This window comes from Streptomyces cupreus (assembly GCF_014257025.1).
GTDB lineage: Bacteria > Actinomycetota > Actinomycetes > Streptomycetales > Streptomycetaceae > Streptomyces > Streptomyces cupreus.
Genome location: NZ_JACMSF010000001.1, coordinates 1 through 57671 on the forward strand (window position 1 = coordinate 1; position 57671 = coordinate 57671).

Here is a 57671-nt window from a genome sequence, read left to right on the forward strand (position 1 = left end):
GTACGACGTCGAGGCTCTGAAGGCCCGTGTGAAGGCGCTGGCCGACAAGCACCCGCTGTACCCCGGCCTGTAACCGACACCCTCCCGCGGGGCGTGCCGTGACCGCTCGGCATGCCCCTCCAATCCCACGGAGTATGGCGTGGCAATCAGCGTCTTCGACCTGTTCTCCATAGGCATCGGCCCGTCCAGCTCGCACACCGTCGGCCCGATGCGCGCCGCCGGCATGTTCGTCGCCCGGCTGAAGCAGGACGGCGTACTCGCCCAGACCGCCGCCGTACGGGCGGAGTTGTTCGGCTCGCTCGGCGCCACCGGCCACGGTCATGGCACTCCCAAGGCGGTGCTGCTCGGCCTTGAGGGCTACGAGCCGCACACGGTCGACGTCGCCCAGGCCGACCTGGACGTCGAGCGGATCCGCAGCACCGGCCGCATCCGCCTCCTCGGTGCCGAGATCGGCCCGGCCCACGAGATTGCCTTCGACGCCTCGACCCAGCTGGTCCTGCACCGCAGGCGGTCACTGCCCTACCACGCCAACGGCATGATCCTCTTCGCGTACGACACCGACGGCGTACCGCTGCTGGAGAAGACGTACTACTCCGTGGGCGGTGGCTTCGTGGTCGACGAGGCTGTGTTTGATCAAGACGTGGTCGGCGCGGACCGGATCAAGCCGGATGACACGGTGCCGGCCCACCCGTTCAGCACGGGCGACGAACTGCTGCGCCTGACCAAGGAGACGGGCCTGTCCATCTCCGCGCTGACGCTGGAGAACGAGAAGGCCTGGCGCACCGAGGAGGAGATCCGCGCGGGCCTGCTGGAGATCTGGCGGGTGATGGCGGCCTGTGTCGCCCGGGGGCTGGGCCGCGAGGGCATCCTCCCCGGTGGTCTGAAGGTCCGTCGGCGGGCCGCGGCGGCGGCCCGGGCGCTGCGCAGTGAGGGCGACCCGGCGGGCCGCGCCATGGAATGGGTCACCCTTTACGCGATGGCCGTGAACGAGGAGAACGCCGCGGGCGGCCGGGTCGTCACCGCCCCGACCAACGGCGCGGCCGGGATCATCCCCGCCGTCCTGCACTACTTCCTCGACTTCGTGCCGGGCGCCGACGAGGACGGCATCGTCCGCTTCCTTCTCGCGGCGGGTGCCATCGGTCTGCTCTTCAAGGAGAACGCGTCCATCTCCGGCGCCGAGGTCGGCTGCCAGGGCGAGGTCGGCTCGGCCTGCTCGATGGCCGCGGGAGGGCTCGCCGAAGTCCTCGGCGGCAGCCCCGAACAGGTGGAGAACGCCGCCGAGATCGGCATGGAGCACAACCTCGGCCTGACCTGCGACCCGGTGGGCGGTCTCGTCCAGATCCCCTGCATCGAGCGCAACGGCATGGCCGCGGTCAAGGCCGTCACCGCCGCCCGGATGGCCCTGCGCGGCGACGGCCGTCACCACGTCTCCCTGGACAAGGTCATCAAGACCATGAAGGAGACGGGCGCCGACATGAAGGTCAAGTACAAGGAGACCGCCCGCGGTGGCCTCGCCGTCAACGTCATCGAGTGCTGAGGAACCAAGGCCATGGGACGGGTCACCGAGCGACGAAGGGTGCTGCGGATCCGCGAGGGTGGGGCGAGCAGTCGCCCGGACACCCTGGTCGGGGAGGAGCCGCTGGAGATCCGGCTGAACGGCAAGCCGCTGGCGATCACCATGCGCACACCCGGGGACGACTTCGCGCTCGCCGCCGGATTCCTGGTGAGCGAGGGCGTCCTGAGCCGGGCCGGGGACGTGGCGAACATCGTGTACTGCGCCGGGGCCACCCAGGACGGCTCGAACACCTACAACGTCGTCGACGTGCGACTCGCCCCCGGCGTACCGCTGCCCGACATCACGCTGGAGCGGAACGTGTACACCACGTCGTCCTGCGGCCTGTGCGGTAAGGCGAGCCTGGACGCCGTACGGACCACGGCACCGTGGCCGATCGCCGACACGCCCCCGGTCCGGGTCACCCCGGAGCTGCTGGCCGCACTGCCGGACCAACTGCGGGCCGCGCAGCAGGTGTTCGACCGCACCGGCGGTCTGCACGCCGCAGGGCTGTTCTCGCCCGAGGGCGAACTGCTCGACCTGCGCGAGGACGTCGGCCGGCACAACGCCGTTGACAAGCTGATCGGCCGTGCGCTGCGGAACGGCCAACTACCGCTGTCCCGCACCATTCTGCTGGTGTCCGGGCGGGCGTCCTTCGAGCTGGCGCAGAAGGCCGTCATGGCGGGGATCCCGCTGCTGGCGGCGGTCTCGGCACCGTCCTCCCTCGCCGTGGACCTGGCGACGGAGACCGGGCTCACGCTCGTCGGCTTTCTGCGCGGCGGCTCCATGAACGTGTACGCGGGCGAGCAGCGCATCGACCTGCGGGCCGGGGCAACGGCAGGAGTCGGTACGTGACCGGGCTCAAGGGCTTCCAGAGCAGCCGTGGCCACGGCACCACCCTCGTGGGTCCGCCCCGGTCGCGGCCACCCGGCACCCACGGCCGCCCCCGGCGCGTCGCGATGCTCAGCGTGCACACCTCACCGCTGCACCAGCCCGGAACCGGCGACGCGGGCGGAATGAACGTCTACGTCGTCGAACTCGCCAGGCGCCTCGCCGCCATCGACATCGAGGTCGAGATCTTCACCCGGGCCACGTCCGCGGCACTCCCGCCCAGCGTCGAACTCGCGCCCGGCGTTCTGGTCCGGCACGTGGACGCCGGCCCGTACGAGGGTCTGGCCAAGGAGGATCTCCCGGCCCAGCTCTGCGCCTTCGCGCACGGAGTGACGCAGACCTGGGCCGGCCAACACCCCGGCCACTACGACCTGGTCCACTCCCACTACTGGCTCTCCGGCCACGTCGGCCGGCTGGCCGCCGGGCGCTGGGGCGTCCCGCTGGTCCACGCCATGCACACCATGGCCAAGGTCAAGAACGCCAACCTGGCCGACGGCGACACCCCAGAGCCCCCCGCCCGCGTGCTCGGCGAGACCCAAGTCGTACGGGCCGCCGACCGGTTGATAGCCAACACGGAGAAGGAAGCCGACGAACTGGTCCGCCACTACGACGCCGACACCGGCCACGTCGCCGTCGTTCACCCCGGAGTCGACCTGGAGCGCTTCCGCCCCGACGCCCGCGGTGTCCAGGCCGGACGCGCCGCGGCACGATCCCGGCTCGGGCTCCCGCAAGATGCGCTGATCCCCCTGTTCGTGGGCCGCATACAGCCGTTGAAGGCACCGGACGTCATGCTGCGCGCGGTGGCCCGGCTGCTGGAGCAGCGGCCGTGGCTGCGGGAGCGGCTCGTGGCGCCCGTCGTGGGCGGGCCCAGCGGCAGCGGCCTGGCCGAGCCGGAGGGGCTGCAGAAGCTGGCGGCCCGCCTCGGGATCTCGGACGTCGTGCTGTTCCGGCCGCCGGTCGGCCAGGAGCGGCTCGCCGACTGGTACCGGGCGGCGTCCGTCCTGGTCATGCCGTCCCACAGCGAGTCCTTCGGCCTGGTGGCCGTCGAGGCCCAGGCCTGTGGCACACCGGTGATCGCGGCACAGGTCGGCGGCCTGCCGGTGGCCGTACGGGACGGGGTGAGCGGTGTTCTCGTACCCGGGCACGATCCGGCGGACTACGCGCGGGCACTGTACGGCTTCGCCGACGACCCGGAACGCTCCGCCCGGATGAGCGAGGCCGCGGTGCGGCATGCCCGGTCCTTCGGCTGGGACACGGCAGCGGCGGCGACGGCGGACGTGTACTCGGCGGCCCTGTCGCACGCGAGGGCAGCAACCTGGCAGCGACGCGCAAACCGCTCGACGGGTCGGCGGCCGTCTGCCTAGGGTGATCGTTGCGGCATCGCGTGCCGGTCACCGGCCGGGTGAGGCATGGAGGTGCCGCGGAGATTGCCTCTGGAGGCATTCGCCTTGTCAGTCGAGTTCAACCACACCGTTATCGCCTGCCGGGACCGCGAGGAGTCGGCCCGTTTCCTCGCCGGGATCCTCGGCCTCGAAGCCGGCGAACCCGCCGAGCCGTTCCTGCCCGTCGAGACCGCCAACGGCGTCACACTGGACTTCGCGACCGTCGGCCACGACGTCCCGACCCAGCACTACGCCTTCCTCGTCTCCGAGGAGGAGTTCGACCAGATCCTCGCCCGGCTCGTCGCGGCGCGGGTCCCCATCCAGGCCGACCCGCACGGCAAGCACCCGGGCCGGATCAACCGCAACGACGGCGGCCGGGGCGTGTACTTCCCGGATCCGTCCGGACACGGCATGGAGGTCCTCACCCGCCCCTACGGCTCCGATCCCACCTCGGAGCTGAACGGGGTGACCGAAGAGGTGCCCGGCGCGACCGTGAAGTGAGGGCGTCGTATGTAGTGTTCATGCCAGATCCATTTCTCGGCAAGCGACGGACGCCCACCCGTCACACGCGCCGTACAGGCTGCGAGACGCATCCGATCATGAGCCGAAGGAGCGTCCGCGTGCCCGAGTCCCGTAACCGCCGACCGCACGTCTTCCTGATGACGGCCACGCTGGTGGCACTCGCCGTGACGCTGCCCGCCCAGGCGCAGGCGTCGTCCGACCTGCCCGCGCTCACCGCCCGGGCCGAGACGGCGGCGCTCTACGACGACGAGGCGGGCGGCAACTCCGACGCGGACGACCCGGCGATCTGGCGCAACTCCGCCGAGCCGGACCGCAGCCTGGTCGTCGCCACGGCCAAGGAAGGCGGACTTCGGGTCTACGACCTCGACGCGCGCGAGATCCAGTCCGTGCCCGCCCCGGCAGGACCCACGCCCGACGACGCCCCCGGCCGCTTCAACAACGTCGACCTGGTGCAGGGCCTGAAGCTGTCCACCGGCCGCGCCGACCTCGCCGTCACCAGCGACCGGCTGCGCTTCTACCGCATCGACCGCGACCGCGTCGGCGGCCCGCTCACCGACGTCACCGACCCGGCAGCGGCGCCCGTGTTCTCCGCCGACCAGGAGGAGATCAACGACCAGCGCACCGCGTACGGCCTCGCCACCTGGACCGACCGCGCCACGGGCCGCTCGTACGCGCTGGTCAGCCGCCGCGAGACCACCAGCGTCGCCCTCCTCGAACTGCTCCCCACCCGCTCCGGCACCGTCGGCTACCGCAAGATCCGCACCATCGACCTGCCCTCGTCCTTCCGCCTGCCCGACGGCACGTCCTGGAGCCCCTGCCTGGAACCCGGTGAACTGCCCCAGGTGGAGGGCATGGTGGTCGACCCCGCGAACGGCGCCCTCTACGCCGGCCAGGAGGACGTCGGCATCTGGCGTCTGAACGCCGACCTCAGCGGCACGCCCCGGCTGATCGACAAGGTCCGCGAGTACGGCGTCCCCGGCACCTACGACGAGGCCACCGAGGAGTGCACCCCCGGCGCCGACCCGGGCTACGGCGGCACCCGTATCTCCGCCGACGTCGAGGGCCTGACCCTGATCCCCGAGGCCGACGGCGACGGCTACCTCCTCGCCTCCAGCCAGGGCGACAACACCTTCGCCGCGTACGACCGCGAGCTGGAGGACGACAACGAGTACGAGGGCGGCTTCCGGGTCACGGCCGCCTCCGCGACCCTCGACGGCTCCGAGGAGTGCGACGGAGCGGCGGCCGTCAACGCCCCGCTCGGCCGCCGCTATCCCAACGGCCTGCTCGTCGTCCAGGACGGCGACGAGACCCCGCAGTCCGAGGACCGTAGCGCGACGGGCTTCAAGTTCGTGGACCTCGCGGATGTGATGGACGCCCTGGAGGACTGACGGTGCGGGGGCGCTCGGGCTGATCTCGACGCATGAAGTCCGAGCGCCCCCTGGCCCGGACCTCTACTGACCGGGCCCCCTCCCATCCGTGGACCCTGTCGCTATGGGTCCCCGCCTGGGCCGAGGGAGCCACGACGTGGCTGACGGATCCGGACGGGAGGCGTCTCGCGGTCGCCCCGGGCACCGTGCAGCGCGGGCCGGTGGTGTACTGCGCCGAGTCCGTGGACCTGCCGGACGGCCATGACGTCGATGCCGTGCGGGTCGAGGCTTCGGCGCGACCGGTGGAGGGTGCGGGCGATACGGGAGGTGGCCGATCAGGGCGACGGGAGCTGGCCGTTTCGTCCGCTCGGCGCCCCCGGCGGTCCGACGGTGGCAAAGGGTTCTGTGGTGGTCGGTACGGCTCGTAAGCTGCGGACTGTCGTGTCGTGGAGCGAACGCGGAGGTACAGCCCGTCATGTCGGCAGCATCCGGTCCGTACGACACCTGGTTCCGCCGGTACGAGCCGGCCTCGCCCGGTGCCATGAAGCTCGTCGTGCTGCCGCACGCCGGTGGTTCCGCGCCCTACTTCCTGCCGCTGGCCCGTGCGCTCGCGCCGGAGTTGGACGTGCTGTGCGTCCAGTACCCGGGTCGTCTCGACCGGTACCGCGAGCCCGCCGTCACCGAGCTGCGGGATCTCGTCGACCAGGTGTACAGGGTGCTCGTCTCGGCGCCGGTGGGGCCCGTGGTGCTCTTCGGGCACAGCATGGGCGCCGTCGTCGCCTACGAGATCGCCCGCCGACTGGAGGAATCCGGCGGGGGCCGACTGCTGGGCGTCATCGCCTCCGGGCGGCGCGCCCCGCACCGTCACCGCGAGGAGACCGTCCACCTCCGGGACGACGACGGCATCATCGCCGAGATCCGGGGGCTGAGCGGCACCGACGCCGGCGCCCTGGCCGACGAGGACCTGCTGCGCATGGCGCTGCCCGCCCTGCGTGCCGACTACCGGGCAGTGGAGACCTACCGGGCGACACCCGGCGCCGCCCCGCTGAGCGCGCCCGTCACCGTGCTGACCGGCGAGAGCGACCCGCGGGTGAGCCCGGACGACGCGCGCGCCTGGGAGGAGGTGACGAGCGGGACCTTCCGCCTGCGGTCCTTCCCCGGCGGCCACTTCTACCTCAATGACCGCCAGGCGGAGGTGACCGCGGCGATCCGGGAGAGCGTCGACGCCTTCCGCTCCGCCGCCGCGCCGACCTCGCCCTGAGGGATCACTTCCCGCGCGCAAGGGCGGGTCTGTTGCGGCAGCTGACCAAACGCGTGCTGGAGTCCGCTCTCGAAGGCAGCGCCCGTTCCGCGTTGCCGCCTGGAGCGGCGTCTCCGCGACGGCTCAGCGGCGCGATCCCGTCGGCGGGGCGAGGCGGTGGGCGGGCAAGGTGGCGGTGGGCATCGGGAGGTTGTCGTGTGCGGTGCGGCGGAGGTGTCGCACATACTGCTCCCGCGGTACGAGAATGCCGCCCAGGTCGCGGACGTGCGGACTGTCCCGCTGTGCGTCGAGCAGCTCGCCGCCTACCTGCGCGAAGCGCGCCGCGAGGTCGGTCACCGCGACCTTCGAGGCACCGGGACGGTGGAAGAACATCGAGTCCATGCTGAAGACCGATCCGACCCGCAGGCCGAAGACGCCGCCGACCAGATCGCCGTCCTCCCACACCTCGACGCTGTGAGCATGACCCATCTCGTGCAGGCGGACCAGGCTCGCGATCAGCTCGTCGGTGAGCCACAGGGGGACGCGGCCGGCACGGCATTCGCGGACGACCCCCTCGAACCGGCGGTCCAGACTGGTCGACCACGGCAGCCGGTTGCGAAGCCGCCGGGCGAGGTCCCGGCTGAGGTGCGTGGCCGAGACGGGCAGCACCGGCCTGGGGTCGGGTGACCACCAGGAGACGGCGTAGGGATCGGCCGATTCCTCGCCCATCAGCCGGATGCGGCCCTCCTGGACCTGATCGGCGAAGACCACCTCGTTGAGGGCGCGGGAGTACTCGTCGGACGCGGGGAACGGATAGACCCCGGCGCGGTACGCCGCCAGGAGGCCGGCGGGACTGAGGTCGGCGCCGAAGGCCACCGGACCGTCGGGCGGCCCTTCCAGCACGTCCAGCGCCTCCCAGCAAGGGCATCGGCTCACCACCGCGCCGCCCCTTGACCTTGGCTCTTCACGGGCCGGACGGCATCGGCCTGTTGGAGGAAGTCGATGTAGCGGTCCATCATCTTCGCGTCCACCGGCGGAATGTCGATCCCGGCGTTCACCAGCGCCCGTTCGGCGTTGCCGCGGGTGAACTCCGTGAAAACGTCCTGGAAGTACATCTCGCTCACGGTGATGTCGGCGCGCGCACACCGGTCGACGAAGAGCGGGACGAACGGGGTGATCGGGTCGGTGGGGTGCCCGGCCGCGTACTTCACCAGAGCGGCGATCCACTCGGCGTACGGGATCTCCTGAACCGGGTAACCCCGTCGGCGCAGGCGTTCGGCGAGCGAATTCAGCAGCGTGGGCCGGGGGTTGGTGAGGTGGTAGACCTCGCCGTGAGCGGGCCGGCGGGTGGAGATGTGTCCGATGGCGCGGGCGAGGTGGTCGGCGGGCAGGAAATCCAGCGGCAGCCGGACGTCGGGGCACAGCCCGGTCCGCGCGATGAAGTCGAAGAGGGCGGCCAGCTCGCTGCTGGTGTTCATCACGCCGGTCCCGCTGCTGCCCGTGATGTCCATCAGGCGGTAGACGGCGACCGGCAGGCCCGCGTCGGACGCCTTCCTCAGCAGGGCCTCGGCGACCCATTTGGTCTCCACGTAGCCCACGGACAGATACTCGGGGAAGCGCAGCGGCGTGTTCTCCGTCACCTTGCGCACCCCGGCCGGCCCGAATCCGGCGAGCACCGCCATGGTGGAGGTGAAGTGGACGGGGACGGCCCGGCCGGCGGCGAGGCGGATGATCTCGTATGTTCCGCCGACGTTGGCCGCGCGCAACTCGTGGTACGGGTAGATGAAGTTGACCTGGCCGCCGAAGTGGTAGATGGCGTCGATGGTCGATCCCAGCTCCTCGAACCGGCTTGGGGACAGCCCCAGTTCGGGCTTGCCCAGGTCGCCGATGACCGGCTGGACGCGCCCGTTGGGCAGATCGCTGAGGACGTACCGCTGGTGGCTCGCGCGGATCCGCTCCATGCCGTGCTGGTCGTCGGAGGCCCTGACCAGGCAGAGGATCCGCCCCGTCGTCCTGCGCAGCAGCTCGTCGATCATGTGCGCGCCGCAGAACCCCGTCGCCCCGGTGAGGAGGACGTCGCCGGGACGACGGGGACGTCCTCCCGGCGACGGCGCGGCTGTGCCCACTGCCGGAACGCGCCGGTCGGTCTCGGCGGCGAAGTCGACGCTCCCGCCGTCCGGGTGGGCCAGTGTGCCCGCACGTGCCTGGCGTACGGCCTCGGCGAACGCGGCAAGCGTCGGATACCGCAGCAGCGAACGGGTCAGGTCGCGGATCTGTGTGACGCCGATGCCGAACACGACGCGGGTCCGGGCGAGCATCTCCATGGCCAGCAGCGAGTTGCCGCCCAGCTCGAAGAAGTCGTCGTGCGGACGGACGTAGTCCACATCCAGGATCTGGCCCCACAACTGGGCCATCCCCTGCGGCACCGGACGGTCGTCGGCGCCGGTGGCCGTCGGCGCCGCGGTCACGGGTTCCGGCAGGGCCCTGCGGTCGAGCTTCCCGCCGGGCGTGACGGGCAGCCGCTCCACCGCGTGGAAGGCCGCCGGGATCATGTAGCCCGGCAGGACCTCGGCGAGTGCCGACCGCAGCCGTGCGTGCAGCACCGCCTCGCCGCTGGTCGGCGGCGAGGTCGGCGTGAAGTACGCGACGAGGTCCCGGTCGCCGCCGGCGCGCGTCCGGGCCACCACCATCGCCTGGCCGATCTGCGGGTGGGAGGCGAGCGCGGCCTCGACCTCGGCCGGGTCGACCCGGAACCCGCGGATCTTCATCTGGTCGTCGGCCCGGCCCAGGACTTCCAGGTTGCCGTCCGAGCGCCGACGGCCCAGATCCCCGGTGCGATACATCCGGTCCCCCGGCGCCGAGCCGTACGGGTCGGGCAGGAACTGCTGTGCGGTCACGGTGGGTTGCCCCCAGATACCGCGCGCCAGCCCCGGGCCGCCGATGTAGATCTCGCCGCGCTCGCCCGGCGGCACCGGGCGCAGTTCGGCGTCGAGCACGTGGAGGTGATTCCCCTCCAGGGGTCTGCCGATCGGGGCGACGGCGGTGTCCGGCGCGGCGAGCACTTCCTCGTTGAGGTCGCAGAGCGTGGAGGTGATGGTGGTCTCGGTGAGCCCGTAGGCGTTGACGAGCCGCGCGCCGGTGATCCGGCGCAGAATGGCACGGCAGTCCTTCGCGGTGATGATCTCGCCGCCGACGATGACGAGTCTCAGCGACGCGAGGCTCTCGTCGCGGTCCGGGACGGAGACGATCTGATGCCAGTAGGCGGGGGTCAGGTCGGCGACGGTGATCCCGTGCTCCGGGAGGCGGTGCAGCAGCTCGGTGGGCGCCCACGTACGCGTTCCCGCGAGGACGAGTGTCGCCCCGCTGATCAGCGGGGCGAAGATCTGCTCCACCGAAGCGTCGAAGCCGAGCGCCGCGGCATGCAGTACCCGGTCGCCGGGCGTCAGTTCGTATGCCCGGGCCACCGCGGTGAGAGAGTGTGCAAGCGACCGGTGGGTGATCATCACTCCCTTGGGAGGTCCGGTGGATCCGGAGGTGTAGATCACGTAGGCGAGGTCGTCCGGCCGGGGGGCAGGGGTCGGCCGCGGTCTCTCCGGCACCGCCTGCGTGGCCGGTGCCCCGGCGTGGACGATCCGCGCCTCGCACCCGGCGAACATCGGGGCGTGCTCGCGGCTTGAGACGATGAGGCGTGAACCGGTCTCCTCGACCAGTCCGGCCAAGCGTTGCCGTGGAGTCGCCGGGTCGAGGGGCAGGAACGCGCCGCCCGAGCTCAGCACCGCCAGCAGCGCGACGACCAGCTCGGGCACACGGTCCAGGCACACAGGGACGACGGACTCCGCGTCGACACCCGACTCCCGCAGCCGGTGGGCAAGCCGGTCCGCGCGGCCGGTCAGTTCTGCGTAGCTGAGGCGGCCCTCGTCCGAGAGCACCGCGAGAGCGGACGGCGCACGCCGCGCCCGCTCCCGGACCAGCTCGGGCACGGTGTCCCGCCCGGGCGCCGGGGACCGCCCCTCGGCGCGGGCACTCGCGGGCCGCATGTCGGTCCACAGACGGTCGACCAGGCTCCCGCACCACCCGGCGGACGCCGGTACGCCGATCCGACGCCACCCGGCAGGAATCCGGCGGTCGGCGGGCCAGATCGCGTACTGCTCCTCGTCGTTGCGCAGCACGACGCACGGTGCAGCCGACTCTGCCGACAGGTGATCACGTTCCGTCACCTCGGGCCTCCTGCCTCGCGCGGCGTCCTGCGGAGCACGATCTGCGGCCCTCGCGGGAACGGGGCGCCGCCATCACCGCGTCCCGTCTCCGGGCGTCACAGGCAATCCGGCCAGGCGGCCGAGCGGCGGCGCGAGGACGAGCTGCTCCGCCTCCTCGGCGCTGACCGGCTCGGCGAAGAGGTACCCCTGGCCGAACGGGCAGCCCATGGAGATCAGCAGCTCCTGCTGCCTCACGTTCTCCACTCCTTCGGCGATCACCGTCAGACCGAGAGTGTCCGCGAGATGCGTGATGCCCTCGACCAGAGCGTACTGTTCGGACGAGCGCCCGAGTCCGTCGACGAACGACTTGTCGATCTTGAGTATCGAGATCGGGAACTCACGCAGATAACTCAGCGACGAGTAGCCCGTCCCGAAATCGTCGATCGCGATACGGATCCCGAGGTCGGTGAGCGAACTCATCTCGGCCAGGACGCGTTCGTCGTTGTACAGCAGCACACTCTCGGTCAGTTCCAGTACGAGCGACGACGGTTCGATGCCGGAGATCTCCAGAGCGCGCCGGATCACGTCGTAGAAATCCTCATCCCGGAACTGACGCGGCGACACGTTCACGCTGACGTAAGGTGCGTTGCAGTCGGCCGTCCCGCCGCGCAGCACGGAGTCCTCCCACCGGACCGCCTCGCCCGCGGCTTGGTCAAGCACCCAGGCGCCGAGCGGGACGATTTGCCCGCTCTCCTCGGCCAGCGTGATGAACTGCTCCGGCAGCACCATGCCGCGCGTGGAGTGGGGCCAGCGAACGAGCGCCTCGAAGCCGGCGATCCGCCCGCTGGTCAGCTCCACGATGGGCTGGTAAAGCACCATGAACGACGTCTCGATCGACGAACTGTCCAGGCCCTCCTGCAACTTGGCACGCTCGGCCATGCCGCGCTGCAGATCAGGGTGGTAGCGGCGCCACTGGCGCTTGCCCGCCGTCTTCGCCGCGTACAGCGCGAGATCGGCGTGCGTCAGCAGTTCGACCGCGTCGATGCTGTCCTCCGTCGTCGCGACGCCGACGCTGGCGTACGTGCTCACCGGCCCCACACTGAGCCGGAACGGCTCGGCGAACACGGTCATCACGTGTTCGGTGAACCGCTCCACGCCCGCCGACGCGACGGAACCCTCCACCAGCAGCGCGAACTCGTCGCCGCCGATGCGCGCGGCGGTGTCGGAGGCACGGACGGTGGTCTGCAGCCGGAGTGACAGCGCGACCAGGAGTTCGTCGCCCACACCGTGGCCGTGTATGTCGTTGACGACCTTGAAATCGTCCACGTCGACAAAGAGTACGCCGACCACCGTGCCCTCGCGCTGAGCCTGCGTCAGGGCGTGGTTGACCCGCTCCTGGAAGAGCACGCGGTTGGCCAGGCCGGTGAGGGAGTCGTGGAACGCCTGGTGGGTGAGTTCGCGTTCGAGCTTGCGTTGTTCGGTCACGTCCCGCAGGGTGAGCACCACCCCGCCGACGGTCGCCTCCTCGCGCAGGTCGCTCCACCTCACCTCGACCTCGATGGTCGCCCGGTCGGCGCGGACCATGCGCCACACCTCGCGCCTGCTCTGGTTCTCGCCGCTGCGCATCCGGCCGAGCGCCTCGATCACCGCGCGGCTGTTCTGCGGCGGCACCAGATCGATGAGATGGGCGCCCTCCAGGTCCGGAACGCCGAGCACCTGGCCGGCGGAGGGGCTGGCGTATCGGACCCGGTCGTCGTCGTCGAGGATCAGGATCACATCGGAGGCATTCTGCACCAGTGTGCGGAAGTACATCTCGCTGTTGCGCTGGTTGACCTCCTGGGCGAGCGCGACCCGTGCCACGGCAAGTGCCGTCTGCGCGGCGAGAGTCGCCAGCGTGTCGCGGAGCACGAACAGGTCCTGCTCGTCCCCGGCCACGAGCAACACCCCGATCAGCGGATCGCCCGAGGGGGAATCCTGCAAGGTGAGCGGGCAGACGAGCGCGTGGCCGGTGCGGGACGGCTCCTCGTCCGGGCCCGTGAGGCAGGCGGCGAGGTCGGGGCCCACATCGTCGAGGGCCACCAGGCGGTTCTCGCCGGACGCGGTCAGTTCCCGTACGGCTGCGGTCACCCGCTCGGACACGGGCTCGCGCATGCCACCGTGCGCCCCGTTCACCCAGAGCGTGTTGTCCGGCATGGTGAGCAGCGCGGAAGATGGTGGGCCGTGCGGCATCAGCTCCGTCACCGCGGAGTGGACGGCGGCGGCCACACCCCGCAGATCGCCCGTTCCGCCCAGCGACGACACCGCGATGCGCAGCACTTTCTCCCGGCCGACCGCCTGCCGGTGGGTCGCCGCCACGCCCGCCAGACGGTAGAGCACCAGGACGAAGAGCACCGCGGAGAACACCCCGATGACGCCGGCGTTGACACTCACGCCGCGCACAGCCTCGATCAGGAGGATGGTCGGCGCGATCAGCGACGCCAGGGTGAGCAGACTCAGCCGGCCCATATGGGCCTCGGCGCGCCATGCCACCGGCTGGGTCACCGACCCCATGGACGGATCGAGCGCGGCAGCCGCCCAGGCGCCGTAGAGGACGGCCCAGCCGAGATCGACCGCGGTACCCGTGCGCCACGTCCCGTTCAGCTGTATCAGGCCGTAAGCCACGTCGGCGGTGAGCAGGCCTAAGGTGCCCACGGTGAGCAGCATGAGCGAGCGGCTCTTGCCGCCACGGCCGACGAGCAGGCGCACCAGCATCGCCAGGACGAGGATGTCGCCGAGCGGATAGGCGATGGCGAACGCCTTCTGCACCCAGGTGAGATCCTCGGCATGGGCGAACGGGTCGATGAGGAAGAGCCAGGACAGCAGTGCCAGGCCGACTGTCAGCGTCAGCGCGTCGACGAAGCTCGCGCGGTCGCGCCCACTCGTGCGCCAGCGGACGAAGCTCAGCAGCCCGGCCGCATAGAGCGGATATGCCGTGAGATAGAAGCCGTCTGCGATCGACGGAAACGGGTTCTGCTCATAGAACTGGAGGAGGGTGATCTGGGCGGCCTGACCCGCGGCGAATGCGAAGTTTCCCGCGGCGAGCAACAGCCAGGGGAGTCGATGCGCGGGGTGGTTGAGGTGGATACCCAGGACAATACCGATGACGCCGGTCGCTCCAATGGCGACGAAGATCAGCCGCTGTTCCGGAAATAAGTAGTAGAACGCGGTCAGCACGACGATGCACGCGCTGACGGCGACCATCGCGGCCTGGCTTCGCAGTCGCGCGTTCATCCCAAACCAACCTCCCGGGAGGGTCATTTGTCGGGCGATGCGAGCTGGGCGAACGGCCGGTGTCCGGCGACGTGTCTTCCATCAAGTTAGCTCGGCTCGCTATTTCCCGCACGTGCAGGGAGAGATAACGCGGTGCGTCGCGGGATACCGCGCGATGCGTGAAAATGGGGACGTGCAATTGGGGGACGCGGAAACCGGACCGGATCAGCCATCGACGACCGGCTCCTGACGGAGCGTGGAGTCCCATGCTCTCCGATTACCGCCGGATCTTCTCTCCTGCAGGCAGTCTGCTCTTCTCCACCGCGGGCTTCGTATCACGCCTTCCGCAGTCGATGATCGGCGTCGGCATCGTCACCATGCTGTCGCAGCTCGGCGGTGAGTACCGGCTCGCCGGCTCGGTCTCCGCCACGCAGGCGCTCGCCGCCGCGGCGATCGGACCGCAGATCTCCCGACTGGTCGACCGCCATGGCCAGCGCCGGGTCGTCCTCCCTGCGACGGCCGTGACGGTCGCCGCCATCTGTGCGCTGCTGCTGTGCGCCCGGTACGCCGCCCCGGACTGGACGCTGTACGTCGCGGCGGCGGTAGCGGGCTGCATGCCCAGCATGGGCGCGCTCGTCAGGTCCCGCTGGGCCGAGCTTCACCGGGCGGCACCGAAGCTGCTGCACACCGCGTACTCGCTGGAGTCGGTGCTCGACGAGGTGGTCTACGTCGTCGGCCCGGCCCTGGCGATCACCCTGTCGACCGGCTTCTTCGCCGAGGCGGGACCGCTGGCGGCCGCGGTCCTGCTCGGAGCCGGCGTTTCGCTGTTCGCCGCCCAGCGGCGTACGGAACCGCCGGTGCGCCCCGGGCCGCAACGCGCCGGGGGCTCCGCGCTGTGCATCCCGGGACTCGGCCTGTTGGTGCTGGCGCTGACGTCGGTGGGCGCGTCGTACGGCTCGGTGGAGGTCGCCACGGTGGCGTACGCCGGCGCACACCACCACAAGGCTCTCTCCGGCCTGCTGCTGGGCGTGTACGCGCTCGGCTCGGGCCTGGCGGGCGCGGTCTTCGGTGCGATGAGGCCGCGGGGGGCGATCACGCGGCGGTTGCTGATCAGCGTCTGGGTGATGGCGGTCACGACGGCGCCGCTGTTGTTCGCGCCGAGTCTCGCGGTGCTGGCGGTGGTGCTCTTCGTGGCGGGCATGTCCGTCGCGCCGACCCTGATCACCACGATGGGGCTGGTGGGCCACCTGGCGCCGGCGGCCCAGCTCACCGAGAGCATCACCTGGGTCGTCTCGGGCCTCTCCCTCGGAGTGGCGCTGGGCTACGCCGCGTCGGGGTGGTTGATCGACGCGGCTGGGGCCTCGGCGGGCTACTGGGTGCCGTGCGCCGCGGCCCTGCTCGCCGCCTCGACGGTCTCCCTCGCCCTGCCACGGCTGACCCGCGCCGACGCGTGGTGAATGATCGTGCCGCATCCCGTGGAGGCGGACCTGTGGCTGACCCGGCCGCCGTGGCCCCTCAGAGCCTGTGTCACATCCCCGGCCGGGCGCCCGCCGCCTGGCGCGCACGCTCGCCGGGCTCCGCCACGAGGGCGCTCCGGCGCCTTGCGATCGCACGCTCCCCCACGCTCGAACGGCTTCGCCGACTCGCGCGGGGGCACCCCCCATCGCCGCCGCGCGCTGATCCGGCCGGGGATGTGACACAGGCTCTCAGTCCTGGGTGTCACTGATGGGCGGCTTGTCAGGGCCGGTCCTGGTTCTGCAGGGGTTCCCGCTGCTCCTCCGCGCGGATGAAACGGTCGAGCAGCGCGTCGAGACCGACGGTCAGGCCCTCCGATCCGCCCTGCTCGGCGAGGGTGCCGGCGGCTTCTCGGAGCCTGGGCAGCTCCTGGGGCGGCATGCGGTGCAGTCCGAGACGGAACGCGGGATCCGGTTCGTCGGGGTTGTCCACCATGGCCTGCAGTTCCACGGACACATAGCCGAGGACCCACCCGGTGAAGGCGCGGAAGACGGCGGCGGAACGGGCCTTGTCGAGCCCGGCCCCCTGGAGCAGGGCCAGCACCCGCTCGTGATGCCTCAGGACAGCCAGCGGTCGGCGGGCCAGCGGAACCGCCAGCATGCGTGTGGAGAGCAGCGGCATGACCTGGGGGTGGGCCAGACAGACCTCGTACGTCGCCCGCGCGATCCGGTGGAGTTCGGCGCGCCATGCGGGAGCGTGCGCCTGGGCGCCGGTCCGGGCCTGAGCCTCGGCCTCGGCCGCAATCGTGCCGGGACCCGCGACCAGATGTTCCTCCAGTTCGAGGTACAGGGCTTCGACCAGGCCGTCCAGGAGCGCGTCCTTGCTCGCCGCGTACCGGTAGAGCGCCATCGCTTCCACGCCGAGCTCGGCGCCCAGCCGGCGCATGCTCAGCGCAGACAGGCCCTCGTGGTCCACCAGCTCCAGGGCGCTGGCCAGCACCCGCTCCCGGCTCAGACGGCCGTAGTGGCCACGGTCGCTGGCGCGCCGCGCGGGGCGGGCTCCGGGGCCCTCGTCCATCTCCCGCGCCTTCGGCTGGTCCTTGGCCATGCTTCGCCTCCGGCTGGTCGGCCCGCGTCCTGTCCGCTCGTGTTGACTCTATGCACTTCCGGGAGGAAAGTGTACGTATACGGCGTAAATATACGCCATCCGTGTGCGGCGGTCCGCACGTTCGGCCATGCGTCGTCTGCGGAGGCGTCGTCATTTCTCCGGGGAGTGACAAGAAGGGCGAGCAGGAAATGACAGTCCACCGGCTCCGGCCCCGACACGAACAAGCCCCCAGGGTCCGGTCGGCCCTGAACGGCGTGCCACTCGCTGACGCCCTCACCACGGACCGCGCGGGGGAGCCTGAACTCCCCTTCGCCGTGACCCGGATCAGTCCGGAGGCTCAGAGGGCGGCGCAGCGGGTGCTCGCCTCGGGATGGGTGACGACCGGACCGGAGACGGTGCTCTTCGAGCGGGAGTTCGCGGCTCATGTCGGGGCCGCGCACGCCGTCGCCGTGAGTTCCTGCACGGCGGCGCTCGAACTGGCGCTGCGTGCCCTGCGGGTCCCGCTCGGCGGAAGGGTCCTGATCCCGACCGTGACCTTCTGCGGCGCGGCCCAGGCGATCCTGCACGCCGGGCTGCGGCCGGTGCTGGTCGACGTCGATCCGCACACCGCGATGCCGACCCCGGCCACCGTCGCCCGGGCGGCCAGGGTGTGCGGCTGCCCCCACGCGATGATGGTCCTGCACTACGCCGGGGCCCCCGCACCGGTCGCCGAGCTGGCGGAAGCCGCGCGACTGCCGCTGACGCACGTCGTCGAGGACGCCGCCCACGCCGTGGGCACGTCGGTGGACGACCGACCCGTGGGAAGCCTGTCGAGAGCGACCTGCTTCAGCTTCTACGCCACCAAGAACCTGCCCATCGGCGAGGGCGGCATGGTGACGACGGACGACCCGGTCCTCGCCGAACGGATCCGTCGTGCGCGGCACCACGGGATGTCCGCCGACGCCTGGCGACGGAACCTGCCCGGCGGCGGTTGGCGATACACCGTCGAGGAGGCGGGCCTCAAGGCCGGCATGACGGATGTACAGGCCGCCATCGGGCGGGCGCAACTCCGTCACCTCGATGACTGGCAGCAGCGGCGGCACGCCGTGGCCCGACAGTACGCGGCACGCCTTCAGTCCCTTCCCGGGGTGCAACCGCTGGAGGTCACAACCCGCGGCCGGCACGCCCATCACCTGTACGTGGTGCGCGTGCTGGAGGAGCAGTACGGGATCGGCCGCGACCAAATCATCGAACGGCTGGGGGAGCGCGGCATCGGTGCCTCGGTCCACTTCATCCCCCTGCACCACATGCCCTACTTCCAGCGTGCGGCGATCACTCCGCCCGGTGGCCTGCCGGGAGCCGACGCGCTCTTCCCCCAACTGCTGTCCCTGCCCCTGCACCCCTTCCTCACCGAGCGGGCGGTCGACCGGATCTGCGGAGAGCTGACGGCTCGGCCCCATGCCGCATCGGCCCGTCGGCAGACGGAGGGAATGTGATGTCCACGCGCCGGTGGCCCCAGTGGACGCCGAGGCGGGCTCTCGGGACGGACACCCGGCCACGCCGTCGGTGGCTGCGCCGTCTGCTGATATGCCTGGTCGTCGCCGTGCTCGCGCTGCTCGGGCTCGGCGCCGGCAGTGTCTGGTGGGCCACCGATCACTACGGCGACCAGGTCACCCGCATACCCGACGCTTTTCCCGACGGCCCACGGCCCGAGACCAGCGACGGCACCACTTTCCTGCTGGCCGGTCTCGACAGCCGCTCCCCGAAGCCGACCACCGGAGACGGCGCCGCAGCCGACCTGTGGAAGTTCGGCGCCCAGCGCAGCGACACGCTGATGCTGGTGCATCTCGCTCCGGGGGAGCGCGAGTCGTACACGGTGTCGATACCACGCGACAGCTGGGTGCCCATCCCCGGACACGGAACCGCGAAGATCAACGCCGCGTTCTCCTGGGGAGGCCCCTCACTCCTCGTCCAGACGGTCGAGGAGCTCACCGCGGTCAGGATCGATCATTTCGCCGTCATCGACTGGCACGGCTTCAGGTCCCTCACCGACGCGGTCGGCGGTGTGCCGATCACCGTCCACGAGAGTTCCTACGACCCGGAGCAGCAAAAGCACTTCAAGGCGGGCACCCACACCATGAGCGGCCAGGAGGCGCTCTCCTACGTGCGCCAGCGCCACGGTCTGCCCGGCGGGGAGCTGGACCGGATCAAGCGGCAGCAGGAGTTCCTGCGCAGCCTCGTCGGCCAGATCCGCGACGACGCGAGTATCACCAGCCCGCTGAAGGTCGACCGGATGCTCGACGCGATCACCGGCACCGTGAGCGTCGATGACCAGCTGTCCAACAGCGACCTGCGTGACCTCGTGCTCGGTCTGCGCCATCTGGGCTCCGCGGACGCCCACTTCACCACCGCGCCGATCATCAGGTCGGACCTGATCGACGGCCAGTACGTCCTGATCCTCGACCGGGACGGCTTGCGGAAGCTGTGCCGCGGGATCGAGACGGGACAGCCGCCCAGCACCGGGAAGTGAGGCAGGCAAGTGCGCCACTGGGACATGGCCGGCATACGCGGCACAGCGGCCGACACCCCGGCCCGGAGTCTCTTCTCCGGCATGGGCTTCAGCGCACTGGCTCAGATGGCACCCCTGCTCACCAACCTGGCGCTCACGCCCTACCTGATCCATCAGCTGGGGCTCGACAGGTTCGGTGTATGGGCACTGATCCTGGTCTTCCTGACCACCCTCACGGTGCTGGACGGTGGAGTCGGCGCGTCCCTGGCGCGCTTCTACGCCTACCACGGCGCCCGAGGCGACCGGGAAGGCACCGGGCGGCTGGTCGTCGGCTCGCTGGTGCTCTTCCTCGGACTGGGCGCGCTCGTCACCGGGCTCACCGTGCTGACCGGTCCCGCCCTCGTGTCCGCTCTGGACGTACCACCGCGACTGGCGCGAGAAGCTCAGCAGCTGTTGCTGGCCCTCGGCCCTCTCCTCGCCCTGGCCCTGGCCTCCAACTCCGCGATCGCGCTGCTGCAGGCGAACGCCCGCTTCCGCAGCCTGGCGGCTGTCAGCGGGGGATCGTGTCTGACGTACGCCGTCGCCGTTGTGATCGTCGTCGACCGCGGGCAGGACCTGCCGCTGCTCGCGGTGCTGACCACCATCAGGTACCTGCTGGTGGTGGTCGGTGGCTTCTGGGCAGGGGCACGGCACATCCGTATCGGGCGACCGCTGCTGCCCCGACCGACCGAGCGACGCGACTTCGCCGGATACGCCTCCCGTATGCAGTTGTCGGGCTTCACCGTCTTCCTCAACGGGGAGATCGACGCGCTGGTGATCGCCGCACTGCTGCCGGTGCGCTACGTGGGTGTCTACGCCGCCGGGTACCAGGCGGCGACCGCCCTCCGCAGCCTGCCGCTCTATGCCTTCCCTCCGATCCTCACCCGGATGACGCACGTCTATGCCGCGCGGGGGCTCGCCGGAGCGGTGCGGGAGTTCCATGTCCTGCAGTCCCGCTGGCTGCCGGCGGTTCTCACGTACGGGGCGGTGACGACCACCGCGGTGGGCCTGGCGGTCCAGGTGTGGCTGGGCACCGAGCTGGCCCTGAGCGGAGCGGTGGCCGCGGTCCTGCTGGCCGGATACGCCGTGCAGGTGGCATTCACCGGCATGCGTACCTGCTTTGTCCGAGCGGTCGGCCGCCCTGGGCTCGAGACCCGCTACTCCTGGTGTTCGACGGCGGTGAACCTCGCACTCACGGTGCCACTGACCCTGCTGTTCGGCGTTGTCGGAGTCGTCCTCGCCACCTCGATCGGCATCATGACGGGCTCCCTGTACTTCGTCGTCCTGTGCCGACGGCTGGCCCATCTGAGGGAGCAGCGCCTGCCGAAACGCTGGCTGCCGGCGACCGGGCTGGCGGTGATCACGGCCGGTCTCGGGGAGCTACTGGTGCTGAGGCTGGGGTGGCACGGCGCGCTGCCCCTGCTGCTGGCCGGACTCCCGGTGCTCGTCGGCCTCGGCGCCGCGTGGCCGTTGCTCGCCCGCGAGCTCACACGAGGTCCCCGTACGGCGCCGCACATGCCCGTGAAGGAGAAGACGTCATGACCCCGACAGCCTCGGAAAGGACCGGCGACACGCGGTCCAAGCGTGTCCTGATCGTCGCTCAGCTCGACGGCTACGCGAACAGCGTCAAGCCGCTGGCCATCGAGCGGTTCCTGCGGGAGCAGGGTCACGACGTGCACCTGGTGGACACCTGCTGCCTGGCGCGTGCGTCCAACACCCGCAGCTCCCTCGGGCGGATGCTCCCGGGGTCCCCGCGCCCCGGCAAGCTGGCGCTGTACGCGAATGACGTCGCGTCCAAGGTGCTCACCCGACGGTGGGGCTTCGGGCGACGTCACCTCTCGTACTACGTGCTGCTGACGGATCACCATCTGCGTCGGCGCATTCTCAGAGCCGATCTGGCACTTGACGACTTCGACCTCGTCATCTGCGAGACCCCCTATGACGCGGGTCTGCTGACGACAGCTACGTCGGCCGAGACTCTCTACGACTGCCCCAACCCGTGGGCCGACGAGGTACTCCACGAGGGCCGGCTCACCGGACGACAGCACAGGAAGTTCCGCCGCTGGGAAAAGGACTTCCTCGATAAAATGGCGTACCTGTCGTTCTCCTGGGAGACCTACGGCCGCTATGCCAAGGCCCGGTACGGGATCAGCGGGGACAACTTCCTTCAGCTCAACTGGGGTTGTACGCCCTCGGCCGACCGGGCGCGGTTCGCCCGGCCGCCGCGTGTGGTCTACCTCGGTTCGCTCAGTGGGCAGTTCATCAACCTCCCCCTGCTCGCACGGCTGTGTCGGCTGTATCCGCACATCGACGTGTACGGCGGCCCTCCGCCGGACCCGTCCCTCGGGCTCCCCTACCGTGGCTACACGGCTCCCGAGGTCCTGAGCGAGTACCAGTTCGGCCTGATCACCTGCACGCGGGACCCGATCCGCGAAGAGGGCTTCTCCGCCAAGCATCTGCACTACCTGGCGTACGGGCTCCCCGTCCTGGTCCCGGCGTGGCGGCGCCACCTCGACCTGTTGCGTGGATCGGTGCCCTATACCGAGGAGGACTTCACCACCGCCATCGACACGTTGAGCCATGAGGAACGGTGGCGTGCGGTCGCCGACGAGGCGTACGAACAGGCTCGGCAGCTGGACTGGAACCGGACCCTGGAGCCGCTTCGGCGGTTGCTGGACGGATCGCTCCGGCGGCCCGGGCCCGAAACCTCGTCGCCGGTGCCTCACGAGTCGTCCGGCCGGACGGGGGGTGCGCGATGACGGATGATCGCTTCCTGCGCCCACGCCGCGACCAGGATCAGACGTGCCCACCGGCCGCCGGCATGAGCAAGGCGCCCGGGCGTCCGGCGGCCGTCGACGTCGTGATCGTCAACTGGAACACCGGACGCCACCTCGGCAACTGTCTGCACTCCATCGCCCGAGCCGACCAGTCATCGCTCCGCGTCAGCGAGGTGGTGGTCGTCGACAACGCGTCGAGTGACGGCTCCGACCGCGGCCTTCATGTCCCCGGACTTCCGCTGCGGGTGGTGCGGAACACGGTCAACCGAGGCTTCGCTTCCGCCTGCAACCAGGGAGCGGCACTCGGCGACGCCGACTTGCTGCTCTTCCTGAACCCGGACACCGAGTTGTATCCCGACACCTTGCGGGTCGTCGGTGAGTTTCTGCGGACACCGGGCGCGGAGAGCTTCGGGATCTTCGGGGCACGCATGGTGGACGAGCACGGGCGCTCGCGGATCTCCTGTTCGAGGTTCCCCAGCCCGCGCATCTACCTCGGCAGGATGACAGGGCTCGACCGGCTGGTGCCCGCTCTCTTCCCGCCCCATCACCTGCGACCGGAGGAGTTGCCCCACTCGGGCCCTGTCGACCAGGTCATCGGTGCTTTCTTCCTGGTACGTCGGCCCCTGTTCACGGCATTGAACGGCTTCGACGAGCGCTACTTCCTGTATCTGGAAGAAGTCGACTTCGCCTTGCGGGCAAGTCGGCTGAAGTGGCCCTCGTTCCACATCGGCGAAGCACGGGTCTATCACGCCGAGGAAGTGAGTTCCGCCCAACTCGGGCCGTGGCGACAGTATCTGGTGCTGTGCAGTCGCACCCGTTACATGTTCCAGCACTGGACGAAGCCCCAGGCGTGGCTGCTGACCGGCCTGAGTCTGGCCGTGGAACCGGCCGCACGGCTGGTGGGGGCGGCGCTGCGTGGACAACGCCCGGAACTGCGGGCCACGCTCGCCGTCTACTGGGAGTTCTTGCGCTGGCTGTGCAGCGGCCGCCGACGGAGCCCGCCCCTGCCCAAAACCGTGCCGGCAAGACAGAGCGCGGAGCCGCCACACGTGTCTGTGGTGCGAGGAAGGAAGCGATCGACATGAGGATGCTCATCACCGGCGGCGCGGGGTTCATCGGCTCGCACCTGGTCGACCACCTGCTCGCCCTGGGCCATGACGTGGTGGTGCTCGACGACTTCAGCACCGGCTCGCCGGCGAACCTCGTTCACGTGGCCGACGCCGTGACCGCGGTGCGGGGTTCGATCCTCGACGAGGCCACGGTGGAGCGGGTGACGAAAGGCTGCGACACCGTCTTCCATCTGGCCGCCGCGGTCGGCGTGCACACCGTCGTGGACCGGCCGCTGGAGTCACTGCGCATGAATCTGCTGGGCACCGGGACCGTGCTGGAGGCCGCCCGGCGCCACGGGGCGCGGCTGCTGCTCGCCTCCTCGTCCGAGGTGTACGGCAAGAACGCCAAGGACAGCCTCAACGAGGACGACGACCGCGTCCTCGGCTCACCGCTCAAGAGCCGCTGGGCATACGCCGCGGCCAAGGGGCTCGACGAGCTGATGGCGTACTGCTACTGGCGTGAGCACGGCCTGCGGGCCGTCATGGTGCGGCCGTTCAATGTCGTCGGTCCCCGGCAGACCGGTCGCTACGGCATGGTCGTACCGACCCTCGTCGGGCAGGCGCTGGCCGGCCTGCCGCTCACCGTCCACGGCGACGGCACCCAGCGGCGGTGCTTCTGCGCGGTCGGCGACATCGTCCCCGCACTGGTGGCTCTGGCGATGGAAGACCGCGCGTACGGCCGTGTGTTCAACCTCGGCGGTACGGAGGAGGTGTCCGTCCGAGAGCTCGCCGACCGTGTCCTGCGCGTCACCGGGTCGGACAGCCCGGTCGTCCACATCCCGTACGAGCATGCCTACGGTCCCGGCTTCGAGGACATGGCGCGCCGGATGCCCGACACGACCAGGGCACGCGAACTGATCGGATTCCGGCCGCGGACGGGCCTCGACGAAATGATCGCGGCAGTGGCGGCCGACCGGGGCGGACGCGTCCGCGACGCCGTGGGCGCCGTGGGCGCCATGCACAAGGAGTCCAGATGACAGACCTCGCCGTGATCGGGCTCGGCTACGTCGGGCTGCCGCTGGCCCGGGAGTCGGCCGCGGTCGGACTGCACGTGGCCGGGTACGACGTGAACCACCGGGTGGTGGCGGGACTCAACGCGGGCCGGTCGCACGTGGACGACGTGTCCGACGCCGATGTGCGGGCCATGCTCGCCGCCGGTTTCACCGCCACCGATGAACCGTCTGTGCTGGGCACCGCGCAGGTGGTGGTGATCTGTGTACCGACGCCGCTCCATGCCGACGGCAGCCCGGACCTCGCGCCGGTCCGTCGGGCCACCGGTACGCTCGCTCCGTACGTCGGCCGGGGCATGCTCGTGGTGCTGGAGTCGACGACGTACCCGGGCACCACCGACGAGGTGGTCTGCCCGATCCTGGAGCAGGCCACGGGGCTGACCGCCGGGCCGGATTTCCACCTGGCCTTCTCCCCTGAGCGGATCGACCCGGGCAACAAGGGCTTCGGGCTGCGCAACACACCCAAGGTGGTGGGCGGTCTCACGCCCGGCTGCGCCCAGGCCGCCGCCGCGTTCTACGGCAAGATCTGCGACAGCGTGGTGGTGGCCAAGGGAACCCGTGAGGCGGAGATGGCCAAGCTGCTCGAGAACACCTACCGGAACGTCAACATCGCGCTGGTGAACGAACTCGTCATGGTCGCCCACGATCTGGACGTCGACCTGTGGGACGCGATCGCGTGCGCGGCCACGAAACCGTTCGGCTTCCAGTCCTTCCACCCGGGGCCGGGCGTCGGAGGGCACTGCATCCCCGTCGACCCGAACTACCTGATCCACCAGGCCCGCACGGTCGGCAGCGCGGTGCGGCTGGTCGAACTGGCACAGGAGATCAACCGCGGGATGCCCGCGTACGTGGTCCGGCGCGCCGCCGAAGTGCTGTGCGGCATCGGCAAGCCGCTCAAGGGCGCCACCGTCCTGCTGGCCGGAGTGACATACAAAGCGGACGTCTCTGACTTGCGCGAGACGCCGGCACGCCCGATCGTACGGGGGCTGCGAGCCGAGTCGGCTGACCTCGTCTACCACGATCCGTACGTGGATCGGTTCACCGTGGACGGCGAGCCGGTGTGCCGGGCGGCGAACATCGTTCAGGCCGCGGCGGCGGCCGACCTGACCATCCTCCTGCAGACCCACACGGCGTACGACCTGGACGCCATAGTGGCCGCCGCGCCGCTCACCCTGGACGCACGGGGCTACACCCGCTCGGGCGCCGAATTGCTGTAGCCCGGCCCCGAAAAGAGCGCACCTCGCAAAAACAGAGTCCTTGTCCGTGATATGTCAAGTCTGGCGATTCAGGAGGCTCGGGGTAGAGTGCGCTACTCGAGCGGTGCCGACCGCTGAAATTCTTCCATGCATACGGAGTTCCTGGTTTGTTCCGAGCGCAGAGATCACACTTGGAGATATTCTCCGGTTCCAGCCCTGTCTCCCGAAGGTCGATGTTGGCGATGGCGTCAATCCCTCTTCTAGCTGCAGGGCGACGCCCTTCCAGCAACAGCGGCAACGTTCTCGTAGCGGACTACGCTACGCCTCAGTTGGCGGCCGACGCTGCCGTCGGCAAGCGCCTTGTCTTCCCGGCTGGGCGGACGTACACGGTCACATCGCTGTCGATTCCGTCCAACTGCTACGTCGAGGGGAACGGTTCGATCCTGCGCTTCCCGGACAACTCCACCGCGTCGACCACGCAGAGCGACGCGATCCTGACGGTGAGTGGATCGGGTGTCACGATTGACAACCTCAAGTTCGACGGGCGTGCGTCGAGCCAAGGAGCCACCTGGTCTCAATTCCGCCACTGCGTGAAGATCCATGGAAACTTCAGCAACGTGGTTGTCAAGAATTGCGAGTTCAGCAATATTATTGGTGACGGCGTCTATGTGAACATTGGAAGTTCCGCAAAGAATTGTGTTGTTGGGCCGAACAACACGTTCACGTCCGACCACTTCAACCGGAACGGTGTTTCCATCGTCACCGGTACGCAGATCGAGGTGTACAACAACACCTTTGTCAAGTGTTCGCGCTCCGGGATGCCTGGGCCGATCGACATTGAGCCCAACTCGTCCAGTGAGGCCCTGTCCGACGTATTTGTTCACCACAACACCATCGTCGGCGGTTCCGTGACCGGTTCGGGTACGCTGCCGGGCATCGTTTACAGCGGCTTCCAAAATGCGGCAGCCAACAACATCAATATCTACGAGAACAACATCAGTGGAACCAGGTTCACGCACGGCGTCATGATCATCGGCATCAGTGGCGGTCCGTTCAATGCCGCGAGGAACCTGAACGTCTACAGGAACAACATCCACGACATTGGAAGTGCGAACAGGTTCGGAGCCTGCATCAGTCACTACATCGGCGCGAATGTGTACGACAACACGTTCAACGGCATGCAGTGGGCCGTATACAACTACAAGGGTGCTCTGGGCACTTCGACCGGTAACACGTTCATCGGAGTGACAACGCCATTCACAAATGACGATCCGCGCTATGCGTAGCTGACTGCTTGACTCGTCCGTGCCCCTGGGACACCTCCGCTGTTCCGCCCCGGATGCGCGCACCGACCGGCAGGAGCGTGGCCGCGACGAGTGCGAAGGTCAGTGAATTGCTGATGCTGAAGGACCAGGGACGCTCCAGGACCGAGGTGAGCAGGATCGGTAGCAGGACGCAGGCCGCGACGGGAAATCCTCTGGCACCGCCCCGGAGCAGGAGATAGGCCAGCAGCGCGGCGAAGAGGACGAGTCCGATGATTCCGCCCGCGTACAGGACGTCGATCCATTGGTTGTGCAGTGAGGGCGATACAGCTGCGGGAATCTCACCCTCGTAATATTTTCCGGACCAGGCTTTGCCTCCGTAGCCGAGAAGCGGTGAGCCGGTCCACTCCTCCTTTGCCAGGTCCCAGATGGCGGCACGCAATCTGAGCTCGCCGGAGCCCGCATGACGGAAAGGCATCGCGAGACCGACGGCGGCCGCGGGGATGAGGGCGCACAGGGCCAGAAGGTTGCGTCCGGGTGTCCAGCCCCCGGCCGTGCCGGTCTCCTCGTCCGGGAGCCTGGGGCGCAGCATCGTCAGCAGGACCACCGTGGCGATCGCCGTCGCGCCGGCCAGCGCGCTGCCGGTGGCGACCGCCAGGAGAGCGAGGTAACACGCCAGAACCACGCGCACGGGTCCGCGCAGGCCCAGCCAGACGAAGGGTATGCACACGACCAACAGCAGGCTGAAGATGTTCTCGTTCGGGAAGACGCCCGCGTACAGGACTCCGAAGACACCGCATGCGTTGTCGCTCCGGCAGGGCCGGATGACGGTGGCCGGCTCGATGAGCGCCTCGACCCCGCCCAGCACGGTGTACAGCATCGCGACGGCGGCACCGCCGAGCAACGCGGAGCGTCCTGGACGCGCGACCGACGCCGCGAGCAGGATCGCGAGCAGGGTGAGCTGTCTGGGCGTCCAGAGCGGCTGACCGTGCAGGCCGTCGGAAGCGGCGAGTGTCAGGACGAGTACGACGGCGACGAGTGGTGCGGTATTGATGCGGGCACGTGCGATCAGCAGCCGGTGGCCGACGAAGATCACGCTCCCGGCGAGGAGCACACCGTTGGACACCGTGCCGACCCGGTTCACCCACTCCGGGAATCCGATCACGACATCGCCCAGGGGGCCCAGTCGCTCCCGTCGTCCGGCGACGATCACGTACAAGGTCGCGGGCAGGTTGCCCAGCGCTCCGACGAGGAAGACCAGTGTCGCGGTGTGGTCCCAGTCACCGAAGGTGCCGGCCCTGTGGAAGGCCACCGCCCAGGGGATCAGGGACAGCAGAGTCAGGATCCCGATGATCAGTACCGAGGTGGACTGCTCCTGCGTCATCCGGAGCCTCCCGTGTGCCTACCGGCGGTATCCGGCCGGGTCGTGGATGCCGGTGGGTACCGGCGGCGGCTGGTGCTCCGGTGTCGGAACGCTGCTCCGCTGTGCCGCCGCGCCGCGAGGGTGCCTGCCGGTGAGCCTCTCGGGCGGCGTGCCGGTGAGAACGGCACCCAGGACGTGGGCGCGGACGGTGGCCAGGCTGTCGAGTGCACGGCGGACCAGGTCGTAGCGGATCCTGCCGATCCGGATGACGAGGAGCACGCCCTCCGCCTCCGCGGCGAGGATCTCCGCGTCGGCGAAGGGCAGCAGCGGCGGGCTGTCCACCACCACGAGGTCCGCGTCCGCCTCAAGGGTGCGCAACAGTTGGGTCATGTACCGGGACGAGAGCAGTGCGCTCGGGTCCGGCGGCGGACCGCCGCTTGCCAGTACCCTTATCGGCCCGGCCTCCCAAGTCTGCAGGGCGTCCTCCAGCCTTACCTTGCCGGTGACCACGTCGGTCAGTCCGGCTGTCTCACGAAGGCCGAGCGCCTCGGCCAGGCGTGGCCGGCGAAGGTCCCCCTCGACGAGGACGACGCGCTGACCGGTTCGCGCGAAGCTCGTCGCCAGATCGATGGCGGTCTCGGTCCTGCCTTCACCGGGGAGGCTGCTGGTGACGAGCAGCGAACTCGGCATGCGTCCCTTGCCCGAGAAGCGAAGCCGGGTCCGAAGCTGGCTCAACGCTTCGTCGTGCCGCGTCGTACGGGCCGGGGTTCCCGCGCGCACCCGACGCCGGTTGGGCTTCGGGAGAGTGCCCAGCGTCGTGAGGCCCAGACGACGACGGATGTCGCCCGCCGAGCGGACAGTGGTGTCGAGTGAATGACGCAGCACGGCGCCTGCCGTACCGACCACGACACCGGAGAGCAGACCGATCGCCGCATTCAGCGCCGGACGGGGACTCGTCGGCGTCGACGGCGGCTCAGGGTCACCGACGACGCTGGCCTTGACCAGTGGTGGGGCGTTCGCCGAGGACTTCTCGATGCTGTCGATGTACTTCGTGAACTCGACGGCGGTCTCGTCGGCGATCGCCTGCGCACGTGTGGCGGACCGGTCCTGCACCCGGATGTCGACCAGGGTCGTGTCGAGCGGCGCCTGCGCGCTGATCTTCTTCGAGAGCTGCTCGGGTGTGGTGTTCAGATCCAGCCGCGAGATGACGTCATCGAGTACCGCCTGACTGTTGGCGATCTTCGTATAGGACTTGACCCGCTGCTGCGTGAACAGACCGCCCGCGTAGGCGTTGGTGCTGTCCTTGTCACTGGTGGCGATGAACAGCTGCGCCTTCGCCGTATAGGTGCGCGGCGTCAGGACCGTCACGGCAACGGCCACCGCCAGTCCCAGCAGCGCGCACACCATGACGAACCGCCATCGCTGGCGCAGTACATCGATGTATTCGCGGAGATCCATGGGTGCTCCTCTGTGGATCCGCGTGGGCAACTTGACCCTGCGTGCAGATACAGGCATATTCTTGTTTACGACGTAAATGTACGGTATCAGCGTATAGCCCGGGATGTGAACCCGTGGAAGATTTCCTGGATCACTGTGCGATCACTCCCTATGGCCGGCGAGCCGGCAGCTCACGGGTCCGCGTCTTCGAATGGCTGGACCGCGTCGACACGGACTTCACGGTCAGTAGCTACGCCTCACTCGCGGATGCCGCCCCGTCCCGTCTGGCCCGGCACCCCGTGTCCGTGGCGCGGGCGGAACTTCGGCTGCACCGCCTCTCGTCCACGCGACCGCGACGCCTGCTGCTGCACCGGGAGGCGTCCCCGCTCAGCCGCGGCTGGTGGGAACGGCGGCTGCTGACCTGCGCGGAGTTCGCCGTGTACGACTTCGACGACGCCCTGCAGTGGGACCGGGGTGCCGGGGGTCTGGCCCGCAGGCTGGCGCCGAAGGCGGGCAAGGCGCGGACCGCCGTGAGTCATGCGAACCGGGTCATCGCGGGCAATGACGTTCTCGCCGACTGGGCCGCACGACACCACGGCGATGTCGTGGTGATCCCCAGCTGTGTGGCGCCGGAGGACTACACACCGAAGACGTCGTACGCGCTGCACGACCCGCCGCGACTCGGCTGGATCGGCTCGCCCCACAACGAGGCGTACCTGCTGCTGGTGGCGGGAGCCCTTGAGGAGGTTCACCGCCGCTGTGGCGCCCGCCTCACCCTCGTCGGCGCGGCGAGGCGCTCTCTGGGCCGCCTGGAAGCCCTCATCGACCGTGTCGCCTGGAGCCCCGACAGTCAGCGAACCGCACTGGCCGATGTCGACATCGGCCTCATGCCACTCCCGGTGACCGACTACAGCCTGGGCAAGTGCGGCTACAAGCTGCTCCAGTACGGCGCCGCGGGACTGCCCGCGGTGGCCACGCCGATCGGGGCGAACGCCGACATCCTGCGTCAGTTCCAGATGCCGGCCGCCGGTGACGACGCTGAATGGGCCGAAGCGATCCGGGGTTTGCTGGACGGCTCGGACGCCACCCGGGAGCGGCTGGGACGCCGTGCTCGGGCCGTCGTCGGCCGGCGGTACTCCTTCGACGTCTGGCTTCCGCGATGGACAGCGGCCCTGGAACTCGGGGAGGTGGCGTCATGACCGAGGCCGCTCATGATCCCCTCCCGGCCGGCCTCGGTGTCCGACCGGGCGGAGGGGCCGACGGGCGCGACACACCGGACGGAGTCGACGAAAGTACACCTTCCATGGGCATCACTGGTCACGCACACCGGCAGGCACTACCGCCCATGGCCCCGGTACCGCTCACGGTGCCGCGCCGGGCCCTGGACATCGTCGTCGCCCTGGCGCTGCTTGTCCTCCTGTCGCCTCTGCTGCTGTTCCTGACCGTGCTGGTGCGCACCACGAGTGGCCGACCGACGGTCTTCCGGCAGCAACGCATGGGGGAAGGCGCACGTGAGTTCACCCTCTACAAGTTCCGCACCATGCGGCCCGACGCCACCGGTCCCGGACTCACCAGCGGCTCCGACCCGCGCGTGACCGGCACGGGACGGCTGCTCAGACGCTTCGCCCTGGACGAACTGCCGCAACTGTTCAACGTCCTGCGCGGCGACATGACCCTGGTCGGCCCGCGCCCGGAGCCCGCCGAACTGGCCCGCCGTTTTCCGCCCGAGTACCAGTGGATGTTCCGCCACCGCCCCGGGCTCACAGGGCCCTGCCAGCTCCATTCGCGTTCACACGCGGCGCTGCTCAACGGCATGCCGGATCCGGAGGAGTACTACCTCTCGGTCATGGTTCCGCGTCGTGCCGCCATGAACGCGGAGTTGCTGGCGCACATCACACTGACCACCGTCGTGCGCTACCTCGCCCGGACACTGTGGTACCTCCTGTCCGCCGCCTGGGACCGTTCAGGCGGCTCGTCCGGCCGACCGGGCGGCGACGCGACACGGCGCACCGAGGAGGGCCGGTCCTTATGCGTGCGGTCGTGACCGGGGCAGCCGGATTCATCGGCTCCCATCTCTGCGAACACCTGCTGTCCTGCGGCGACGACGTGACGGGCGTCGACGCGATGACGGACTACTACGACCCCGAGCGCAAGCGGGAGAACCTCGACTCGCTCCTGAACCGGGACCGGTTCACCTTCCGCCGGGTGGATCTGACGGTGTCTCCCCTGGAGCCGGTCCTCGCCGGGGCCGACGCCGTTTACCACCTCGCGGGCCAGCCCGGCGTACGAGACTCCTGGGGCCCGGAGTTCGCCCTCTACGTGGAACGCAACGTCCTGGTCACCCAGCGCGTACTGGAGGCGGCCCGCGCCACCGGACCGGGTCGGCTGGTCTTCGCGTCCAGTTCGTCGGTCTACGGGGACGCCGAGACGTATCCGACCAGCGAGGCACTGCTCCCCAGACCCGTGTCCCCGTACGGCGTGACCAAACTGGCCGCGGAGCATCTGTGCGAGACCTACCGCACCGCTTTCGGTGTTCCCACCGCCTCCCTGCGGCTGTTCAGCGTCTACGGCCCCCGGCAGCGACCCGACATGGCCTTCTCCCGGCTGATCACGGCCGCCCTCACCCAACGGCCGTTCCCGCTGTACGGGGACGGTGAGCAGAGCCGCGACTTCACCTATGTCACAGACGTGGTGACCGCCATGCGCCGCGCGGCGCTCTCCTCGTGGAGCGGCGTGGCCAATGTCGGCGGCGGCTCCGAGGTGACGATGAATCAGGTCATCGCCCTGCTCCGGCTGTCGGGGGCCTCCGTCCGTGTGGTCCGGATGCCCCGCCGGCCCGGCGACACCCGCCGCACCGCCGCCGACATCACGCTCGCGCGCCAGGCCTTCGGTTACCGGCCCGCGACGGACGTACGGGACGGACTCGCGGCGATGGTGGAGGCCGCGCGCACGGGCCGGCCGGTGCCGGCCGTATGACCCCTGGGCGGCTTCAGGCGTCCGTCTGCGCGCCGCGGTAGTAGGCCACGATCTCCGCCGCCGACATCTCGCCGTCGCGCTTGCGCCCCAGGAAGTAATAGGCGGCGGCGTCGTCCGCCGCGTAGCTTGCGGGGACGAGGCGATCGAGGGCGCGCAGCCAGCACAGCAGTCCCCGCGCGCCGCGGCCCGCGAGGGTGGAACGCGTCAGCCCGCGGACCAAGTGGTCGACGCTCCACAGCAGTTGGGTGCCGGGGCCCGCGACGGGGCCGGCGCCGAGTTCCTCGAACCGCCGGAAGAGATAGCGGTGGCCACTCGCGGTGAAGCGCGTGAAGTCGTACGCACCGGCGTGCACCTGTTGCAGGAAGGGGGTCTCCGCGTAGACGAGTCCGTCGTCCTTCAGGACGCGGTGGATCTCGGTGACGACCAGCGCCGGATCAAGCACGTGTTCCAGCACTGCCTGCACCAGCACCGCGTCGACGCTGGCCGCGGCCAGCGGAATCTGGTGGGCGTCCGCGATGAACTGGGTCACCGGGCTGGGGACGATGTCGAATCCGATCACCTGGATACGAGGATCGCGATAGACCGCGTCCACACCGTTGCCGATCGTGGCTCCGCCGACCACCAGCAGCCTCGGGGCTGAGCCGAGGAGCCCCCGCAGCAGCAGATCGACGTTCCGGACCGCGACACGATTGGGCGGTTTCCAGACGTGGGCCAGTACGGCGGGCAGCCGGTCGGCACGCGCGGCGGGGTTCGGGGACGTGCGGCCCCCGCGGTACGCCCCGGTCGAGAGTGCCTCGCGGTGCAGAACGCTGCGTTCGAAGTCGACGAGGACCGGCCACCTCCCCGTCACGGGGAAGTCCGTCGGCGCGTGGTACGGGCAGCCGGGCGATGTGCAGTGGAACGCGCCGCGCCCATCGGCCAGCGGGGACCGGCAGCGCGGACACACCAGCAGATGCCTGAGGTCTGCCAGTTCGATCAGGGCCATATGCGCTCCTCCGAAGGGCCGGGGCCCTCCCCGGGCCAGTATCGACGGCCTGGACCCCAGCGGCATCCGGAGCTGCCGGTGTGCTTCCGCGTACTCGATCGTCCCGGCTTGACCTGCCTTCAAGGCGGAGAGAGCATGTACATATACAGCGTAAATATACGCATTCGGGAAGGGGTGATGAGCGATGGCGAATCGGGCTCTCGCAGCCCCGACCGGTCGGCCGGGCACCGCACCCGGCTGGCCCGCACCGCCCCCGCGTGTGGCATCGGGGGACCGTTTGCCGCCGGAGCCGGTTCTGCCGCGGATCAAGGTGCTTCATGTGATCACCCGCCTCCAGGGAGGCGCCGGCGGTAACACGCTGCTGTCGGCCATGGGCATGGACCCCGGCCGGTACGAGGTGTGGATCGCGGGCGGGCCGGGCGGTGAGCTGTGGGACCGGGCACGGACAGCGGGAGTGCGCACGGTCGAGATACGGGCGTTCCGCCACGTCCTGACCCCCGCGGACGTAGTGGTGCTGTGGCGGCTGGTACGACTCGTCCGCCGCGAGCGCTTCACGATCGTGCACACCCACTCCGCGAAGGGCGGGTTCCTGGGGCGCCTGGCAGCGTGGCTGTGCCGCACACCAGTGGTGGTGCACACCTTCCACGGCCTCAGCTTCCACGACCGTATGCCCCAGCCCCGACGCGGAATGTACCGCTGGCTGGAACGGGCGACGAGGCGTTGGGCCCACCGCTATCTCGCTGTCGCGCCGCGCGTGGCGCGACAGGTCGTGGAGGAGCGTCTGGCTCCCCCCGGCAGCGTACTCGTCGTGCCCTCGGCGGTGGAGCTGGGGCGGATCCCCGACCGGTTCGATCCGTCCGCACGGCACGCGCTCGGCGCGCCGCCCGGAGTGCCCCTCATCGGAACCGTCGGACGGATCGACGCTCAGAAGGCCCCCCTGGACTTCGTCCGGATGGCTGCCGCCGTCCACGAGAGGTTCCCGGACACCGCCTTCACGATGATCGGTGACGGCCCCCTGGAAGGGGAGGCCCGGCGACTCGCCGCGAGGCTGGGTGTCGAGGTGAGGTTCACCGGACACCGTCCGGACGCCGCCGAGCTGGTGGCCGGACTGGACGCCTTCGTGATCACGTCCCTGTACGAAGGGCTGGGCCGCGCGCTCACCGAGGCACTCGCCGCTGCCCGCCCGGTGGTCGCGACGGCCGTCAACGGAGTCCCGGACATGGTGGAGCACGGTGCCACGGGCCTGCTCGCGGAGCCGGGCGACCCGAAGAAACTCGCCCTGGCGGTCTGCTGGCTCCTCGAACACCCCGAGGAAGCCGCCGCCATGGGACGGCAGGGACGAGAGCGCGTCCGCTCGGTCTTCGCACCCGAGGTCATGTGCGCCTCCCTCGACGCCTGCTACCGCGACCTGCTGGGCCTGCCGAGAACGTGGTCGGCCCCGGCCGTCACCCCCAGCCATCGCCGCACGACGCCCGCCGATCCAGTGCGGGCGTACACGGCGTGACATCCGTGTCATCCCCACGGCCTCGGAGACCGACATGCGCCTGACAGTCATCGGCACCGGATATGTCGGAGCGGTCCACGCCGCCTGTATGGCGGACATCGGGCACGAGGTCCTCGGCGTCGACATCGACGCGGAGAGGATCGCCGCGCTCACCAGCGGCAGACCCCCCTTCTACGAGCCCGGCCTGTCCGAGATGCTCATGAAGGCGGTGGACACGGGCAGGCTGAGCTTCACCACCTCACTGACCGAGGCCGCCTGGTTCGGCGACACGCATTTCGTCTGCGTCGGTACTCCGCAGCGCCCCGCATCGGGCGCCGCCGATCTGCGCCACGTCGAGGCCGCCGTCGACGGCCTGGCGCCGTATCTGCACGACAGCGGGTACGAGCGGGTCCTCGTGGTCGGCAAGTCCACGGTGCCGGTCGGCACGGCGGACCGGCTGACCCGGCGGCTGCACGCGGTCGCTCCGTACGCGGACATCGCCTGGAACCCGGAGTTCCTCCGTGAGGGCTGCGCGGTCCAGGACACCCTGCGGCCGGAACGTATCGTGGTGGGCGCCCGTTCGGAGCAGGCCGTGGCGCGACTGCGGGAGCTCTACGCGCCTCTGCTGGACGCCGGCACCCCGTTCATCGGCACCGACCCGGCCACCGCCGAGCTGGTCAAGCTGGCATCGAACTCCTTCCTCGCCACCAAAATCTCCTTCATCAACGCCATGGCCGAGATCTGCGACGCCACGGGTGCCGACGTGCTCACGCTGGCCGAGGCGATGGGCCGGGACTCCCGCATCGGCCCCCGCTTCCTGGCTCCAGGCCTCGGTTTCGGCGGCAGCTGTCTGCCCAAGGACATCCGGGCCTTCACCGCCCTGGCAGAGGAACTCGGCCTGGGCGAGTCGGTGGCCTTCATCCGTCAGGTCGACGAGATCAACACACGACAGCGCCTGCGCACCGTCCACCTCGCGCAGCGGCTCGTCGGCGGGTCCTTCGCGGACCGGAGCGTCGCGGTGCTGGGGGCTGCCTTCAAACCTCACAGCGACGACGTACGGGACTCGCCGGCGCTCGCGGTCGCGGACGAGATCCGGCTCCGCGGAGCCCGGGTCCGCGTCCACGACCCCGAGGCGGTCGACAACGCCCGGGCCGCCCACCCCGCGCTCCAGTTCGCCCTGGACGTGGCCAAGGCGTGCGAGCAGGCCGACGTCGTCCTGCACCTCACCGAATGGCCGCAGTACCGGGAACTCGACCCCGCCGCCCTCGCCACGGTGGTGCGCACCCCGGCCATCGTCGACGCGCGCAACACCCTCGACCCGGTGGCCTGGCACTCGGCGGGATGGACGCTGCGCGCGCTGGGCCGCCCGCGGCTCGGCTGAGGGGGGAAGAGGAGCCATGCGTGTCGTCGTATCCGGTGGAAGCGGCTTCCTGGGATCGCATCTGTGCGAAGCGCTGCTCGACAGAGGCGACAGCGTGTGTTGCCTGGACAACTTCTCCTCGGGCAGATCGGCCAACATCGCCCATCTCCTGCGCGAGCCCGGCTTCGACTGCACGGCCTGCGATGTCACGGTCCCCTTCAGGTCCTCCGGAGACGTGGACGCCGTCGTACATCTCGCGAGTCCCGCGTCGCCGTTCGACTACGGCCGTCTTCCGCTTCAGACGCTGGCCACCGGCAGCCGGGGTACGGAGAACCTGCTGCGGCTGGCCGTCCGGCACAACGCGCGTTTCGTCCTGGCCTCCACCAGCGAGGTCTACGGCGACCCCCAGGTGCATCCCCAGGACGAGGACTACTGGGGGAACGTCAATCCCATCGGACCCCGCAGCGTCTACGACGAGGCCAAGCGCTTCGCCGAGGCCCTCTCCATGGCGTACCGGCGCAGCCAGAGTGCCGATGTCGGGATCGTCCGGATCTTCAACACATACGGTCCCCGTATGCGTGCGCAGGACGGCCGGGTGGTCTCCAGCTTCATCAGCCAGGCCCTGGAAGAGGAACCCCTGACCGTGTTCGGCGACGGCAGCCAGACCCGGAGTTTCTGCTACGTCGACGACATGGTCCGCGGCCTGCTGGCCATGATCGATTCGGATCTGCCGGGCCCCTTCAACCTCGGCAATCCGACGGAGCGGACGGTGCGGGAACTCGCCGAACTGGTGCTGTCGATCACCGGATCGGGCAGCGAGCTGCGCTTCCTGCCGCTGCCCGCCGACGATCCCGCCCGGCGACGGCCTGTCATCACCCGTGCCCACCAAGGGCTCGGCTGGCATCCGAGGGTGCCCCTGGAAGAAGGGCTGCGGCACACCGTCGACTGGTTCCTGTCACAGCCGGACACACATGTACGACCCCGGGAGCGATCCCGAGTGGGGCGGCCGTCATGAAAGCGCTTGTACTGTGCGGGGGAGCGGGCACCCGGCTCCGTCCGATCACCCACACCTCGGCGAAGCAACTGGTGCCGGTGGCCAACAAACCGGTGCTGTTCTACGGCCTGGAGGCCATCGCCGCCGCCGGTGTCACGCAGACCGGCATCGTGGTGGGAGACACCCAGCGGGAGATCCGCGAGGCGGTCGGTGATGGTTCCCGGTTCGGTCTGGACGTGACCTACGTGCCGCAGGAGGCCCCCCTCGGGCTCGCCCATGCCGTCCTGATCTCCCGGGACTTCCTGGGCGACGACGACTTCGTGATGTACCTCGGCGACAACTTCATCGTCGGAGGGATCTCCGGCGTGGTCGACGACTTCCGCCGTGAGCGGCCCGACGCGGCGATCCTGCTGACCCGTGTGCCCGAACCCACCGCCTTCGGGATCGCCGAACTCGACGCGGCGGGCCGGGTGATGGGTCTCGAAGAGAAACCGCAGCGACCCAAGAGCGATCTGGCACTGGTCGGCGTCTATCTCTTCTCTCCCACCGTGCACGCGGCCGTACGGGCCATCGGGCCGTCCCGCCGCGGCGAGCTGGAGATCACGGACGCCCTTCAGTGGCTGATCGAGACGGGCCACGACGTGCGTTCCACGACGATCTCCGGGTACTGGAAGGACACCGGGAACGTCACCGACATGCTGGAGGTGAACCGCTCCGTCCTGGAAACGGTCGAACCGGGGATCGACGGCAGCGTGGACGGGGCGAGTGAGATCATCGGCCGGGTCAGGATCGAGGACGGCGCCAAGGTGTTCGGCAGCCGTGTCGTCGGCCCGGCCGTCATCGGCGCCGGCACCGTGATCGCCGACTCCTACGTCGGACCGTTCACCTCGATCGCCGAGGACTGCCGTATCGAGGAGAGCGAGATCGAGTACTCCATCGTGCTGCGGCGGGCGTCCATCGTCGGTATGCGCAGGATCGAGGTCTCGCTGATCGGCCACAACGTCGAGGTGACCCCCGCGCCCCGCACCCCCTCCGTGCACCGGCTGGTGCTCGGCGACCACAGCAGAGTGCAGATCCCGACATGACCACGACCCGCATACTGGTCACCGGCGGAGCGGGGTTCATCGGCTCCCACTACGTCCGCACGCTGCTGAGTCCGGACGGCCCGCCCGACGTGGCGGTCACCGTGCTCGACAAACTCACGTACGCCGGCAACGCCGCGAACCTGGACGAGGTCCGTGACGCGGACGGCTTCGCCTTCGTACGAGGAGACATCTGCGATCCGGAACTCGTCGGCAAGCTGGTCTCCGAGCACGACCAGGTGGTGCACTTCGCCGCGGAGTCGCACGTCGACCGGTCCATCCTCGACGCCGACGCGTTCATCCGCACGAACGTGCTCGGTACCCAGACCCTGCTGGACGCGGTCCTGCGCCACGGCCTCGGCACCTTCGTCCACGTCTCCTCCGACGAGGTCTACGGCTCGATCGGCCGGGGCTCCTGGCCGGAGACCGACCCGCTGCGGCCCAACTCGCCCTACGCCGCGTCCAAGGCCTCGTCGGACCTGCTCGCGCTGGCCCACCACCGCACCCACGGCCTCGACATACGCGTCACCCGGTGCTCGAACAACTACGGCCATCACCAGTTCCCCGAAAAGGTCATCCCCCTCTTCATCACGAATCTGCTGGACGGCATGCCGGTACCGCTCTACGGCGACGGCCTGAACGTCCGCGACTGGATCCACATCGACGACCATGTGCGGGGTATCGAGCTCGTCCGTACCGGTGGCCGCCCCGGCGAGGTCTACAACATCGGCGGCGGCAACGAACTGTCCAACCGGGAACTGACCGGCCTGCTCCTGCGTGAGTGCGACGCCGGCTGGGACATGGTCACGTTCGTCGAGGACCGCAAGGGCCACGATCGCCGCTACTCGGTCGACTTCACGAAGATCCGTACGGAGCTCGGCTATGCACCGCGGAAGGAACTGGCCACGGGGCTCGCGGAGACCGTCGACTGGTACCGCACGCATCGCTCCTGGTGGGAGCCGCTGCGGCAGCGGGCCGAGAGGTGGGCGTCATGACCTGCGAGTGGTTCGTCACCGGAGCGGACGGCATGCTGGGCCGGGAACTCGTCTCCCGGCTGAAGGCCCGCAAGGTGGAAACCGTCGCCGCGGACCGCCGCCGCCTGGACATCACCGACGCCGACGCCGTGCGCGCGGCCCTGGACCGGTACCGCCCCGCGTTCGTGGCGAACTGCGCCGCGTGGACGGACGTGGACGCGGCGGAGTCCCACGAGGCGGAGGCGCTCGACGTGAACGGTCACGGCCCGGCCCGTCTCGCCGAGGCCTGCCGTGCCCACGGCACGATCCTGCTCCACATCTCCACCGACTACGTGTTCTCCGGTGACAGCGACAGGCCGTACCGGGAGACGGACACCCCGGCCCCGCGCACCGCGTACGGGCGGACCAAGCTCGTCGGGGAACGGGCCGTCCTGACGACTCTTCCCGAGACCGGCCACGTGGTCCGTACGGCTTGGCTGTACGGGGCGGGAGGCGGAAACTTCGTGCAGGCCGTGATCAGGCTGGAAACGGCCCGGGACACCCTCTACGTCGTCGACGACCAGCGTGGGCAGCCCACATGGACCGGGGACGTCGCCGACCGGTTGATCCTGCTGGGGAACTGCGCGCGGGCGGGTACCGCGCCGCCCGGTGTGTACCACGCGACCAACAGCGGTCAGGCGACCTGGAACCGCCTTGCGCGTGAGGTGTTCCGGTTGCTGGGCGCGGACCCGGCAAGGGTGCGCCCCATCTCCAGCGCCGCCCTGCCGCGTCCCGCGCCTCGCCCCGCGTACAGCGTTCTCGGCCACAGCTGCTGGTCGGATGCCGGGCTGCCGACGCTGCGCCACTGGTGCTATGCCCTGGTGGACGCGTTCCCCGAGCTACGGGCTGCCGAACGCAGGCGGTGGGCACGGCAGGCCGCGTAGGCGGGCAGCAGCCCACCGCGCTCGGCCTCGATGAGCGTGGGCGCGGACGCACAGGATCGCCGTATCCTGGAAGAGCGGCAAAGCGTACAACGGCGTAATTCCGATCATGAGTACACCCATTGAGGATTACGCCCTCATCAGTGACCTCGAAACCGCCGCCATGGTCGGCAGGAACGGATCCATTGACTGGCTGTGCCTGCCCCGATTCGATTCACCCGCCTGTCTGGCCGCTCTGCTGGGCACGGAGGACAACGGATTCTGGCGGGTCTCTCCCGTCGCCCGCGGTCCCTGTACGCGCCGGGCGTACCGCCCGGACACGCTGATACTGGAATCGCGGTGGGACTCCGCAACCGGGTCGGTGCGGGTCACGGACTTCATGCCGCCCCGTGCTCAACTGCCGTGCATCGTCCGCGTGGTCGAAGGACTGTCGGGTTCCGTGACCATGCGCAGCGAACTGCGGCTGCGTTTCCACCAGGGCCGCGTCGTGCCGTGGATCCGCGTCACCGGCCGCAGCACCGTCGCCGTCGCAGGGCCGGACGCCGTCTGGCTGAACGCCGACGCTCCGGTGCGAGCACTCGACAGGCACGACGGTGCGGACCCCGCGGTCCGCGACTCGACGGTCCTCGACTTCACCGTCCCGGCCGGCCGACGGCTGGCCCTGACCCTGGTGTGGTCGCCGTCGCATCTGCCTGAGCTGCCCGCACCGCTGTGCGTCCCGGCGGAGACGGCTCTGAAGGAGACCGGCGACTTCTGGCGGCGCTGGGCCGGCCAGTGCCGCTACGAGGGGCCATGGCGGGATGCCGTGGTCCGCTCCCTGATCACGCTGAAGGCGCTCACCTACGCCCCCACGGGAGGCATCGTCGCCGCGCCGACGACCTCGCTCCCCGGATGCATCGGCGGCGAACGCAACTGGGACCACCGGTTCTGCTGGCTGCGCGATTCCACCCTGACCCTGTCCTGCCTGCTGCGCAGCGGCTACCGGGACGAGGCGGCCGCATGGCTGGACTGGCTGGTGCGGGCCATCGCGGGAGACCCCGCCGATCTGCAGACCGTGTACGGCGTCGGAGGCCAGCGGCTCCTGCCGGAGACCGAGGCACCGTGGCTGACCGGCTACGAGGGGTCGCGGCCGGTCCGGTTCGGGAACTCCGCGGTGAGCCAGTTCCAGCTGGACGTGTACGGCGAAGTTCTGGACACGCTCCACCTGTCCCTGCGGGCGGGCATCCGCATGCCGGCGCACGTGTGGAGTCTGGTGGAGGCGATGATGGGCCACCTCCACCGGCACTGGCGTGAGCCGGACAAGGGGCTGTGGCAGGTCCGCGGGCCCCAGCGCCAGTTCGTGCATTCCAAGGTGATGGCGTGGGTGGCCGCCGACCGCGCCCTGCGGATGGGGGTGCTGCTCGGCAGGAACGGGGCATCGGGCGAGTGGCGGGCCATGCGGGACGAGGTGCACCGGCAGGTGTGCCGGGAGGGGTGGGACGTGCAGCAGCGGTCCTTCGTGCAGTCCTACGGCTCGTCGGCCCTTGACGCCTCGGCGCTGCTGATTCCCCGGCTCGGCTTCCTGCCGGCCTGGGACGAAAGAGTGCGCGGTACCGTCCGCGCGATGCGGGAGCTGGACCATGGCGGGTTTGTGCGGCGGTACGCGCCCGACAATCAAGGAGAGCACAACAGTCAGGGCGTGCACAGCGTGGACGGCATGCATGGCATTGAAGGCGCGTTCGTGGCGTGCTCCCTGTGGTACGCGGACGCCCTCGCCGCGACCGGCCATGTGGAACGGGCCCGGGAGGCCTTTGAAAGAGTTCTCGCCATCCGTAACGACGTCGGTCTGCTCTCGGAGCAGTGGGATCCGGACGCAGGCCGTCAACTGGGCAACGCGCCGCAGGCGTTCAGCCACATCGCTCTGGTGGAGACGGCGTTCGCCCTGTCGGGTCTCAGCTCCTGCGCCGCAGGGCGAAGCGTTCCGAGAGCGCGGTCAACGTCTCGTTGAGCCGGTCGATGTCCTCGTCGGAGTTGAGCGCCGTGATCTGGATGCGGAATCCGACACGGTCATGGGGGACGAGAGGGTAGGCCGCGAGCGTCACATAGATGCCGTGGTCCCACAGGAATCGGGCGACCGCTCCCAGCTCCGACGCGTTGACGAGGGGGATCTCGATGATCGGCAGCTCATGGACACTCGGCGTGTCCAGGCCGAGGCCATGGACGTGATCGAGCACCCGTACGGTCTTGCGGTGCAGATCGGCGCGGATCGCGTCACCACGGCGGTCGTTGACCTCCAGACCGGCGAGTGTCGTGGCGAGGGAGGCAGTCGGCGAGGGGCCGGAGTACAGGTAGGGGGCCGCGGCGATCTTCAGGTGGTTCTTGAGCCAGGAGGGCAGTGCGATGAAGGCCAGCATCGAGGAGTACGCCCTGGAGAAGCCGCCGACGAGCACGATGCCGTCGTAGGTCTCGCCCATGTGCCGGACCACGCCGTTGCCGCGGGATCCGTACGGGCACAGCTCGTCCGCCCTCCGCTCCCCGATGACGCCGAAACCGTGCGTGTCGTCTATGTACAGCGTCGCGTCCCGTTCCCGGCAGACGCCGACCAGTTCGGGCAGGTCGGGGATGTTCCCGCTCATGTTGTCGACGCCGTCCAGGCAGACGAGCCGGGAATTGCCGGACGGTACGGCACGCAGCAGAGCGTCGAGCTGGTCGGGCCGGTCGGCGTGGAAACGCTGCAACCTCGCGCCGTGGGCCTGGGCCGCCACGCATCCGTCATGCACGGTCCGGTGCGCCGTGGCCTCGACGAAAACGTACCCCTGGCCGGTGAGGACGGGGATCACCGAGGCGTGGATCAAGGTGGCGGTCGGCAGGAGCAGCGTGTCCGGCGCTCCGAGCAGCGCCGTGAGCCTCTCCTCGATCTCGGGGTAGAGCCGTGGGCTGCCGAGCAGCCGGGACCAGCTGGGGTGGGTTCCCCAGCGCCGGACGGTGGGCTCGATCGCGCCGATGATCTCGGGGCTCCAGTCGAAGCCCAGGTAGTTGCAGGAGGCGAAGTCGATCAGCCAGTGATCTCCGCTGCGGATGTGGCGGCCGCGCACTTCGTCCAGGACCGCGTCGCTCATGGGACTCGTCTGCCGCAGGTGCTCAAGGTCGCCCCAGCGTGGATCACGCCGTGTCCGCGGGGGCTCGGCGGCGGTGGGTTCGCGCGTGGTTGTGCGCTCCTGGCGCTCCTTGTCCGCGGCCGTCTCGTCGTCTGTTCCCGGCTCGCCTCTGCCGGCCCGGGCTCGGCCCGGTGCCGCGTTCGGCCGCATGCCGATGGGCCCCTGTGCCGCCGCGCCGCCGTCCCGCGGCGATGGCTGGTCTCCGTTGCGCTGTCGCAGGACGACCTCGCTCTGCTCCACCGTCATCGGCCGTGCGAACAGATATCCCTGCCCGAACCGGCAGCCGATCCCGGCCAGCAGCTCGCGCTGGGCCGGCTCCTCGATTCCCTCGGCGATCACCTGAAGGCCGAGCGTGTCGGCGATGCGGATGATTCCCTCGACGAGCGCGACCTGTTGGGGGTCCCGCGTGATGTCGTCGATGAACGTCTTGTCGATCTTGAGTACGTCGATGGGGAACTCCCGGAGATGGCGCAGCGAGGAGAGTCCGGTGCCGAAGTCGTCGACGGCGATGCGTACGCCGAGATTCTTCAGCGCCCGTATGAGCGCGTCGAACTGGTCGTCCCGCTGCATGAGCACCGACTCGGTGATCTCCAACTGCAGCGAGCCCGGAGCCAGGCCCGGGGTGTCGAGCGCCTTGCCCACCTCGTCGAGGAAGCCCGCGTCCCGGAACTGGCGGCCGGACACGTTGACGCTGACGTACGGCGGTGCCGACCGCTGGCTCTGGTGCTGCAGGCGTGCGATGTCGGACGCAGCGTTCTGCAGGACCCAGGAGCCCAGCAGCGTGATGTGTCCGGTCTCCTCGGCGAGGGAGATGAACTGCTGCGGAGGGACCAGACCGCGTCGGGTGTGCGCCCAGCGGGCCAGTGCCTCAAAACCGACGACCTCGCCCACGGTGATGTCCACGACTGGCTGGTATCGCAGGGCGAACTCCTCCTTGGCGATCGCGTGGTCCAGGTGCGCCTGCAGGTCGTGCCGCTCCACCATGCGGACATGCAACTGGGGCTGGAAGTGGCGCCACTGGCGCTTCCCGGCGGCCTTGGCCGCGTACAGGGCCAGATCGGCGTGGGCCAGCAGTTCCTCGGCGTCCGCGCTGTCCAGCGCCGTGGCCACGCCCACGCTGGCGGAGACGCTCACCGAATCCTCGGACAGCTGGAAGGGCCGATTGAGGGTCTGTATCACCTGGGCGGCCAGCAACTCGGCGTCGAGAGGCTTCTTCGCGTCCTCCATCAGCACCGCGAACTCGTCACCGCCCAGTCGCGCCGCGGTATCGGTGCGGCGCAGCGTCTCCGACAGGCGCTCTCCCACGGCGCCGAGGAGCCGGTCGCCGACCGAGTGGCCCAGGGTATCGTTGACGATCTTGAAGTCGTCCAGGTCGATGAAGAGCAGACAGGTGAGAGTCGACTCCCGGCGGCCGCGCAGCATCGCGCGCTCGGTCCGTTCCAGCAGCAGCGTCCGGTTGGGCAGGCCGGTCAGCGCATCGTGAAAGGCCCGCTGAGTGAGCTCGTGCTCCAGTTGACGCTGTTCGGTGACGTCCCGCAGGGTGATGACAAGTCCGTTGACGGTCTTGTCATGCCGCAGGTCGCGGCACCTCACCTCGACTTCGATACGACCGCGGTCCCGCAGAACCCACCAGTGGTCGTGGGCCTCCTGCCGCCCGTTCTTCCGCATGGCCGCCAGCATCCGGTTCGCCCGGTAGCGATCCCGGGGATCCACCAGGTCCTGCAGCGCCGTACCGATCAGCTGGGCGCTGCCGAACACGGCTTCCGCGGAGGGACTGGCATATCGGACGGTGGTGTCGTCGTCAACGATGAGGATGACGTCCGAGGCGTTGTGCACCAGTGTGCGGAAGTACGCCTCGCTTTCCTTGCGAGTGATCTCCTGCCGGAGCCCGATGCGTTCCGTCGCCAGCCCCGCGTGCGAGGCCAGGATCTCCAGCGAGCCGCGCATCTCGGTGAGTTGCCGCTCGGGCCCCGCCGCCAGCAGCGCGCCCGGAAGCTCGCAGCCGGCCGGACGGTCGGGCTGGATCATCGGGCACACCAGGGCAGTCGGCAGGTCTCCGAGTTCGGTGGCCGTGCGCGGTCCGAGCGCCGTGACGGGGACCATCAGCGTGTGGTGGAGGGCGAGGCCCGCCGGCCCCTCCTCGGGGGCCCCACCGGTGTCCGTGACGGGTCCGTCGCCGGGTCCGTCACGGGACCGGGCCTGTAGCACATACAGGTCCTGGGCGTGCCTGGCCGACAGCAGCATGGAACCGTGCTGGACTTTCGGCCCGAACAGTGCGGTCACCGCCGTAGCGCAGGCCTGCGCGATCTCCTGCGGTCTTTCCGCCGCCACCAGTGAAGCGGTCGCCACGTGCAGCGCCAGTTCACGCGCCACGGCCTTGCGGTGGGCCACGACCATGCCCGCGAGACGGAAGATCACCAACAGGAACAGGGCACTGGAGAAGACGGCGAACACCGTCGTGTCGGGGTCTGCGCCCACCTGCTCCTCGTAGAGCAGGATCCCGGGCGCGATCAGGGTGGCTGCAGCGAGCAGCACGAGCCGTGGCCACGGCGGGCGCCGGGGCTGCGGCTGAGGCACGGTGGCGGTCAGCGCCGCCATGGAGGGGTGCAGCGCGGCCAGCCCCCAGGCCGTGCAGAAGACGATGCGGCCGGAGTCCAGCAGCGTGTCGGCCTGCCAGGCCCCGTTGAGCTGGAGGATTCCGTAAGCGATGTCGAAAGCGAGCAGCGTGACGGTGCCGAGGACGAGCAGCTGTACGGCGCGGTTGCCGCCGGAGACGGGGGTGGGAGCGAGCAGCCGGGCCAGCATCGCCAGTACCAGCACGTCGCCGAGCGGGTAGGCGAGGCTGATCGCGCGCTGCTGCCAGGTCAGGCCCTCCAGCCGTGCGAGGGGCTGCATCAGATAGACCCAGACCGGCAGGGCGAGCCCGGCGGTGATGATCAGCGCGTCCAGCAGACTGGGCAGGTCACGGTCCACCCAGCGGTACCGGATGAGACCGAACAGTCCCGCCGCCATGAGCGGGTACGCGGCGAGGCAGAACGCGGCCGCGGGAGAGAGGAACGGATGGACATACTCTTCGCGCGCGTTGTAGTGGGTACTGCCCGCGGCTAAGGCCGACAGTCCTGCGGCCAGTACCCACCAGGGCCAGCGGTGCGCGGGCCGGTGCATGTGCGCTCCGATGAGGATGGCGGCGGCACCACCCAGCCCGATCGCGGCCAAGAGCGGCGCGCGTGTTTCCGGGGTGGTCATGTACAGGCTGGTGGCGGCCCCGACCAACGCGAGGTACACGGCCATCAGCCGGTGGGCCAGCAGCAACGCCAAGCGCCTCCCTGCGTTGAGGAACACCAGCTCGCGAACACGCGGCGCCGTGCGCCTTTCTAGATCGTAGGCATGACAGGCACCGGGCTGCATCTCGTCACCGCGGCGGCGACGACCCCGGCCGGCGGAGCAGATGCCGAGGGCCCAGGGGGTTTTGTGAGAGTGCCGCACAGCACCCGCACGGGACTTTCGCAACACCCCTAGGCCTTCGTGTTCGGCCGCCGAGCGGAGCCCGCGTAGCCGTGGGGGTTGAGCTGCTGGAACCTCCAGGCGTCCCGGCACGTGTCGGCGAGGTCCCGGATGGGGCGCCAGCCCCAGGCGCGCGCCACGGCGGTCGCGTCGGCGACGAGTTCGGCCACGTCGCCGGGGCGGCGGGCCGCGACCTCGTACGGAATGGGCCTGCCGCACGCCTCGGAGAACGCGGTGACGACGTCGAGGACCGAGCTGCCCTTGCCGACGCCCAGGTTGTACACACGCATGCCTGGTCCGTCGGCGAGATGGTCGAGCGCGACGCGGTGGGCCTCGACGGTGTCCATGACGTGGAGATAGTCGCGGATCGCGGTCCCGTCGGGCGTGGGGTAGTCGGCGCCGAACACGTGGACCCGCTTCCGTCGGCCGATGGCCACCTGGGCCACGTACGGCATCAGATTGTCGGGTGTGCCGTGGGGATCCTCGCCGAGCAGCCCGCTGGGGTGAGCGCCGGCCGGGTTGAAGTACCGCAGACACAGCACGGTGTACTCGGGGCACCGGTGGCAGACATCGGCGAGGATCTGTTCGCAGATCCATTTGGAGGCCGCGTATGGATTGGTGGGCCGGGCCGGGGTGGCCTCGTCCAGCGGTCCGGGTCCGGCGTCGCCGTAGATCGAGCAGGAAGAGGAGAACACGAGCTGGTGCACGCCGTGCTCGTGCATGGTCCGGAGCAGAGCGGTCGTGCCGCCGACGTTGGTGTCGTAGTACTCGACGGGCATCCGTGTCGACCCGCCCACTGCCTTGTGCGCGGCAAAGTGCACGACGGCGTCCACGGAGTGGCGGTCGAAGACGGCCGAGAGGGCGCGTCGATCACGGATGTCCAGCTCATAGACGGCACCGACGAAACGGCCGGCGATCCGTTCCACACGGGTGAGGACCTGCGGAGTGCTGTTGGAGTAGTCGTCGACCACGATCACCTCGTAGCCGTGGTCGAGCAGTTCGACGCAGGCATGACTGCCGATGAAGCCGGCTCCGCCGGTGACGAGGACCGTGGACGGTGGACTCGTGGGCGTCACTGCTTCGCGCGCGCGGCGTCGGTCTGTGTTCACTGCACCTCACTGGCCCGGGGTGGCGGCGAATGTCGGGCGGAAGGCGTGATGGCCACGGCTGCCGGCAGCGACGAAAGGATCAGGCATGGGATGACGGGCAGCCGTTCGAGGCGGCGCGGCAGCGGACCGGGTGCGGGCGCCCCGAAAGCAGGGCTGCCGGCGGTGATCCGGACGACGTCGAGGTCCGAGTTCCGCGCAAGCCGACGCTCCACCCCGGGAAGATCTGCCGAATCCGGTTCCCTGCGCGTCATGGCGCGTCGCTCCAGAGTGCGGTATTGCAACGTCGTATGTTTACGACGTATATGTACAACTTTCCACCCCTTGCTCCCCGGCGTCAAGAGTTGCAGGTGTACTGGTCGAAACGTGCTGGCTGGAGCGGGACACTCTTGCGGGGCGCCCGCAACGAACGAAGTCCCTGTGGAAGTCGGCCCTTGCTCTGAGTCGGCCGAGAGGAAGGCGCCTGGCGGGTAAACGACCAGGTCAGGCGCCTTTTTCGTGCCTCTAGAAGAAGCCCAGCTTCCTCGGCGAGTAGCTCACCAGCAGGTTCTTGGTCTGCTGGTAGTGCTCCAGCATCATCTTGTGCGTCTCGCGGCCGATGCCCGAGCCCTTGTAGCCGCCGAAGGCCGCGTGGGCCGGGTAGGCGTGGTAGCAGTTCGTCCAGACGCGGCCGGCCTGGATCGCGCGGCCCGCGCGGTACGCGGTGTTGGCGTCACGGGTCCACACGCCCGCGCCGAGGCCGTACAGCGTGTCGTTGGCGATCTTGATGGCGTCGTCGAAGTCGTCGAAGGACGTCACCGAGACCACCGGGCCGAAGATCTCCTCCTGGAAGATCCGCATCCGGTTGTTGCCCTCGAAGATCGTCGGCTGCACGTAGTAGCCGCCCTTGAGTTCGCCGTCGTGCTCGACGCGCTCGCCGCCGGTGAGGACCCGGGCGCCCTCCTGCCGGCCGATGTCGAGGTAGGAGAGGATCTTCTCCAGCTGGTCGTTGGAGGCCTGGGCGCCGATCATCGTGTCCGTGTCGAGCGGATGGCCGGTCTTGATCAGCTCGGTGCGGGCGACCGCCGCCTCCATGAACTCGCCGTAGTGGCCCTGCTGGACCAGCGCCCGCGACGGACAGGTGCACACCTCGCCCTGGTTGAGCGCGAACATCGTGAAGCCTTCGAGGGCCTTGTCGCGGAAGTCGTCGTCGGCCCGCCAGACGTCCTCGAAGAAGATGTTCGGGGACTTGCCGCCGAGTTCGAGGGTGACCGGGGTGATGTTCTCCGCGGCGTACTGCATGATCAGCCGGCCGGTGGTGGTCTCACCGGTGAACGCCACCTTCGCCACCCGCGGGCTGGACGCCAGCGGCTTGCCCGCCTCCACACCGAAGCCGTTCACGACATTGATGACGCCCGGCGGCAGCAGATCGGCGATCAGGCTCAGCCAGAAGTGGATGGAGGCCGGGGTCTGCTCGGCCGGCTTGAGCACGACCGCGTTGCCCGCCGCCAGCGCCGGGGCCAGCTTCCAGGTCGCCATCAGGATCGGGAAGTTCCACGGGATGATCTGCGCGACGACACCGAGCGGCTCGTGGAAGTGGTACGCCACCGTGTCGTCGTCGATCTCGCCGAGCGAGCCCTCCTGGGCGCGGATCGCACCGGCGAAGTAGCGGAAGTGGTCGATCGCGAGCGGGATGTCGGCCGCCAGCGTCTCCCGCACCGGCTTGCCGTTCTCCCAGCTCTCGGCGACGGCAAGTCGCTCCAGGTTCGCCTCCATCCGGTCGGCGATCTTCAGCAGGATGTCGGAGCGTTCGCTCGCCGCCGTGCGACCCCAGGCCGGGGCTGCCGCGTGCGCCGCGTCCAGGGCACGCTCCACGTCCTCCGCCGTGCCGCGAGCGATCTCGGTGAACGGCTGCCCGTTCACCGGGGACGGATTCTCGAAGTACTGCCCCCGAAGCGGCGGCACGTACTCGCCGCCGATGAAGTGGTCGTAGCGCGCCTGGTAGGAGACGATCGCGCCCTCGGTCCCGGGTGCCGCGTAACGGGTCATGCCGGCCTGCCTCCCTGCAACAGCGCTGCCCGCCGTTGGGCAGCTCTCGGCGCGAGGCTAGGGAGCGGGAGGTTGCAAGGACGTTGCGCGGGTCCGGGGTTCGGAGCGGCTTCCGGTCAGCGGGGGCACGCGGCCCGGTGGCGCGGTCGGCTCTGACTGTTCGGGGCGCCTTTCGGTCAGCGCGGCACCCGGCCCGGTGGCGCCGCCAGCTCCGACTCCAGTGCGGCGAGCCGGGAACGGACCGTGGCCGTCGGGCGCACCGCGGCCAGCGCCCGCCACACGTCGAGGTCGTCCTCCCCCCAGGGCGCGTGCACCCAGTCCGCCAGCAGGTCGGGGTCCCTGCGGGCGATCAACGCCGTGCGCAGTCCGTCGGCGAGCCGCCGCCTGACCCGCGCCACCGCCGGCGCCTGGGAGGCGGGCAGCAGCGGACCGGCGTACGCCGTCGCCGCCGCACTGACCGCCCCCGCCGCCAGCCGCCGCTCGACCACGGCGACGTCCGACTCGACCGGGACGGTGAGCCGGTACGGCCGCGAGGCCAGCAGGCCGGGGCCGAGTATCCGCCGCAGCCGGGCGAGTTCGGCCCGCAACGTCACCGGCGTCACCGACTCGTCCTCGTACAGCGCGCACAGCAGCTCGTCGCCGGTCAGGCCCTCCGGATGCCGGGCGAGCAGCACCAGGATCTCGCTGTGCCGGCGGCTGAGCCTGACCTTGCGGCCACCGGTGAGCAACTGGGCCTCGTCCCGGCCGAGCGCGGACAGCTCGGGTGTGTCCGCGGCCGGGCCCGCCGGGGCGAGCAGCGCCAGGTGGGACTCGGCCGCCCGCGCCACCGCCTGCACGAAGCCCAGGCTGTGCGGATGCGCCAGCCCGTCCCCGCCGGTGATGTCCACGGCCCCGAGCACCCGCCCGGTACGCGGATCGTGCACCGGTGCCGCCGCGCACGTCCAGGGCTGCACCCGCCGGATGAAGTGCTCGGCCGCGAACACCTGCACCGGCCGGTCGACGGCGACCGCTGTGCCCGGCGCGTTCGTCCCGACCGCCGTCTCCGACCAGCGGGCGCCGGGGACGAAGTTCATCCGGCCCGCCTGCCGCCGGGTCGAGGCATGCCCTTCGACCCACAGCAGCCTGCCGTGCTCGTCGCACACCGCGAGCAGATGCTCGCCGTCCGCCGCGAACGAGCCCATCAGCTCACGGAACAGCGGCATCACCCGGGCCAGCGGGTGCTCCGCGCGGTACGCGCCGAGGTCGCCGTCGGCGATCTCCACGCTCGCCGTGCCGTCGGGCCCGACGCCCGCTCTCGCGGAACGCCGCCACGAGTCGGCCACCACGGCGCGCACCGGCTTCGGCACGGTGCCCGCCGCGGTGAACGCCTCATGCGCGCGGCGCAGCATGTGCGCGCGCTCGGAAGGGTCGGCCCCCGGCTCCAGGGCCACCCACGGATCGGTCAACTCGGCCTCCCCGGACAGCGATGCGGCTGGGGACATCGTCACTCCGGGTACGCGCGCGGACAACCTTTTCGACCGGCGTCACCCGAACGACTGGCCGGACGTCTCGGTCAGGCGGCCTCGACGAGCTTCAGGCGGCCTTGACGAGCCCGATGTAGCGCGCCCAGTCCCAGTGGGGCCCGGGATCGGTGTGGTCGGTGCCCGGCACCTCGTGATGGCCGATGATGTGCCTCCTGTCTCTCGGGATGCCGTGTCTGGCGCAGATCGCCGCGGTCAGTGCGGCCGACCGCTCGTACAGGGCGTCGGTGAAGTAGGCGGGCCGGTCCACCCAGCCCTCGTGTTCGATGCCGATGCTGCGGGTGTTGTAGTCCCAGTTCCCCGCGTGCCAGGCGATGTCCGACTCGCGGACGCACTGCGCCACATGTCCGTCGGCGGAGCGGACGACGTAGTGCGCGGACACCTTCTTCCTCGGGTTCTGGAAGACGGTCAGGGTGCCGGACCAGTCGGTCTGTGTGACATGGACGATGACCAGGTCGACGCGGTGCTCCACGGGTCGGCGGGCAGCGGTGAAGTTGGCGGGGCTCGCCCGCTGCCACTCGGCGGTCGGCTGGTCGGGCGCCTGGACCTGCGCATCGGCCTGCGGGCCGGGGAGCAGTCCGTAGGGCACGGCGGCGAGGGCGGCGCCCTTGAGGAGGAGTCGTCTGTTGGTCAGTGGTTGTGCCCGTTCCATACGGGGTGGTGCCTCTCGATCGTGTGGGTGGGCGGGCTCATACGGAGTCGGGTCGGGAGGTGCCGGGCCGGGAGATGTCGGGTCAGTGCGGGAGGGTCGACGCGGTTTCGCGCAGACGGGCGTGGACTCCGCGGTGTGTCTCGCGCCGGGGCAGCCACTGCTTGCGGAGCTTGGCCACGCACGTGTAGTTGGTGTCGCACACATTGGCCAACGGTGACTCGACGGCCTGGGTTGCGAACTGGTACGCGTCCAACTCGCTGAAGCCGTAGTCACGGACCAGCCACTGGACCAGGTCGAGCTGGGATATTCGGAACGCGTCCTCCAAGGGGCGCGCCGATCCGGTCGAGATGATGTGCGTGTCCAACTCGATGCGAGGCCAGGGAGTGGCGATCCCCTTGAGCAGTTCGACGATCACCACGGTGTTCATCGCGCACTCGACGGCGACACCGCAGGTCTCGCCCTCGCCCTGGCGGGCGTGTCCGTCGCCCAGGCTGAGCAGCGCTCCCTCGACGTTCACCCCGAGATAGCAGGTGACGCCGGCCCGCATCTCGGGCGTGTCCATGTTCCCGCCGTGCGCGTCCGGCACCAGCGCCGAGCGGACCTCCAGATTGGCGGGGGCCACCCCCACGGTGCCGTGCATCGGATCGATCGGCAGTTCGGCCTCGAAGTCGCTGTCGTGCGCGCGGAACAGGGCTGTGCGCCGGGTTCTGTCGAGCTGCCAGATCCAGACGGTCTCCGGGAGCGGCGGCTGGAGCGTGGCCGTGGTGTGGGTCGAGGTGAGGGCACCGAACAGGGGGACCGTGGTGGACGCAGCCCAGTCCCGGGCGGGTTCGATCGACACGAAGTGCACGGCGACGGTGTCTCCGGGCTCCGCGCCCTCGATATGGAACGGGCCGGTCTGCGGGTTGAGGAAGGGGAACTCGCAGACCTCGGAGACCAGATCCTTCTCGGACCGCACCCGCCCGCCGAAGCAGTCCTCCGTGAACAGATCCAGCACGGTCCCCGGCGCGATGCGCGCCACGGGCGGGACGCCGCCGAACGTCCAGGCGTATTCGTCGGGTCGGGGTCGGACGGTCAGGATCCGGGGGTCGCTCATCGCCGCACAGCTCCGTTCTGCCACAGGTCACGGGGGAGGAGGGGCGGGGAGCGCCCTCGCGTGAATCACGGTACGGCGCGGAGGGGTCGGGCCGAAGGGCCCGCTGTGTTTCCGTGGACGGCGGTCGAAGTGTGGAAAACTCCCTCACTCGATCGAGTGAAGTCGCTCTGGATTCAGGCCCGTTCGCCCACCATGGCCGGATCGTCCAGCACTCCTCGCACCACCCAGTGCGCGGCGCCCAGCAGCGGCCCCTCGGACCCGAGCCGCGACACGGACACCGGACAGGCCGCGCCCGCGGTACGCCCGTCCAACTCGGCCTCCAGCGAGGGCAGCAGCCAGGGCGCGAGCCCGGCCAGCGCACCGCCGAGCACCACGCTCTCGGGGTCCAGCAGGTTGACGGCCCCGGTCAGCGCGACGCCGAGCGCCTCGCCCGCGTCGTGCAGAGCACCCCGTACATCCGTGTCCCCCTCGGCCGCCCGGCCCGCGAGCAGCCCGACGCGGTCCTCGCCCGGTTCCAGGCCGGCCGCCCGCAGCACGGCCTCCTCACCGGCGTACTGCTCCAGACAGCCGCGCCCTCCGCACGGGCACGGCGGCCCCTCCGGGCGGACTGGCACATGCCCCAACTCGCCCGCGAAACCACGGGTTCCGCGCAGCAGTTGCCCGTCCACGACCACGGCAGCACCGATGCCGATCTCGGCGGACACGTGCAGGAAGTCCCGCGGTGTCCCCTCGCCGAGCCAGAGTTCGGCGAGCGCGCCGAAGTTCGCCTCGTTGTCCACGGTCAGCGCGAACTCCTCGGGCAGCAGGGCCCCGAGGTCGATGTCGTGCCATTCGAGATTCGGCGCGCGCACGACGGTACGGCCGTCGCGTGCCACCAGACCGGGCACCGCCACCGCGAGCCCGGCGGGCCACAGCCCTTCGCGCTCCGCGTCCGCGACGACCGCCCGCACCAGCTCGGTCAGTTCCCGGACCACCGGTTCGGCGGAACGCCCCCGGTTCGCGCCGTGCCGTACGGCCCTGGCCCGTATCGCGCCGCGCAGATCGACCGCGCACACCGCGAGGTGGTCGACGCCGATCTCGGCGCCGATGCCGGCCGGGCCGTGGGCGCTGACGGCCAGCGCCGAGCCGGGGCGGCCCACCCGACCCGGCCGTTCCGGGCCCAGTTCCTCGATCAGTCCCGAGCGGATCAGTTCGTCGACGAGGGTCGACACCGCCGCACGCGTCAGACCGATCCGGGAGGCGACGGCGGCCCGGGACAGGGGGCCCTCCGCGCTGACGGTGTGCATCACCCGCGCCAGATTGCGGCGGCGCATGCCCTGTTGGGTGTCGGGCAGCGCCCGTCCGGGAAGCGGTGCGGTCATGCCTCCCTCAGTCCTCGATCGGTGTGCGTGCGGTCACTGGGCCTGCGTCCTCCGCTCCAGCAGCGGGGCCGCGTCGGAGAGTACCCCGGCGATCCGTGCCAGGGTCGCCTCGTCCCGCTCCACCGCCTCCAGCACCGGGCCCGCGGCCGTGTTCCAGCGCCGGGCGACCGCGGCCGGATCCTCACCGGTCAGCAGGCCGGCCGCCTGGGCCGCGGCGCCGAGCGCCACCAGTTCCTTGGCCTCGGGCACCTGCACGGGACGCCCCGACAGGCGGCGCACGGTCTGCTGCCAGGCCGTGCCGCGCGCGCCGCCACCGATCAGCAGCAGCGGGGCGGAGCGGTCCGCGTCGGCGTCGAGGACCAGGTCCAGTGCGCCGAGCAGGGAGTGGACGGCGCCGTCGTAGGCGGCCTGGAGGAGTTGGCCGGCGGTCGTGTCGTGGCGCAGGCCGAGCAGCAGGCCCGAGGCGTTCGGCAGGTTCGGGGTGCGTTCGCCGTCCAGGTAGGGCAGCAGCGTGACGTCGGTGGTCGGCTCCACCGCCTCGCGGTCCAGGCCCAGCAGCGCGGCCACGCGGTCGACGGCGAGCGTGCAGTTCAGGGTGCAGGCCAGCGGCAGCCAGTCGCCGTGCGCGTCGGCGAAGCCCGCGACCGTGCCGGTCGGATCCGCGGGGCGGTGCTGGGACACGGCGTACACCGTGCCGGAGGTGCCCAGGCTGAGTACCGGGGTGCCGGGGCGCAGGCCGAGCCCGAGCGCGGCGGCGGCGTTGTCGCCGGTGCCGGGGGCGACCAGGGTGCCCTTGGAGAAGGGCAGGTCGTGGTGGGTGCGTACGGTGCCCGCCACCTCGCCGGGCCGGACCAGCCGGGGGAGCAGCGCGGGGTCGAGGCCGACATGCGCGAGGGTCTCCTCGTCGTACGACTCCGTCCCGGACGCCCACCAGCCCGTGCCGGAGGCGTCGCCGCGGTCGGTCGTGCCCTCGCCCGTGAGGCGTTCGGTGAGGTAGTCGTGGGGGAGCCGTACCGCCTTCGTCGCGCGGACGGCCTCGGGCTCGTGCTCGGCCAGCCACGCCCACTTCGTCACCGTGAAGGATGCGCCGGGCACACTCCCGGTGCGCTCGGCCCAGGCCTTCGGGCCGCCAAGCTCCTCGATGAGCCGGCGGGCCTGCGGTGCCGAGCGGACGTCGTTCCACAGCATCGCCGGGCGGACCGGTTCGCCCTGTTCGTCCAGGGTGACCAGGCCGTGCTGCTGGCCGCCGATCGACACCGCGGCGGCCTCGCGGGCCGCGTCGCCGCACTGGCGCAGGGCCTCGCACAGGGCGTCCCACCACTGGCGGGGATCGGACTCACGGCCCGCCCCGGAGGACACCGTGTGCGAGGCCTGGCCGCTCGCGACGACCTGGCCGGTGGCCGCGTCGACGACGAGGGCCTTGGTGGACTGGGTGGACGTGTCCACGCCGACGACGAGCGGTCCTTCGGCTGCTGACATCGGGCTCTCCTCTTGTGCGGCTCGGTTCTCTGCGCGGCTCGTGTCCTTACCCGAGGACAACTGTTCTCTTCCCAGAGATGCCTCGGCATACTAATTTGTAAATCGCCATGACGAAATAGTCGGCAGCAAGCAACTCGCAGCAGGCAAGGAGCCGCGGCATGAACTACCAGCCCACCCCCGAGGACAGGTTCACCTTCGGCCTGTGGACCGTCGGCTGGCAGGGACGGGACCCCTTCGGCGACGCCACCCGCCGCGCCCTCGACCCGGTCGAGACGGTGCAGCGCCTGGCCGAGCTCGGCGCCTACGGCGTCACCTTCCACGACGACGACCTGATCCCCTTCGGATCCTCCGACACCGAGCGTGAGGCGCACATCAAGCGCTTCCGGCAGGCTCTCGACGCGACCGGCATGACCGTGCCGATGGCCACCACGAACCTCTTCACGCACCCCGTCTTCAAGGACGGCGCGTTCACCGCCAACGACCGTGACGTGCGCCGTTACGCCCTGCGCAAGACGATCCGCAACATCGACCTCGCGGTCGAGCTCGGCGCCAGGACCTACGTCGCCTGGGGCGGCCGCGAGGGCGCCGAGTCCGGTGCCGCCAAGGACGTGCGGGTGGCCCTCGACCGCATGAAGGAGGCCTTCGACCTCCTCGGCGAGTACGTGACCTCCCAGGGCTACGACCTGAAGTTCGCCATCGAACCCAAGCCGAACGAGCCGCGCGGCGACATCCTGCTGCCCACCGTCGGCCACGCGCTGGCGTTCATCGAGCGCCTGGAGCGCCCCGAGCTGTACGGCGTCAACCCCGAGGTCGGCCACGAGCAGATGGCCGGGCTGAACTTCCCGCACGGCATCGCGCAGGCCCTGTGGGCGGGCAAGCTCTTCCACATCGACCTCAACGGCCAGTCCGGCATCAAGTACGACCAGGACCTGCGCTTCGGCGCCGGCGACCTGCGCGCCGCCTTCTGGCTCGTCGACCTGCTGGAGAGCGCCGGGTACGCCGGACCGCGCCACTTCGACTTCAAGCCACCGCGGACCGAGGACCTGGACGGCGTGTGGGCGTCGGCCGCGGGCTGTATGCGCAACTACCTGATCCTCAAGGAGCGCGCGGCCGCCTTCCGCGCGGACCCGGAGGTCCAGGAGGCGCTGCGGGCCTCGCGTCTGGACGAGCTGGCGCAGCCCACCGCGGCCGACGGTCTGCAGTCCCTGCTCGCCGACCGTGCCGCGTTCGAGGAGTTCGACGCCGAAGCGGCCGCCGCGCGCGGGATGGCCTTCGAGCGGCTCGACCAGCTGGCGATGGACCACCTGCTGGGAGCGCGTGGCTGAACGAGCACGCGCGCGTACCGGCGCCGCGCGCTGACTTCGGTGAGCGC

The 57671-nt window shown here is 70.2% G+C and carries 42 protein-coding genes; 27 read left to right on the forward strand and 15 right to left on the reverse strand.

Annotation, left to right across the window (positions count from 1 at the left end):
- Window positions 1-139: 139 nt before the first annotated feature.
- From H4N64_RS00005 to H4N64_RS00030, 7 genes are all read left to right on the forward strand, one after another.
- On the forward strand, window positions 140-1537 hold the full coding sequence (locus H4N64_RS00005) for an L-serine ammonia-lyase (RefSeq protein ID WP_186279692.1): 1398 nt from the start codon (window positions 140-142) through the stop codon (window positions 1535-1537).
- Window positions 1538-1549: 12 nt separating this feature from the next.
- A complete protein-coding gene (gene fdhD / locus H4N64_RS00010) occupies window positions 1550-2407 on the forward strand; it encodes a formate dehydrogenase accessory sulfurtransferase FdhD (protein ID WP_186279693.1) in 858 nt (285 codons plus the stop codon).
- A 47-nt stretch (window positions 2408-2454) separates the two neighbouring features.
- On the forward strand, window positions 2455-3807 hold the full coding sequence (gene mshA / locus H4N64_RS00015) for a D-inositol-3-phosphate glycosyltransferase (protein ID WP_336246616.1): 1353 nt from the start codon (window positions 2455-2457) through the stop codon (window positions 3805-3807).
- An 84-nt stretch (window positions 3808-3891) separates the two neighbouring features.
- Window positions 3892-4326, forward strand: coding sequence for a VOC family protein (locus H4N64_RS00020; protein WP_186279694.1), 435 nt, complete (start codon window positions 3892-3894; stop codon window positions 4324-4326).
- 158 nt (window positions 4327-4484) lie between these two features.
- Window positions 4485-5735 (forward strand): phytase, encoded by a 1251-nt coding sequence (locus H4N64_RS00025; protein WP_186280223.1) that lies wholly within the window; start codon window positions 4485-4487, stop codon window positions 5733-5735.
- 32 nt (window positions 5736-5767) lie between these two features.
- A complete protein-coding gene (locus H4N64_RS46270) occupies window positions 5768-6142 on the forward strand; it encodes a hypothetical protein (protein ID WP_336246600.1) in 375 nt (124 codons plus the stop codon).
- A 47-nt stretch (window positions 6143-6189) separates the two neighbouring features.
- Window positions 6190-6975, forward strand: a complete 786-nt coding sequence (locus tag H4N64_RS00030; protein ID WP_186279695.1) for a thioesterase II family protein — start codon at window positions 6190-6192, stop codon at window positions 6973-6975.
- Window positions 6976-7098: 123 nt separating this feature from the next.
- Here H4N64_RS00030 and H4N64_RS00035 read toward each other — a convergent pair whose 3' ends face one another.
- The 3 genes from H4N64_RS00035 to H4N64_RS00045 form a co-directional block, all read right to left on the reverse strand.
- Window positions 7099-7890, reverse strand: coding sequence for a leucyl/phenylalanyl-tRNA--protein transferase (locus tag H4N64_RS00035; protein ID WP_336246601.1), 792 nt, complete (start codon window positions 7888-7890; stop codon window positions 7099-7101).
- Complete coding sequence (locus H4N64_RS00040) at window positions 7887-11171, reverse strand: amino acid adenylation domain-containing protein (RefSeq protein WP_186279697.1); 3285 nt, start codon at window positions 11169-11171, stop codon at window positions 7887-7889. The genes H4N64_RS00035 and H4N64_RS00040 overlap by 4 nt, the downstream gene beginning before the upstream one ends.
- Before the next feature lie 72 nt (window positions 11172-11243).
- Window positions 11244-14420, reverse strand: a complete 3177-nt coding sequence (locus H4N64_RS00045; RefSeq protein ID WP_186279698.1) for an EAL domain-containing protein — start codon at window positions 14418-14420, stop codon at window positions 11244-11246.
- Between the two features lie 245 nt (window positions 14421-14665).
- Between H4N64_RS00045 and H4N64_RS00050 the strand changes: the two genes are divergently transcribed.
- Window positions 14666-15856 carry an MFS transporter gene (locus H4N64_RS00050; protein ID WP_186279699.1) on the forward strand — a complete coding sequence of 397 codons (1191 nt, stop codon included), beginning with the start codon at window positions 14666-14668 and terminating at the stop codon, window positions 15854-15856.
- 280 nt (window positions 15857-16136) lie between these two features.
- Here the strand turns inward: H4N64_RS00050 and H4N64_RS00055 are convergent, their stop codons facing one another.
- A complete protein-coding gene (locus tag H4N64_RS00055) occupies window positions 16137-16961 on the reverse strand; it encodes a TetR/AcrR family transcriptional regulator (RefSeq protein WP_186279700.1) in 825 nt (274 codons plus the stop codon).
- A gap of 254 nt (window positions 16962-17215) precedes the next feature.
- Between H4N64_RS00055 and H4N64_RS00060 the strand changes: the two genes are divergently transcribed.
- The 8 genes from H4N64_RS00060 to H4N64_RS00095 all read left to right on the forward strand — a co-directional run bounded on the left by H4N64_RS00060 (window position 17216) and on the right by H4N64_RS00095 (window position 26866).
- Window positions 17216-18436: a DegT/DnrJ/EryC1/StrS family aminotransferase gene (locus tag H4N64_RS00060; protein WP_336246602.1), complete on the forward strand. Its 1221-nt coding sequence runs from the start codon at window positions 17216-17218 to the stop codon at window positions 18434-18436.
- Window positions 18436-19470 carry an LCP family protein gene (locus tag H4N64_RS00065; RefSeq protein ID WP_186279702.1) on the forward strand — a complete coding sequence of 345 codons (1035 nt, stop codon included), beginning with the start codon at window positions 18436-18438 and terminating at the stop codon, window positions 19468-19470. Before H4N64_RS00060 ends, H4N64_RS00065 begins: the two co-directional genes overlap by 1 nt.
- Window positions 19471-19494: 24 nt before the next feature.
- Entirely contained in the window at window positions 19495-21030 is a 1536-nt protein-coding gene (locus H4N64_RS00070) for a lipopolysaccharide biosynthesis protein (protein WP_186279703.1), read from the forward strand.
- On the forward strand, window positions 21027-22247 hold the full coding sequence (locus H4N64_RS00075) for a glycosyltransferase family protein (protein WP_186279704.1): 1221 nt from the start codon (window positions 21027-21029) through the stop codon (window positions 22245-22247). The genes H4N64_RS00070 and H4N64_RS00075 overlap by 4 nt, the downstream gene beginning before the upstream one ends.
- Window positions 22248-22309: 62 nt before the next feature.
- Window positions 22310-23350 carry a glycosyltransferase family 2 protein gene (locus H4N64_RS00080; protein ID WP_186279705.1) on the forward strand — a complete coding sequence of 347 codons (1041 nt, stop codon included), beginning with the start codon at window positions 22310-22312 and terminating at the stop codon, window positions 23348-23350.
- Entirely contained in the window at window positions 23347-24351 is a 1005-nt protein-coding gene (locus tag H4N64_RS00085; protein WP_186279706.1) for an NAD-dependent epimerase/dehydratase family protein, read from the forward strand. The genes H4N64_RS00080 and H4N64_RS00085 overlap by 4 nt, the downstream gene beginning before the upstream one ends.
- On the forward strand, window positions 24348-25601 hold the full coding sequence (locus H4N64_RS00090) for a nucleotide sugar dehydrogenase (protein ID WP_186279707.1): 1254 nt from the start codon (window positions 24348-24350) through the stop codon (window positions 25599-25601). Before H4N64_RS00085 ends, H4N64_RS00090 begins: the two co-directional genes overlap by 4 nt.
- 308 nt (window positions 25602-25909) lie before the next feature.
- Window positions 25910-26866 carry a hypothetical protein gene (locus tag H4N64_RS00095; RefSeq protein WP_186279708.1) on the forward strand — a complete coding sequence of 319 codons (957 nt, stop codon included), beginning with the start codon at window positions 25910-25912 and terminating at the stop codon, window positions 26864-26866.
- Here H4N64_RS00095 and H4N64_RS00100 read toward each other — a convergent pair.
- Complete coding sequence (locus H4N64_RS00100; RefSeq protein WP_186279709.1) at window positions 26838-28226, reverse strand: O-antigen ligase family protein; 1389 nt, start codon at window positions 28224-28226, stop codon at window positions 26838-26840. The two genes, H4N64_RS00095 and H4N64_RS00100, sit on opposite strands and share 29 nt — an antisense overlap.
- 18 nt (window positions 28227-28244) lie before the next feature.
- A complete protein-coding gene (locus tag H4N64_RS00105; RefSeq protein ID WP_186279710.1) occupies window positions 28245-29663 on the reverse strand; it encodes a tyrosine-protein kinase domain-containing protein in 1419 nt (472 codons plus the stop codon).
- A 113-nt stretch (window positions 29664-29776) separates the two neighbouring features.
- Between H4N64_RS00105 and H4N64_RS46275 the strand changes: the two genes are divergently transcribed.
- The 3 genes from H4N64_RS46275 to H4N64_RS00120 all read left to right on the forward strand — a co-directional run bounded on the left by H4N64_RS46275 (window position 29777) and on the right by H4N64_RS00120 (window position 32618).
- Window positions 29777-30841 (forward strand): glycosyltransferase, encoded by a 1065-nt coding sequence (locus H4N64_RS46275; protein ID WP_186279711.1) that lies wholly within the window; start codon window positions 29777-29779, stop codon window positions 30839-30841.
- Window positions 30842-30987: 146 nt separating this feature from the next.
- Window positions 30988-31686, forward strand: a complete 699-nt coding sequence (locus tag H4N64_RS00115) for a sugar transferase (protein WP_186279712.1) — start codon at window positions 30988-30990, stop codon at window positions 31684-31686.
- On the forward strand, window positions 31671-32618 hold the full coding sequence (locus H4N64_RS00120) for an NAD-dependent epimerase/dehydratase family protein (RefSeq protein ID WP_186279713.1): 948 nt from the start codon (window positions 31671-31673) through the stop codon (window positions 32616-32618). Before H4N64_RS00115 ends, H4N64_RS00120 begins: the two co-directional genes overlap by 16 nt.
- A 13-nt stretch (window positions 32619-32631) precedes the next feature.
- On the opposite strand, the gene H4N64_RS00125 is transcribed toward H4N64_RS00120, so the two are convergent.
- Entirely contained in the window at window positions 32632-33603 is a 972-nt protein-coding gene (locus tag H4N64_RS00125; protein ID WP_186279714.1) for a class I SAM-dependent methyltransferase, read from the reverse strand.
- A 319-nt stretch (window positions 33604-33922) separates the two neighbouring features.
- Here H4N64_RS00125 and H4N64_RS00130 point away from each other — a divergent pair, with 319 nt between their 5' ends.
- The 7 genes from H4N64_RS00130 (at window position 33923) to H4N64_RS00160 (ending at window position 42403) form a co-directional block, all read left to right on the forward strand.
- Entirely contained in the window at window positions 33923-35107 is a 1185-nt protein-coding gene (locus tag H4N64_RS00130) for a glycosyltransferase (RefSeq protein ID WP_186279715.1), read from the forward strand.
- A gap of 34 nt (window positions 35108-35141) precedes the next feature.
- Window positions 35142-36467 (forward strand): UDP-glucose dehydrogenase family protein, encoded by a 1326-nt coding sequence (locus H4N64_RS00135; protein WP_186279716.1) that lies wholly within the window; start codon window positions 35142-35144, stop codon window positions 36465-36467.
- A 16-nt stretch (window positions 36468-36483) separates the two neighbouring features.
- Entirely contained in the window at window positions 36484-37461 is a 978-nt protein-coding gene (locus H4N64_RS00140; RefSeq protein ID WP_186279717.1) for a UDP-glucuronic acid decarboxylase family protein, read from the forward strand.
- Entirely contained in the window at window positions 37458-38525 is a 1068-nt protein-coding gene (locus tag H4N64_RS00145; RefSeq protein ID WP_186279718.1) for a glucose-1-phosphate thymidylyltransferase, read from the forward strand. The genes H4N64_RS00140 and H4N64_RS00145 overlap by 4 nt, the downstream gene beginning before the upstream one ends.
- Complete coding sequence (gene rfbB / locus H4N64_RS00150; protein ID WP_186279719.1) at window positions 38522-39517, forward strand: dTDP-glucose 4,6-dehydratase; 996 nt, start codon at window positions 38522-38524, stop codon at window positions 39515-39517. Before H4N64_RS00145 ends, rfbB begins: the two co-directional genes overlap by 4 nt.
- Window positions 39514-40419: a dTDP-4-dehydrorhamnose reductase gene (rfbD, locus tag H4N64_RS00155; protein ID WP_186279720.1), complete on the forward strand. Its 906-nt coding sequence runs from the start codon at window positions 39514-39516 to the stop codon at window positions 40417-40419. Before rfbB ends, rfbD begins: the two co-directional genes overlap by 4 nt.
- A 106-nt stretch (window positions 40420-40525) precedes the next feature.
- Entirely contained in the window at window positions 40526-42403 is a 1878-nt protein-coding gene (locus tag H4N64_RS00160; RefSeq protein ID WP_186279721.1) for a glycoside hydrolase family 15 protein, read from the forward strand.
- Here H4N64_RS00160 and H4N64_RS00165 read toward each other — a convergent pair.
- From H4N64_RS00165 to xylB, 8 genes are all read right to left on the reverse strand, one after another.
- Window positions 42348-46844, reverse strand: coding sequence for an aminotransferase class I/II-fold pyridoxal phosphate-dependent enzyme (locus H4N64_RS00165; protein WP_186280225.1), 4497 nt, complete (start codon window positions 46842-46844; stop codon window positions 42348-42350). The genes H4N64_RS00160 and H4N64_RS00165 overlap by 56 nt on opposite strands.
- A 224-nt stretch (window positions 46845-47068) precedes the next feature.
- Entirely contained in the window at window positions 47069-48166 is a 1098-nt protein-coding gene (gene galE, locus H4N64_RS00170; protein ID WP_336246603.1) for a UDP-glucose 4-epimerase GalE, read from the reverse strand.
- A 501-nt stretch (window positions 48167-48667) separates the two neighbouring features.
- Complete coding sequence (gene adh / locus H4N64_RS00175; protein ID WP_186279722.1) at window positions 48668-50191, reverse strand: aldehyde dehydrogenase; 1524 nt, start codon at window positions 50189-50191, stop codon at window positions 48668-48670.
- Window positions 50192-50367: 176 nt separating this feature from the next.
- Window positions 50368-51672: a GAF domain-containing protein gene (locus H4N64_RS00180; protein ID WP_186279723.1), complete on the reverse strand. Its 1305-nt coding sequence runs from the start codon at window positions 51670-51672 to the stop codon at window positions 50368-50370.
- Between the two features lie 91 nt (window positions 51673-51763).
- Window positions 51764-52363 (reverse strand): N-acetylmuramoyl-L-alanine amidase, encoded by a 600-nt coding sequence (locus H4N64_RS00185; protein ID WP_186279724.1) that lies wholly within the window; start codon window positions 52361-52363, stop codon window positions 51764-51766.
- An 82-nt stretch (window positions 52364-52445) separates the two neighbouring features.
- Window positions 52446-53459 carry an acetamidase/formamidase family protein gene (locus H4N64_RS00190; protein WP_186279725.1) on the reverse strand — a complete coding sequence of 338 codons (1014 nt, stop codon included), beginning with the start codon at window positions 53457-53459 and terminating at the stop codon, window positions 52446-52448.
- Window positions 53460-53632: 173 nt separating this feature from the next.
- Complete coding sequence (locus H4N64_RS00195; RefSeq protein ID WP_186279726.1) at window positions 53633-54820, reverse strand: ROK family transcriptional regulator; 1188 nt, start codon at window positions 54818-54820, stop codon at window positions 53633-53635.
- A gap of 33 nt (window positions 54821-54853) precedes the next feature.
- On the reverse strand, window positions 54854-56299 hold the full coding sequence (gene xylB, locus H4N64_RS00200; protein WP_186279727.1) for a xylulokinase: 1446 nt from the start codon (window positions 56297-56299) through the stop codon (window positions 54854-54856).
- Between the two features lie 158 nt (window positions 56300-56457).
- On the opposite strand from xylB, the gene xylA reads away from it, so the two are divergent.
- On the forward strand, window positions 56458-57624 hold the full coding sequence (gene xylA, locus H4N64_RS00205) for a xylose isomerase (RefSeq protein ID WP_186279728.1): 1167 nt from the start codon (window positions 56458-56460) through the stop codon (window positions 57622-57624).
- Window positions 57625-57671: the final 47 nt, after the last annotated feature.

Bases quoted from the DNA above. Each gene is read 5' to 3' on its own strand.
- fdhD (WP_186279693.1), top strand. From the start codon at position 1,550: ATGGGACGGGTCACCGAGCGACGAAGGGTGCTGCGGATCCGCGAGGGT.
- H4N64_RS00025 (WP_186280223.1), top strand. From the start codon at position 4,485: ATGACGGCCACGCTGGTGGCACTCGCCGTGACGCTGCCCGCCCAGGCG.
- H4N64_RS46270 (WP_336246600.1), top strand. From the start codon at position 5,768: ATGAAGTCCGAGCGCCCCCTGGCCCGGACCTCTACTGACCGGGCCCCC.
- H4N64_RS00030 (WP_186279695.1), top strand. From the start codon at position 6,190: ATGTCGGCAGCATCCGGTCCGTACGACACCTGGTTCCGCCGGTACGAG.
- H4N64_RS00045 (WP_186279698.1), bottom strand. From the start codon at position 14,420: ATGAACGCGCGACTGCGAAGCCAGGCCGCGATGGTCGCCGTCAGCGCG.
- H4N64_RS00050 (WP_186279699.1), top strand. From the start codon at position 14,666: ATGCTCTCCGATTACCGCCGGATCTTCTCTCCTGCAGGCAGTCTGCTC.
- H4N64_RS00055 (WP_186279700.1), bottom strand. From the start codon at position 16,961: ATGGCCAAGGACCAGCCGAAGGCGCGGGAGATGGACGAGGGCCCCGGA.
- H4N64_RS00065 (WP_186279702.1), top strand. From the start codon at position 18,436: ATGTCCACGCGCCGGTGGCCCCAGTGGACGCCGAGGCGGGCTCTCGGG.
- H4N64_RS00070 (WP_186279703.1), top strand. From the start codon at position 19,495: ATGGCCGGCATACGCGGCACAGCGGCCGACACCCCGGCCCGGAGTCTC.
- H4N64_RS00075 (WP_186279704.1), top strand. From the start codon at position 21,027: ATGACCCCGACAGCCTCGGAAAGGACCGGCGACACGCGGTCCAAGCGT.
- H4N64_RS00080 (WP_186279705.1), top strand. From the start codon at position 22,310: ATGAGCAAGGCGCCCGGGCGTCCGGCGGCCGTCGACGTCGTGATCGTC.
- H4N64_RS00085 (WP_186279706.1), top strand. From the start codon at position 23,347: ATGAGGATGCTCATCACCGGCGGCGCGGGGTTCATCGGCTCGCACCTG.
- H4N64_RS00090 (WP_186279707.1), top strand. From the start codon at position 24,348: ATGACAGACCTCGCCGTGATCGGGCTCGGCTACGTCGGGCTGCCGCTG.
- H4N64_RS00100 (WP_186279709.1), bottom strand. From the start codon at position 28,226: ATGACGCAGGAGCAGTCCACCTCGGTACTGATCATCGGGATCCTGACT.
- H4N64_RS00105 (WP_186279710.1), bottom strand. From the start codon at position 29,663: ATGGATCTCCGCGAATACATCGATGTACTGCGCCAGCGATGGCGGTTC.
- H4N64_RS00115 (WP_186279712.1), top strand. From the start codon at position 30,988: ATGGCCCCGGTACCGCTCACGGTGCCGCGCCGGGCCCTGGACATCGTC.
- H4N64_RS00120 (WP_186279713.1), top strand. From the start codon at position 31,671: ATGCGTGCGGTCGTGACCGGGGCAGCCGGATTCATCGGCTCCCATCTC.
- H4N64_RS00125 (WP_186279714.1), bottom strand. From the start codon at position 33,603: ATGGCCCTGATCGAACTGGCAGACCTCAGGCATCTGCTGGTGTGTCCG.
- H4N64_RS00135 (WP_186279716.1), top strand. From the start codon at position 35,142: ATGCGCCTGACAGTCATCGGCACCGGATATGTCGGAGCGGTCCACGCC.
- H4N64_RS00140 (WP_186279717.1), top strand. From the start codon at position 36,484: ATGCGTGTCGTCGTATCCGGTGGAAGCGGCTTCCTGGGATCGCATCTG.
- H4N64_RS00145 (WP_186279718.1), top strand. From the start codon at position 37,458: ATGAAAGCGCTTGTACTGTGCGGGGGAGCGGGCACCCGGCTCCGTCCG.
- rfbB (WP_186279719.1), top strand. From the start codon at position 38,522: ATGACCACGACCCGCATACTGGTCACCGGCGGAGCGGGGTTCATCGGC.
- rfbD (WP_186279720.1), top strand. From the start codon at position 39,514: ATGACCTGCGAGTGGTTCGTCACCGGAGCGGACGGCATGCTGGGCCGG.
- H4N64_RS00160 (WP_186279721.1), top strand. From the start codon at position 40,526: ATGAGTACACCCATTGAGGATTACGCCCTCATCAGTGACCTCGAAACC.
- H4N64_RS00165 (WP_186280225.1), bottom strand. From the start codon at position 46,844: ATGGCCGTGTACCTCGCGTTGGTCGGGGCCGCCACCAGCCTGTACATG.
- adh (WP_186279722.1), bottom strand. From the start codon at position 50,191: ATGACCCGTTACGCGGCACCCGGGACCGAGGGCGCGATCGTCTCCTAC.
- H4N64_RS00180 (WP_186279723.1), bottom strand. From the start codon at position 51,672: ATGTCCCCAGCCGCATCGCTGTCCGGGGAGGCCGAGTTGACCGATCCG.
- H4N64_RS00185 (WP_186279724.1), bottom strand. From the start codon at position 52,363: ATGGAACGGGCACAACCACTGACCAACAGACGACTCCTCCTCAAGGGC.
- H4N64_RS00190 (WP_186279725.1), bottom strand. From the start codon at position 53,459: ATGAGCGACCCCCGGATCCTGACCGTCCGACCCCGACCCGACGAATAC.
- H4N64_RS00195 (WP_186279726.1), bottom strand. From the start codon at position 54,820: ATGACCGCACCGCTTCCCGGACGGGCGCTGCCCGACACCCAACAGGGC.
- xylB (WP_186279727.1), bottom strand. From the start codon at position 56,299: ATGTCAGCAGCCGAAGGACCGCTCGTCGTCGGCGTGGACACGTCCACC.
- xylA (WP_186279728.1), top strand. From the start codon at position 56,458: ATGAACTACCAGCCCACCCCCGAGGACAGGTTCACCTTCGGCCTGTGG.